The 57,671-nt window shown below is 39.9% G+C and carries 50 protein-coding genes and 1 tRNA gene (2 of these 51 only partly in view); 18 read left to right on the top strand and 33 right to left on the bottom strand.

Features of this window, described 5'->3' with window-relative positions; all coding sequences use genetic code 11:
* From DVR12_RS13555 to DVR12_RS13545, 3 genes are all read left to right on the top strand, one after another.
* A protein-coding gene (locus DVR12_RS13555) for a DUF1501 domain-containing protein (protein WP_116976203.1) crosses the window boundary here: on the top strand, positions 1-1,342 show its 3' portion. 239 nt of this gene lie to the left of the window's left edge; only the last 1,342 of its 1,581 coding nucleotides appear in the window; the start codon falls outside the window, past its left edge; its stop codon occupies positions 1,340-1,342.
* Between the two features lie 54 nt (positions 1,343-1,396).
* Entirely contained in the window at positions 1,397-1,723 is a 327-nt protein-coding gene (locus DVR12_RS13550) for a hypothetical protein (RefSeq protein ID WP_147323457.1), read from the top strand.
* Positions 1,724-1,813: 90 nt separating this feature from the next.
* Positions 1,814-4,264, top strand: coding sequence for a TonB-dependent receptor (locus tag DVR12_RS13545; RefSeq protein WP_116976201.1), 2,451 nt, complete (start codon positions 1,814-1,816; stop codon positions 4,262-4,264).
* Here DVR12_RS13545 and DVR12_RS13540 read toward each other — a convergent pair whose 3' ends face one another.
* From DVR12_RS13540 to DVR12_RS13530, 3 genes are all read right to left on the bottom strand, one after another.
* Entirely contained in the window at positions 4,265-4,669 is a 405-nt protein-coding gene (locus DVR12_RS13540) for a hypothetical protein (RefSeq protein ID WP_116976200.1), read from the bottom strand. It abuts the gene before it with no gap.
* A gap of 300 nt (positions 4,670-4,969) precedes the next feature.
* A complete protein-coding gene (locus tag DVR12_RS13535; protein ID WP_233522386.1) occupies positions 4,970-5,278 on the bottom strand; it encodes a hypothetical protein in 309 nt (102 codons plus the stop codon).
* A gap of 151 nt (positions 5,279-5,429) precedes the next feature.
* Entirely contained in the window at positions 5,430-7,208 is a 1,779-nt protein-coding gene (locus DVR12_RS13530; protein WP_116976198.1) for an ABC transporter ATP-binding protein, read from the bottom strand.
* A gap of 139 nt (positions 7,209-7,347) precedes the next feature.
* On the opposite strand from DVR12_RS13530, the gene DVR12_RS13525 reads away from it, so the two are divergent.
* Positions 7,348-9,474 carry an elongation factor G gene (locus tag DVR12_RS13525; protein WP_116976197.1) on the top strand — a complete coding sequence of 709 codons (2,127 nt, stop codon included), beginning with the start codon at positions 7,348-7,350 and terminating at the stop codon, positions 9,472-9,474.
* A gap of 7 nt (positions 9,475-9,481) precedes the next feature.
* Here DVR12_RS13525 and DVR12_RS13520 read toward each other — a convergent pair whose 3' ends face one another.
* Positions 9,482-11,020, bottom strand: coding sequence for a YifB family Mg chelatase-like AAA ATPase (locus tag DVR12_RS13520; RefSeq protein WP_116976196.1), 1,539 nt, complete (start codon positions 11,018-11,020; stop codon positions 9,482-9,484).
* A gap of 88 nt (positions 11,021-11,108) precedes the next feature.
* On the bottom strand, positions 11,109-11,936 hold the full coding sequence (locus DVR12_RS13515) for a CvfB family protein (protein ID WP_116976195.1): 828 nt from the start codon (positions 11,934-11,936) through the stop codon (positions 11,109-11,111).
* A gap of 131 nt (positions 11,937-12,067) precedes the next feature.
* On the opposite strand from DVR12_RS13515, the gene DVR12_RS13510 reads away from it, so the two are divergent.
* Together DVR12_RS13510 and DVR12_RS13505 are read left to right on the top strand one after the other, a co-directional pair.
* Complete coding sequence (locus DVR12_RS13510; protein ID WP_116976194.1) at positions 12,068-12,904, top strand: sulfite exporter TauE/SafE family protein; 837 nt, start codon at positions 12,068-12,070, stop codon at positions 12,902-12,904.
* A gap of 4 nt (positions 12,905-12,908) precedes the next feature.
* Positions 12,909-13,304 carry a DUF1634 domain-containing protein gene (locus tag DVR12_RS13505; protein ID WP_116976235.1) on the top strand — a complete coding sequence of 132 codons (396 nt, stop codon included), beginning with the start codon at positions 12,909-12,911 and terminating at the stop codon, positions 13,302-13,304.
* Between the two features lie 201 nt (positions 13,305-13,505).
* On the opposite strand, the gene DVR12_RS13500 is transcribed toward DVR12_RS13505, so the two are convergent.
* Positions 13,506-14,684 (bottom strand): FAD-dependent monooxygenase, encoded by a 1,179-nt coding sequence (locus DVR12_RS13500; RefSeq protein ID WP_116976193.1) that lies wholly within the window; start codon positions 14,682-14,684, stop codon positions 13,506-13,508.
* Between the two features lie 312 nt (positions 14,685-14,996).
* Here DVR12_RS13500 and DVR12_RS13495 point away from each other — a divergent pair, with 312 nt between their 5' ends.
* The 3 genes from DVR12_RS13495 to DVR12_RS13485 are packed head-to-tail and all read left to right on the top strand — an operon-like array spanning position 14,997 to position 18,405.
* Positions 14,997-16,322 carry an amidohydrolase family protein gene (locus DVR12_RS13495; RefSeq protein ID WP_116976192.1) on the top strand — a complete coding sequence of 442 codons (1,326 nt, stop codon included), beginning with the start codon at positions 14,997-14,999 and terminating at the stop codon, positions 16,320-16,322.
* A gap of 23 nt (positions 16,323-16,345) precedes the next feature.
* The gene (locus DVR12_RS13490) at positions 16,346-17,551 is read left to right on the top strand and encodes an amidohydrolase (protein ID WP_116976191.1); all 1,206 of its coding nucleotides are present in this window, start codon (positions 16,346-16,348) and stop codon (positions 17,549-17,551) included.
* Positions 17,551-18,405: an AraC family transcriptional regulator gene (locus DVR12_RS13485; RefSeq protein ID WP_116976190.1), complete on the top strand. Its 855-nt coding sequence runs from the start codon at positions 17,551-17,553 to the stop codon at positions 18,403-18,405. The genes DVR12_RS13490 and DVR12_RS13485 overlap by 1 nt, the downstream gene beginning before the upstream one ends.
* 6 nt (positions 18,406-18,411) lie before the next feature.
* Here the strand turns inward: DVR12_RS13485 and DVR12_RS13480 are convergent, their stop codons facing one another.
* Complete coding sequence (locus tag DVR12_RS13480) at positions 18,412-18,810, bottom strand: hypothetical protein (protein WP_116976189.1); 399 nt, start codon at positions 18,808-18,810, stop codon at positions 18,412-18,414.
* 102 nt (positions 18,811-18,912) lie between these two features.
* Between DVR12_RS13480 and DVR12_RS13475 the strand changes: the two genes are divergently transcribed.
* Positions 18,913-19,338, top strand: coding sequence for a DUF2147 domain-containing protein (locus DVR12_RS13475; protein WP_116976188.1), 426 nt, complete (start codon positions 18,913-18,915; stop codon positions 19,336-19,338).
* Between the two features lie 54 nt (positions 19,339-19,392).
* On the opposite strand, the gene DVR12_RS13470 is transcribed toward DVR12_RS13475, so the two are convergent.
* Complete coding sequence (locus DVR12_RS13470) at positions 19,393-20,907, bottom strand: malate:quinone oxidoreductase (RefSeq protein ID WP_116976187.1); 1,515 nt, start codon at positions 20,905-20,907, stop codon at positions 19,393-19,395.
* A gap of 212 nt (positions 20,908-21,119) precedes the next feature.
* Between DVR12_RS13470 and DVR12_RS13465 the strand changes: the two genes are divergently transcribed.
* Positions 21,120-21,941: a metallophosphoesterase family protein gene (locus DVR12_RS13465; protein ID WP_116976186.1), complete on the top strand. Its 822-nt coding sequence runs from the start codon at positions 21,120-21,122 to the stop codon at positions 21,939-21,941.
* Between the two features lie 4 nt (positions 21,942-21,945).
* Here the strand turns inward: DVR12_RS13465 and DVR12_RS13460 are convergent, their stop codons facing one another.
* The 8 genes from DVR12_RS13460 to DVR12_RS13420 all read right to left on the bottom strand — a co-directional run bounded on the left by DVR12_RS13460 (position 21,946) and on the right by DVR12_RS13420 (position 31,836).
* On the bottom strand, positions 21,946-22,329 hold the full coding sequence (locus DVR12_RS13460; RefSeq protein WP_116976185.1) for an SRPBCC domain-containing protein: 384 nt from the start codon (positions 22,327-22,329) through the stop codon (positions 21,946-21,948).
* Between the two features lie 75 nt (positions 22,330-22,404).
* Entirely contained in the window at positions 22,405-22,986 is a 582-nt protein-coding gene (locus DVR12_RS13455; RefSeq protein ID WP_116976184.1) for an SUKH-4 family immunity protein, read from the bottom strand.
* Between the two features lie 583 nt (positions 22,987-23,569).
* Positions 23,570-25,168, bottom strand: coding sequence for a RagB/SusD family nutrient uptake outer membrane protein (locus tag DVR12_RS13445; protein ID WP_116976234.1), 1,599 nt, complete (start codon positions 25,166-25,168; stop codon positions 23,570-23,572).
* A 22-nt stretch (positions 25,169-25,190) separates the two neighbouring features.
* Positions 25,191-28,415, bottom strand: coding sequence for a SusC/RagA family TonB-linked outer membrane protein (locus tag DVR12_RS13440; protein WP_116976182.1), 3,225 nt, complete (start codon positions 28,413-28,415; stop codon positions 25,191-25,193).
* 12 nt (positions 28,416-28,427) lie between these two features.
* Positions 28,428-29,369, bottom strand: a complete 942-nt coding sequence (locus DVR12_RS13435) for a FecR family protein (RefSeq protein ID WP_116976181.1) — start codon at positions 29,367-29,369, stop codon at positions 28,428-28,430.
* A 95-nt stretch (positions 29,370-29,464) separates the two neighbouring features.
* Entirely contained in the window at positions 29,465-30,022 is a 558-nt protein-coding gene (locus DVR12_RS13430; protein ID WP_116976180.1) for an RNA polymerase sigma-70 factor, read from the bottom strand.
* Between the two features lie 227 nt (positions 30,023-30,249).
* Positions 30,250-31,200, bottom strand: a complete 951-nt coding sequence (locus DVR12_RS13425) for a quinone oxidoreductase family protein (RefSeq protein ID WP_116976179.1) — start codon at positions 31,198-31,200, stop codon at positions 30,250-30,252.
* Positions 31,201-31,257: 57 nt separating this feature from the next.
* Positions 31,258-31,836 (bottom strand): Crp/Fnr family transcriptional regulator, encoded by a 579-nt coding sequence (locus DVR12_RS13420; protein ID WP_116976178.1) that lies wholly within the window; start codon positions 31,834-31,836, stop codon positions 31,258-31,260.
* Between the two features lie 130 nt (positions 31,837-31,966).
* On the opposite strand from DVR12_RS13420, the gene DVR12_RS13415 reads away from it, so the two are divergent.
* Positions 31,967-32,506, top strand: a complete 540-nt coding sequence (locus DVR12_RS13415) for a hypothetical protein (protein ID WP_147323456.1) — start codon at positions 31,967-31,969, stop codon at positions 32,504-32,506.
* An 84-nt stretch (positions 32,507-32,590) separates the two neighbouring features.
* Here DVR12_RS13415 and DVR12_RS13410 read toward each other — a convergent pair whose 3' ends face one another.
* The 3 genes from DVR12_RS13410 to DVR12_RS13400 all read right to left on the bottom strand — a co-directional run bounded on the left by DVR12_RS13410 (position 32,591) and on the right by DVR12_RS13400 (position 34,373).
* Entirely contained in the window at positions 32,591-33,082 is a 492-nt protein-coding gene (locus tag DVR12_RS13410; RefSeq protein ID WP_116976176.1) for an SRPBCC family protein, read from the bottom strand.
* Positions 33,083-33,295: 213 nt separating this feature from the next.
* Positions 33,296-34,024: a GIY-YIG nuclease family protein gene (locus DVR12_RS13405; RefSeq protein ID WP_147323455.1), complete on the bottom strand. Its 729-nt coding sequence runs from the start codon at positions 34,022-34,024 to the stop codon at positions 33,296-33,298.
* A gap of 275 nt (positions 34,025-34,299) precedes the next feature.
* Positions 34,300-34,373 (bottom strand) — tRNA-Lys (locus tag DVR12_RS13400).
* A 146-nt stretch (positions 34,374-34,519) separates the two neighbouring features.
* On the opposite strand from DVR12_RS13400, the gene DVR12_RS13395 reads away from it, so the two are divergent.
* The gene (locus DVR12_RS13395) at positions 34,520-35,698 is read left to right on the top strand and encodes an acetyl-CoA C-acyltransferase (protein WP_116976174.1); all 1,179 of its coding nucleotides are present in this window, start codon (positions 34,520-34,522) and stop codon (positions 35,696-35,698) included.
* A 49-nt stretch (positions 35,699-35,747) separates the two neighbouring features.
* On the opposite strand, the gene DVR12_RS13390 is transcribed toward DVR12_RS13395, so the two are convergent.
* From DVR12_RS13390 to aspT, 7 genes are all read right to left on the bottom strand, one after another.
* Positions 35,748-37,190: a hybrid sensor histidine kinase/response regulator gene (locus DVR12_RS13390; protein ID WP_116976173.1), complete on the bottom strand. Its 1,443-nt coding sequence runs from the start codon at positions 37,188-37,190 to the stop codon at positions 35,748-35,750.
* A 47-nt stretch (positions 37,191-37,237) separates the two neighbouring features.
* The gene (locus tag DVR12_RS13385) at positions 37,238-38,662 is read right to left on the bottom strand and encodes a DHA2 family efflux MFS transporter permease subunit (RefSeq protein WP_116976172.1); all 1,425 of its coding nucleotides are present in this window, start codon (positions 38,660-38,662) and stop codon (positions 37,238-37,240) included.
* Positions 38,659-39,009, bottom strand: a complete 351-nt coding sequence (locus DVR12_RS13380; protein ID WP_116976171.1) for a damage-inducible protein D — start codon at positions 39,007-39,009, stop codon at positions 38,659-38,661. The genes DVR12_RS13385 and DVR12_RS13380 overlap by 4 nt, the downstream gene beginning before the upstream one ends.
* Positions 39,002-39,949, bottom strand: a complete 948-nt coding sequence (locus tag DVR12_RS13375; RefSeq protein WP_116976170.1) for a DnaJ C-terminal domain-containing protein — start codon at positions 39,947-39,949, stop codon at positions 39,002-39,004. The genes DVR12_RS13380 and DVR12_RS13375 overlap by 8 nt, the downstream gene beginning before the upstream one ends.
* Positions 39,950-40,072: 123 nt before the next feature.
* Complete coding sequence (glsA, locus tag DVR12_RS13370; RefSeq protein ID WP_199417100.1) at positions 40,073-41,077, bottom strand: glutaminase A; 1,005 nt, start codon at positions 41,075-41,077, stop codon at positions 40,073-40,075.
* 22 nt (positions 41,078-41,099) lie between these two features.
* On the bottom strand, positions 41,100-42,326 hold the full coding sequence (locus tag DVR12_RS13365; protein ID WP_116976169.1) for a DcaP family trimeric outer membrane transporter: 1,227 nt from the start codon (positions 42,324-42,326) through the stop codon (positions 41,100-41,102).
* Positions 42,327-42,360: 34 nt separating this feature from the next.
* Positions 42,361-44,064: an aspartate-alanine antiporter gene (gene aspT / locus DVR12_RS13360; RefSeq protein ID WP_116976168.1), complete on the bottom strand. Its 1,704-nt coding sequence runs from the start codon at positions 44,062-44,064 to the stop codon at positions 42,361-42,363.
* A 183-nt stretch (positions 44,065-44,247) separates the two neighbouring features.
* On the opposite strand from aspT, the gene DVR12_RS13355 reads away from it, so the two are divergent.
* Entirely contained in the window at positions 44,248-45,636 is a 1,389-nt protein-coding gene (locus DVR12_RS13355) for a glutamate decarboxylase (protein ID WP_116976167.1), read from the top strand.
* Here the strand turns inward: DVR12_RS13355 and DVR12_RS13350 are convergent.
* Positions 45,633-45,953 (bottom strand): DUF6686 family protein, encoded by a 321-nt coding sequence (locus DVR12_RS13350; protein WP_116976166.1) that lies wholly within the window; start codon positions 45,951-45,953, stop codon positions 45,633-45,635. The genes DVR12_RS13355 and DVR12_RS13350 overlap by 4 nt on opposite strands.
* Before the next feature lie 395 nt (positions 45,954-46,348).
* Between DVR12_RS13350 and DVR12_RS13345 the strand changes: the two genes are divergently transcribed.
* Positions 46,349-46,606 carry a hypothetical protein gene (locus DVR12_RS13345; RefSeq protein WP_116976165.1) on the top strand — a complete coding sequence of 86 codons (258 nt, stop codon included), beginning with the start codon at positions 46,349-46,351 and terminating at the stop codon, positions 46,604-46,606.
* Between the two features lie 6 nt (positions 46,607-46,612).
* On the opposite strand, the gene DVR12_RS13340 is transcribed toward DVR12_RS13345, so the two are convergent.
* From DVR12_RS13340 to DVR12_RS13325, 4 genes are all read right to left on the bottom strand, one after another.
* Complete coding sequence (locus DVR12_RS13340) at positions 46,613-47,461, bottom strand: DUF4249 domain-containing protein (protein WP_116976164.1); 849 nt, start codon at positions 47,459-47,461, stop codon at positions 46,613-46,615.
* 10 nt (positions 47,462-47,471) lie between these two features.
* The gene (locus DVR12_RS13335) at positions 47,472-50,078 is read right to left on the bottom strand and encodes a TonB-dependent receptor (protein ID WP_116976163.1); all 2,607 of its coding nucleotides are present in this window, start codon (positions 50,076-50,078) and stop codon (positions 47,472-47,474) included.
* Positions 50,079-50,131: 53 nt separating this feature from the next.
* Complete coding sequence (locus DVR12_RS13330; protein WP_116976162.1) at positions 50,132-51,094, bottom strand: FecR family protein; 963 nt, start codon at positions 51,092-51,094, stop codon at positions 50,132-50,134.
* 65 nt (positions 51,095-51,159) lie between these two features.
* Positions 51,160-51,678: an RNA polymerase sigma-70 factor gene (locus DVR12_RS13325; RefSeq protein ID WP_116976161.1), complete on the bottom strand. Its 519-nt coding sequence runs from the start codon at positions 51,676-51,678 to the stop codon at positions 51,160-51,162.
* Between the two features lie 63 nt (positions 51,679-51,741).
* Between DVR12_RS13325 and DVR12_RS13320 the strand changes: the two genes are divergently transcribed.
* The 3 genes from DVR12_RS13320 (at position 51,742) to DVR12_RS13310 (ending at position 56,173) form a co-directional block, all read left to right on the top strand.
* Positions 51,742-52,767, top strand: a complete 1,026-nt coding sequence (locus DVR12_RS13320) for a quinone-dependent dihydroorotate dehydrogenase (RefSeq protein ID WP_116976160.1) — start codon at positions 51,742-51,744, stop codon at positions 52,765-52,767.
* A 25-nt stretch (positions 52,768-52,792) separates the two neighbouring features.
* Positions 52,793-53,563 carry a TerC family protein gene (locus DVR12_RS13315; RefSeq protein WP_116976159.1) on the top strand — a complete coding sequence of 257 codons (771 nt, stop codon included), beginning with the start codon at positions 52,793-52,795 and terminating at the stop codon, positions 53,561-53,563.
* A 213-nt stretch (positions 53,564-53,776) separates the two neighbouring features.
* Positions 53,777-56,173, top strand: a complete 2,397-nt coding sequence (locus DVR12_RS13310; RefSeq protein ID WP_116976158.1) for an ABC transporter permease — start codon at positions 53,777-53,779, stop codon at positions 56,171-56,173.
* Positions 56,174-56,316: 143 nt separating this feature from the next.
* Here DVR12_RS13310 and DVR12_RS13305 read toward each other — a convergent pair whose 3' ends face one another.
* Complete coding sequence (locus DVR12_RS13305) at positions 56,317-57,030, bottom strand: RsmE family RNA methyltransferase (protein WP_116976157.1); 714 nt, start codon at positions 57,028-57,030, stop codon at positions 56,317-56,319.
* A gap of 16 nt (positions 57,031-57,046) precedes the next feature.
* Positions 57,047-57,671: the final stretch of an MATE family efflux transporter gene (locus DVR12_RS13300; protein ID WP_116976156.1), read on the bottom strand. Its footprint extends 719 nt past the window's final position; only the last 625 of its 1,344 coding nucleotides appear in the window; its start codon lies off the right edge, out of view — the gene reads right to left on this strand; the stop codon is at positions 57,047-57,049.

Here is a 57,671-nt window from a genome sequence, read left to right as displayed (position 1 = left end):
CCAGGAAGGCAAAGTACTGGCTTTGGATAACTATAAAAAATCGGGATTACATCCTGCCATGAAAGGTATCCAGGAGCTATACAACAATGGTAAAGTAAGTATAGTGCAGAGTGTTGGTTATCCTACTCCTAATTTCTCGCATTTCCGTGCAACAGATATCTGGCTTACCGGCTCCAATTCCGATGAAGTTCTTACTACCGGTTGGGGTGGAAGATATCTGGATACTCAATATCCAGGTTTCCCGGATGGATACCCTAATGACAAAGCACCCGATCCTTTAGCAATTCAGATTGGTTCTATTGTGTCGCCTGCTTTTCAGGGCGCCAATGCAAGCATGGGAATTGCTATTACCAGCGCCACCGACTTCTATAATCTGATAGATGGAGTAATGGACCCGGTTCCCAATACCAAATGGGGCAAGGAATTGGAGTACATACGGCTGATCGCCAAGCAAACAAACAGCTACGAGCAATCAATAAAAAAGGCAGCCGGTAAAGTTACCTCTCAGGGGGCTTATCCGGCAAACAACTACCTGGCCGAGCAACTTAAAATAGTAGCCCGACTTGTAGCTGGTGGCCTAAAAACCAAATTATATATGGTTAGCACCGGAGGTTTCGACACCCATGCCAACCAAACCGAAGGCGGAGATACCAGTAAAGGTGGGCACGCAAATCTGTTAGGTGGTGTGTCTGATGCCATCAAGGCGTTTATGGACGATCTGAAAGGACTGCATGCCTCCAGAAGAGTAGTGGGTATGACTTTCTCCGAATTCGGACGTCGCATTAAATCGAACTTCAGTATGGGAACCGATCACGGTGCCGCTGCTCCGATGATCATTTTTGGCGATTATGTGAATCAGGGAGTTCTGGGGAATAGTCCGGCTATCCCCGATAATAGTGCAGTTGCTGATAATATCCCAATGCAATACGATTTCAGGTCGATATACGCATCTATATTGGAGCAATGGTTTTGTGTAGAGCCAACCGATCTGCAAAAAATTATGGGTAAGGATTATCAAAGGCTCCCACTTGTAAGTGGTGTGGCTTGCGGTACAATCACCAGCATACCGGAACTCAATACAGATGGTAAAAAATTAATCATCAATTCACCAAATCCATTTACTTCCTATACCACTATCACTTATACCACAGGTAGCGGAAATACAATGATCCAGATTTTTGATACAGCAGGGCGATTACTCAGCGTACCTGTGAATAAAGTACATTCACCTGGTACCTATTCCTTTACCTTCGATGGTCAGCAACTTCCAACAGGCCTCTATTATGCACGCTTCCAGAATGGACCAATCCAACAGGTAAGGCCTATGCTGAAGGTTAATTAATATTTTACATTGCAACATTGTTGCAAATTGAATGATTTTACTACCTTTGCCCTCGTGAATAAACGAAGATGGCATAAGATATTATCAATTATTCTACTGGGAGTATTTACTTTAAATACCCTCCCCAGAGAGTTTATTCACGAATTTGCCGGGCACCACGATACTGTTGATGCCTGGCATCACGAGGGTGCAGCCCTGTCTGAACTGCACCAGCACTGTGATTTCCTACAGATAGCTATAGAACCCTATGAGCCAATAGCAGCATTCTATTTTGTATTGGCGCAACCTATAAAATGGGAATACCCGGTTTTAAAGGTTGTTAATGCTAACAAGCCTTTTCAACGATTCTCATCTCCACGGGCACCTCCTGCCATTATTTAATGCCTTTTTCTTTTGAAATGTGAACAATCTGTTCATGTTATGGATTTTATTGTCAGGATTTAGATTTCCAATCATTATTATTTTATTCTTATGCACAATTTACGTGTGTTGATGCTCGGTATTTGGGGTATTTTATTGGCTGTTCCTGCAGCTTTTGCAGGAATTCCGGTAGATGAAATTGAAGCAAACTCGCTTTCTGGTAAGGTTACAGATAAAACATCTCACCAACCATTACCGGGAGCAACGGTATATTTACCAGATCTGAAGTTAGGCGCTGCCACCAACGCAGAAGGACAATATCTTATTAAAAATCTTCCAAGAGGAAGATATGTAGTGGAAGTACATTATATCGGTTATGCCGCTTTTACAGAAACTATTACTATTAATGGAGCTACCTCAAAAGATTTTGAGCTTTCAGAAACATTAATCGAAAAAAATGAGGTGGTCATAACAGGCGCCAGTCTGGCTACTTCTATGAAAAAAACGCCAACACCGGTAAGTATTATTCGACGTGATTATTTAGACGATCAGATATCAACAAATATTATTGATGCAATTTCCAAGGTGCCTGGTGTTACACAACTGACCACCGGTCCGGCTATTTCCAAACCCTTTATCCGCGGACTTGGATACAACCGGGTAGTAGTTGTGAGTGATGGAATCAGACAGGAAGGACAACAATGGGGAGATGAACACGGCATTGAGGTAGATGATTATAATGTTAGCAGAATTGAAATATTGAAAGGACCATCATCCCTGATTTATGGTTCTGATGCATTGGCCGGAGTTGTAAATATTGTTCCTCCTGCCCCTTTGCCTTTAGGAAAAATAAAAGGTAATGTTGAAGCAAACTACCAGACCAACAATGGGCTCATGGCCTATCATGCCGATATTGCAGGTAATAACAACGGCATAAACTGGAGCGCATTTATTACACAAAAACAGGCACACGACTATCACAATAAATACGATAATTATGTTTTTAATTCCCGCTTCAACAATACAAACTATGGAGCAACAATAGGAATTAATAAACAATGGGGATTCAGCCACCTGAGCTTTACTTCATTCAATCAGCATTTAGGTTTGGTAGAAGGAGAAAGAGATGCAGACGGCACCTTCATCAAACCGGTAGTAATTAACGGAGAAGCAGAAGAAGCACCTATTACCAATAAAGACCATCGCGATTATAGCATGACCGTTCCCAAGCAGCAAATCAATCACAATAAAATTGTTTGGGATAACAGTCTGTATTTTAATAATGGAGGAAGAATTGGCCTTACTTTGGGCTATCAGATCAACAACCGCAGGGAATACGGAGATGTATTAACACCCAATACTCCAGGGTTATTTCTAAATCTGCATACCTTCAACTATGCATTGAAATATTATCTGGCAGAGAGTAATGGCTGGCAAACAACTGTTGGTGTAAACGGAATGCAACAGAACAATAAAAATAAGGGCGAAGAATTCCTGATCCCTGCCTATAGTTTGTTTGACATTGGTGCGTTTGCAGTTACTTCCAAAACTTTCAACAAACTTACACTGAGCGGTGGTTTACGATTCGATAACAGAACGCTGCATTCAGAAGGTTTAACATTAAACGACGATGATCAACCTGCTCCAACCGGCACGGTAAAATTTGCTGATTTCAATCGCAACTTTTTTAATGTGTCTGCAAGTGCAGGAATTAGTTATGAAGCAAGCGACAAAGTAACTCTTAAGCTGAATGCTGCACGTGGTTTCAGGGCACCAAATATTGCAGAACTTTCGGCAAATGGAGTGCATGAAGGAACAATTAAATACGAATACGGAAACCAGGATTTAAAGCCTGAGATAAGCACACAAGTGGATGCAGGGATCGATTTTAATACAGAGCATTTGTCATTAACCGCGAATATTTTCTATAATTATATCAACAACTTTATCTATTCCAGAAAACTGGTAAACAGTGAAGGTACCGACTCTATTCCGTCATTCGATAATGCTGAAGGCTTTGCTGCCTTTAAATTCCAGCAAAACAATGCACATCTTTATGGAGGGGAAATTATGTTAGATATTCACCCGCATCCGATCGACTGGCTGCATTTCGAGAATACATTTTCTTATGTAAGAGCTACTGCCATCAATGCTACCGATTCAACAAAAAATTTACCTAATATACCAGCCGGCAGATGGTTGTCTGAATTAAAAGGAAAATTTAAAAAAGTAGGAAAAAGTCCGTTTCAGAACCTCTATGTTGGTGTGCAGATGGATTTAAATATGGCTCAGAATAATATTTTTTATGCCTATCAAACAGAAACCAGCACCAAAGGATACACCTTGCTGAATGCTGGTTTAGGTACTGATATTGTTAACAAAAAGAGTAAAACACTCTTTTCTTTACATTTTGCTGTAAATAATATTACTGATGTTGCCTATCAAAATCATTTGAGCAGATTGAAATATGCACCGATAAATGAGGCGACAGGAAGAATGGGTGTATTTAATATGGGCAGAAACTTCAGTATGAAACTGGCCATACCAATCGATTTTAAATAATTAACGTTCTTTAGATAAGGTAGCGGTATTATTTTTTATCATAAATGAATATCGTTGCTCCTGATAGGTGATTACTACTACAGTATCCTTGTTTGACGTAATTAATGTTGGAACAGGGATACTGGTGGTAGGACTATCAATGGCATGCAGATAATTGATCAGTCGTTTGTTTTTCTGACTTATATTGATTGCCTGCATAGGAAGTGTATTTGTTATTGTTACCCGAATCCCATTAGCCTCAAACTCTGCACTATCTGCATTTTCGTCTGCACTCAGTTTATTAAAGGAAATTGTTTTCTCTTTGGAAGACTTACTGGTAGTTGGTTTATCTGCTACTTCAGGAGAAGAAGCAGGTTGCTGACAAGCCAATCCCAGTAAGCAAATCAGATAGTAAAATTTGTACACTATATTTAGATTTAGAAGTTATGACAACAAGATGGTAACTAGACAAATAGAGCCTAATATATTGACATCCATAGTTACCATTTGTGTAATTTTATCACTAAAATATTAATAGATTTTGTAGTTTAGCAAACCATTATCTAAAATCATCCGACTGATTAGCCTCCAGGGTGTTATGCAGCTTCCCTCAGTTTTTCAAATTGGTTTTTGTAATATGATAAAGATTTTCTGACCACCATTGGTTCAGATTTTGGTTGAAAAAGATAGGGGCTGTTTTCACAGCCCCCAAATTTGCAACTAATATCATGAATGATGGTGTTTGGGTTTCTCCAAATCCTTCGTACTCTCATCGTAATACACAAAGAAATACAGGTAAATAACTCTGCTCAGTCGCATCAACCAGGGTTGAATCAACACCAGCAAAACAGTATTTATACCCAGCCAGATGAAAATGCTATTATCTCTCCAGCTTATACCGAAGAATACAGCATACCATATCAAATTAAACACGCTAAATGCTACTGATAAAGCATAACTCACGTATCCGGTACCAAACCAAAACCCAGTTTCCAACTCATACTTCTGATCACAGACCGGACACTTCTCATACATGTTAAAAATCTTTGACAGCTTAACATGAAAAGGGTTATGATCTTTGAACATATCTCCCTTCCTACATCTCGGACATTTCATCGATAACATACTGATGAAATAATTAGGTCGTTTTGTACTCATGTGGCAAATTTAATCAATTTGTATTTTATTAGAAAGCTTCTACTTTACGCTCTCCAATCTGTTGGCGCCACATGGCATAATATAATCCCTTTTCATCCACCAATTCCTGGTGCTTTCCAACCTCTACAATTTGCCCTTTCTCCAAAACATAAATTCTATCGGCATGCATAATTGTACTTAATCGGTGTGCAATCATTACTGTAATATGCTGTTTACTTGCTGTTACTTCTCTCACAGTTGAAGTAATTTCTTCTTCAGTTATTGAATCGAGAGCTGATGTTGCTTCATCAAATACCAGCAATCTCGGCTTTCTTAATAAAGCACGAGCAATAGACAATCTTTGTTTTTCTCCGCCTGAAATTTTAATACCTCCTTCCCCGATCACTGTTTCTAAGCCTTTATCGGCTCTTGCCAGCAAGGAATAACAGGAGGCTTTATCCAGCGCTTCCATTATTTCCGGATCTGTTGCACCCGGATTCACAAATAGCAGATTTTCCTTAATTGTGCCGGCAAACAACTGCGTATCCTGGGTTACAAAACCTACCTGGTGTCTCAGCTCTTCTATATCCACTTCGGCGGAATCAACCCCATTGTAGTAAATATGACCTTCATTTGGTCTGTATAACCCAACCAATAATTTCACTAAGGTAGTTTTACCGGAACCCGATGGGCCAACAAATGCAATGGTTTCGCCCAATTTCACATTAAAGCCTACATCATTCAAAGCCTTATTTGAAGCGGTCAGATGTTTAAAACCTACCTTTTTAAATGTCAGTTCTTCAATCTGAGATACCTTAACCGGATTATCAGGCATTTTTTCTACCGGCGTATTTAAAATTCCCTGAAAGTTTAAAAGTGATACCTGGGCTTCACGATAGTTAAGAATGATATTTCCCAATTCCTGTAAAGGCCCGAAAATAAAGAAGGAATATAGTTGCAAGGTCATTAACTGGCCCAGTGTAGCAATATCTCTGTAGATATAAAAAAGCAGCAAAAACAGAATACTTGAGCGCATCAGGTTTACGAAGGTACCCTGAACAAAGCTGATACTGCGAATACTCCTTACTTTTCTGAGTTCCAGCATCAAAATCTTCAGCGTGGTAGAATTCAGCCTTCTGATCTCCTGTTGAGTAAGACCCAAACTTTTTACCAATTCTATATTGCGTAAAGATTCGGTGGTAGAACCAGCCAATGCTGTTGTTTCCTTAACAATGGTTTTCTGAATCACTTTAATCTTTTTGCTCAATACGCTCATCAAAACAGATAACAGTACACAACCAACCAGGTAAACAAAAGGCAGCGACCAGTGAACCAACCCCGCATAAACAATCACTACAATAACACCAATCAATGAAACAAATAATACGTTCACAAATGAAGTAATAAATTTCTCACAGTCGGTTCTTACTTTCTGTAGGATCGCCAACGTTTCTCCACTACGCTGATCTTCGAATTGCTGATATGGAAGGCGCAATGAATGCTTTAATCCATCAGTATAAACCTGGGCTCCGAACTTCTGAACAATTACCTGTACAAAATAGTCCTGAAATGCCTTCGCAATTCTGGAAACCATGGCTACTCCGATTGCCGCAGCAACCAACAGAAGCACTCCACGTAAATATGCTCCTTCCGGCCTGAAAATATCGCCCCCTTTGATGGTAGTCTTCGGATGTGAAGCAAATCGATCTATAATCCACCCGAAAATCATCGGGTCCATCAGTGAAAAGAGTTGGTTTATACTGGCTAAAGACATTGCCAAAACCACCAGCCATTTATATTTCTTGAGGTAATGTAATAATAGTTTCATATATCAATAAATCATGAGCTGCAAAGGTACTGCATGTTGTCACATTTAAAGTAGAAAGTGCGTGCTATTTTGGTCAAAAAACAGTAACTTAATAGTAAGTTCTTTCAAAAGGCACATTTTCCACTTAAATCCTCCACATATGAAAGCGTATGATGATAAACACGTAAAAAACATCGTACTGTTAGGTGCACCCAAAAGCGGCAAGACTACCCTCTCCGAAACAATGTTATTCGAAGCCGGCATCATCAGTAAACGAGGAACTATTGAAGAAAAAAATACTGTGTCGGATTATCACGAAATAGAATTGGAACGAGGAAACTCCGTATATGCTACACTGTTACATACCGAATGGAAGGATTATAAAATTAATATCATAGACACACCAGGACTAGAAGATTTTATTGGTGAAGTAATTGCAGCCATCAGGGTGGCCGATACTGCCGTAGTATTGCTCAATGCACAATACGGAGTGGAAGTAGGCACCGAAATATTGTGGGAATATGTAGACAAATATCAAAAACCAACCATCTTTGCTGTTAATCAGTTGGATACCGAACTATCTTCTTTCAATAAAGCAGTAGAAGAAGCCCAGCAAATATTCGGGAATAGTGTAACAATAATGCAGTATCCTGTAAATCAGGGCCCCGGATTTAACGCAATAATTGACCTGCTAAAAATGACAATGTACCGCTTCCCTACAGATGGAGGCAAACCAGAAAAACTGCCAATTCCCCCTGAAGAAAAAGAAAAAGCCGATAAACTACATAACGAACTGGTGGAGAAGGCTGCCGAAAATGACGACTCCCTGATGGAAATGTATTTCGATAAAGGAAGTCTCGACGAAGATGAACTTAGAGCGGGCATTAAGAAAGGAATGCTTCAACATCATGTATTCCCCGTATTCTGCCTTTCCGCAAAAAATAATATGGGCAGCGGAAGATTAATGGGCTTTATCGACAATGTTGCTCCTGCCGCTATTGAGGTACCAGCAGAGCACACTGCAAATAATTCAGATATCCCCATTGATCCTGCAGGCCCTGCAGGATTATTTGTTTTTAAAACACTGGTAGAGCCACATATCGGCAGATTAACCTATTTCAAGGTGATTTCCGGTGAAGTAAAAGCCGGAATGGAGTTAATCAACCTCGAAAACAACACCACCGAAAGAATAAGTCAGTTATTCATTGCCGATGGGAAAAACAGAAATCCAATAGATCGGTTGCAAGCCGGTGATATCGGCTGCACCTTAAAATTGAAGAATACCCGCACCAACGATACTTTAGCCGATAAACGCTTCCCCGGCCCGATTGCTCCACTGGCCTTCCCTTCACCAAAAGTCAGAGTAGCAATAGAACCTCAGAATAAAGGCGATGATGAAAAACTGAGTGAAGTGCTGGCAGAAATACATATGGAGGATCCTACCCTGATCATAGAATTTAACAGGGAACTTAAACAGGTGATCCTGCATGGACAGGGGGAACTACATTTACTGGTAACCAAATGGAGGCTCGAAAATATCTACAAAATGCCTGTTGTATTTCTACCGGCCAAAATTCCATACAGAGAAACTATTCAAAAACCTGCACAGGCATCATACCGACATAAAAAACAATCTGGCGGAGCTGGCCAGTTTGGTGAAGTATATATGAAAATTGAGCCCTGGTATGAAGGAATGCCTCCCTATAAAGAGCATCCGGTAAGAGATTCAGAAGAAATTGTGCTTAGCTGGGGTGGTAAACTGGTTTTCAACAACTGTATTGTTGGCGGAGCTATTGAAAACAGATTTCTTCCTGCCATTCTGAAAGGAGTAATGGAAAAAATGCAGGAAGGACCATTAACCGGTTCTTACGTCAGGGATATACGCGTAAGCATCTATGATGGTAAAATGCACCCGGTAGACAGTAATGAAATTTCATTTAAAATAGCTGGCATGATGGCTTTCAGAGAAGCCTTCCATCAGGCCGCCCCTCAGCTGCTAGAACCAGTATTTGACCTGGAAGCTTCAGCTCCTGATGTAATGATGGGCGATATTATGAGTGAACTGCAAAGCCATAGAAGTATTATAACAGGAATGGATACCTTAAATGGTAATCAGATTATAAAAGCACGTATTCCGCAAGCCGAAATAGATAAATTATTTGCCGCACTGAGAAATGTTACTCAGGGTAAAGCAAAGATTAAATCACAATTTGCAGATTACGCACCAGTTCCAGCCGATATGCAGAAGAAATTAAGTGAGAGTTACAAAGAAGTTGATGCAGTATAAACTTTGATTATCGCTTCCAGATATCTCTGTCGAGGCTGCGGTACTGAATAGCTTCCGCCATATGCGAGGCTAGTACAGTTTCGTTGCCTTCCAGATCGGCAATAGTTCTGCTAACTTTTAAAATCCGGTCATAAGCTCGTGCAGAAAGCTGTAGCCTTTCCATTGCCTTACTGAGCATGGATAAACACTGAGCATCGAATTGATTCATTTCCTTCAGGAACTGCACAGGCAATTGCGCATTACAGTAAATACCTTCATATCTGCTATATCTATTGGCCTGTATTTCGCGGGCAGCCATCACCCGTTTTCGTATTACCTCGCTGGAATCGGATAACTGACGACTGCTCAGCTCTGAAAATGTTACCGGCGTTACTTCCACGTGCAGATCAATTCTATCGAGCAGGGGGCCGGATATACGGTTGATATACTTCTGCACCTGACCAGGCGGACAGGTACATGACCTCACAGGATGGCCAAAATAACCACAAGGACAAGGATTCATAGAGGCCAGTAACATAAAACTGGCAGGAAAATCTATAGCCATTCTGGCCCTTGAAATCGTTACCCGTCTTTCTTCCAGGGGTTGCCTTAGTACCTCCAATGCCTTTCTTTTAAATTCAGGTAATTCGTCGAGGAATAAAACACCGTTATGTGCCAGCGAAATTTCGCCTGGTTGAGGAATTCCACCACCACCCACCAGAGCAGTATCGCTAATGGAGTGATGTGGACTCCGAAAAGGGCGTTGTGAGATCAGTGCAGACGTACTTTGAAGCTTACCGGCTACAGAATGGATCTTAGTTGTTTCCAACGTTTCCTGCAGGGTAAGTGGAGGCAATATGGTAGGCAAACGCCTTGCCAGCATGGTTTTTCCGGCTCCGGGAGGGCCTATTAATATGGCATTATGTCCTCCGGCAGCGGCAATCTCCAATGCTCTTTTAGTGGCAGACTGGCCTTTTACATCCAGGAAATCCAGCTGCTCTTTTATCGCCGAAGTGGAATTAAATTGAGAGGGAGAATGATAAGGTTGAATTCTTGTTGTTTTTTGAAAATGTTGAATTGCCTCCTTTAAACTCTGAACGCCCAAAATTGGGAGCTGATTTACCAGCGAGGCTTCAGGGGCGTTGGAAAGAGGAAGGATAAAAGCACTGAAGCCTTCAGCTACCCCCTGTAAAGTCATGGATAGAACTCCTTTAAGCGGTAGTACAGTGCCATCGAGCGATAATTCGCCCATGATCAGGCAGGAGCTAAGTTCGTTGTGAGGAATATAGCCGGCAGCAGCCAGAATACAGATAGCTATAGGTAAATCGTAGGCTGCACCTGCTTTTCGTATATCTGCCGGCGCCATATTTACTACAGTGCGTGTTCTGGGCATTCTTAACCCCAGGTAACTAATAGCAGATTCTATCCGTCTTTCACTCTCTTTTACAGCGTTGTCCGGAAGACCTACCATAAAGAGTTTATTCCCTCTAGTTGAAACATTAACTTCTATAGTAATAGTGAGAGCATTTACGCCGTGTATGGCGCTGCCGAAGGTTTTTACAATCATATGGCTGGGTTAACAGGTTTCGAATGTACGTAAAAAAAATGAGGGTATATCAAGTATGATATACCCTCATTTTTTTATGCTTTCTGGCTTATTCAACAGCTTTAATACCTGTTTGAGTAAACTCTATCTTCCTTTGTTTATAAAGATTTCCGATTGTCATTTTAAAGGTCTTCTTTGACATCTGGAAAAATTCCTGAATTTCTTCCGGTGACGATTTATCGTTATATGGTAAATAACCATTATGCTCATGTAATAATCGAAGAATTGTATCGGTAGAATCATCAACCTTCTCGAATCCGGGTTTTCCGATTACTACATCAATTTTATCGCCCGTAATACGACGGATAAATCCTTTCAGTTTATCTCCGGTTTCCAATGTTCTGAATACTTCGTTATGGTGAACGATACCAGTATGTTTACTATTGATGATTACGAGGTAGCCAATATCTGTTCTTCTGTAAACGATCAGATCTACCATGTCTTTTTCGTTTACAGTAAGGTCTTCATTACTCAGGAAAGGATCTATTTTCTCGGTAGCAGCCAAACGGCCGGTCAAATCATCAATATAAATTCTAACCAGATATTCCTGGCCCGGAACCATTTTAGTCAGCTGTTGACTGGAAGCCACGAATAAGTCTTTCATTAGGCCCCAGTCGAGAAATGCGCCCTGTTTGGTTACGCTAACGGCTTTCAGCAATACAACATCTCCGGCAATGCCGTAGGGGCGTTGAGTAGTAGCAATCAGCCTGTTTTCCGAATCGTGGTACAGGAAAACTTCAAGCTCATCGCCAATTTTAGTGCCTTTAGGCACAAATCTGGCAGGAAGAAGGATCTCCTGGTCTACACCTTCGAGATAAACTCCAAAATCTGCCTCTTTCTTTACTCTCAACACATTGTATGCACCAACCTTAATCATAATCAGTTTACGGTATTTTGACTGCAAGGTACATATCAAACCCCGATTGCGGAAATCATGTTACTTTTGCCATATCAGCAGATAACTGTAATTCCTAAGAACTGTTGATTATAAACCGACCAAACAATCTTATGACCATTTTATCATTTACCCTCATTCTTCTTCTCGGCGCTTTTCTGGCCGGGTTACTGGGGTCATTAACAGGCCTGGGAGGTGGCGTAGTCATTATTCCCCTACTGACACTAATTTTTCATGCCGACATCCGTTATGCAATTGGAACAGCTCTCATTGCTTCTATTGCAACATCATCGGGGTCTGCCTCGGCCTACGTTAAGGAAGGAATCACCAATATCAGACTGGGGATGTTTCTGGAAATTGCAACTACTACGGGGGCGGTAGCAGGAGCTTTATTAGCTGTGTTTATGCCCACGCATATAGTGGCTATAATTTTTGGGTGTGTCCTTATTTTTTCAGCACTTACCTCATTCAAAAAAAAGCAGGATCATTCTACCGAATCCGGTAACAGCAAATTAGCAGAACGCTTAAGGCTCAATAGCAGTTATCCTACACCAACAGGAATTGTCAACTACAAAGTTCATCACGTGGTTGGCGGTTATTTCATGATGTTATTTGCCGGTGTTATGTCGGGGTTGCTCGGAATTGGTTCGGGAGCATTAAAAGTACTGGCAATGGATAATATTATGCGTATTCCATTTAAGGTATCTACTACCACCAGTAACTTTATGATTGGTGTAACAGCAGCTGCCAGTGCAGTGGTTTACCTGCAAAGAGGCTATGTTTCTCCGGGCTTATGTATGCCGGTAGTATTAGGAGTATTGGCAGGTGCTTTTGCCGGCTCCAAAATTCTAACCCGGGCAAATGTAAAGTGGTTACGTATTGTTTTTAGTCTTGTGATCAGCTTTTTAGCAATACAGATGATCTACAATGGTATTACTCATAAATTATGATAGCATGAAACAATTATTTTCCAAATACCTGAAAGACAAAGATATTCAGCAGATCATCGGCAAACAGCTCAGGATAGGTGTAGTTCTTTCCAGCATTATAGTATTTATTGGTGGAGTAATATACCTCATACGTCATGGTCATGAACAACCCAATTATTCAACATTTACGGGTGTCAGAGAAGGGCTCAACCATCTTACAGGCATCTGGCAAGGCGTATTAGAAAATAAAGGAATGAACATTATTCAATTGGGAGTTGTGCTATTAATAGCCACACCAATTTTTCGTATAGCATTTAGCGTTATCGCCTTCCTGTTAGAAAAAGATTATTTATATGTATGCCTTACATTGATTGTACTTGGAATTATATCCTACAGTATGTTAGGCGGATTAGCCGGTTAATACGTATAGAAAGGGCCAACCACCAAGTGATTGGCCCTTTTAACTCATTTAATTCATTGGCAGATGATAGTTAATTCCACTCGCTGCATTGTGTCTCTATCCATTCATTTAGTTATATTCATCTTTAATTCCTTCCTGCCATAAATTTCAATTTGCATTTACCTGATATGTATTTATATAGAACCCTTGGATTTAAAATCTTCAGGCGTATTGTTTTAAAGTAATAGAGTTAGCGATCCTTGTAGGCATCTCTATCATCATATTTTTCCATGGAGTATACGGCAATATTTTCCAGATCTGTTGGCTCATCCAATATTTGAATTTGGTAGTAGGCACAAACCAATGGGCACCTTCTGCCATCTTCTGGCAACGTTCTGTAAAGGCCCTCATTTGAGCTTCATAATTAGTATAGGCCTGTTGATAATTACCATTGGCTTCATGAAGCTCTCCTGCCAGGATATAAGCACCAATTATAGCCATGCTGGTTCCCATCCCCGACATCGGAGAAGCGCAATATGCAGCGTCTCCTAATAATGCAACACGGCCATTAGACCAACGCTTCATTTTTATCTGGCTAATAGAATCAAAATAAAAATCTGTTGCCTCCTCCATCATTTCAAGTAAAGCAGGTACTTTCCACTCTTCGCCTGCAAACTTTTCTCTAACAATCTGTTTTTGTTGCTCAACATCTCTATGATTATAGTGCATAGGTTTATCTGCAAAATACAAGGATGCTCTTGCTTCTGCTCCAGCGTTGGCACCAAACACACCTACACGTTTCCCTAATGAGCTATAATATACACCATCCATATTCAGGTTTAGAAAATTTGGAGTAGTAAAAATTGCAACATACAAACCCAGGTGAGTATTAAAAGAGTTTTCTTCACCAAAAGAAAGTGACCGCACTTTGGAGTGTAATCCATCCGCACCTATCACCAGATCGAAATCTCTGGGCCTATTCTCTTTGAATGCTACCATTACACCGTTGGCATGTTCTGTAATAGCGGTAATGGTATCATCGAAAATATAATTCACATTTTGTCTGGTAGCTTCATATAATATGTTCGCCAAATCTCCCCTCATAATCTCTAACTCACCACTGGTAAAAGCATCAGGAAAGCTTCCCACCTTATTATCATCTTTATCAACAACATTAATTTTGCCTGTGCGGGTTTCACATTTCCGAATCTCATCAAGAAGATTCATCTGTTGTAATACCGTCATAGCTACTCCCCGAAAATCAACCGCATAACCGCCAGGACGAATAGTGGGCGCCTGTTCTATAATTGTAACATCATACCCATATTTGTGCAACCAGAAGGCAAGTGCAGGACCGGCAATACTGGCACCTGATATCAGAATAGTTTTAGTTGTTTTCATACCTCAAAGCTAGGCCAGTAGTTCCCTGCTTACAATCCGCTATCGGTTAGTTTAATCTCAAAGTCGGTAAACGGTTCTTTATTACCGGTAAAAGCTTGATTTTGTATTCATCCTTATTCCTTTTTGCCGGTAAAAACCGACATTGCTTCTTCTAAACATATTTCAGTTTTTCTACACAATGCCATTAAGGATAGATAGGCAGATCGGCTGACCATACTTCCTACCAGTTATAAATATTACAAGCACTGTAATAAATCCTACAGCTGGAATAAATACTCGCAGAATATATTTGTAGATCTAGACTTTCGCATTATGAGCAAGAACAATTTATCCAGAAAAGACTTTCTTAAAACCTCTGCCATGGCATTTGCCGGGATAACAGCAAGCAGAAGCATAGCCATGGCCAGTCCATTTGTTAATTTAGATACTAAAGGTAACAGGAGTTATAAGCTCGGGAACGTGCGTCTTGAAACTGGGTTCATCTATGAAGGCGACGAAATAACAGGAACTAAAACAGCATTATTTACAATAGAAATAGAGGATGGAAAAATAAAAAACATCCTTCCCAATAATACAAGTGCCAATGCAATAGATGCCAAAGGGTTATTAATGCTTCCTTCATTTAAAGATATGCACATTCACCTCGATAAAACCTTTTATGGAGGGAAATGGCAGGCTGTGAAGAAAAGACAGGGTGGTGTAAAAGGAATGATTGCATTGGAACAGGAAATCTTGCCGGAGATGTTGAAAACATCAACTCAACATGCCGAAAAATTAATTGAGCTATTACAATCAAAAGGTTCCGGGTTTGCAAGAAGCCATGTCAATATAGAGCCCACCTCCAAACTCGATTCATTAAAACATCTGCAAGTAGCGCTCGAAAATAAAAAGAACGGATTCGGAGCAGAATTAGTTGCATTTCCACAACACGGGCTTTACTATACAGACTCAGTACCCTACATGAAAGAAGCGGCCAAAATGGGTATAGATTTCATTGGAGGTCTCGATCCCTATTCGATAGATGGCAGCGTGGAGAAGCCTATTGATTTTACAGTTCAGCTAGCCCTGGATCATAATAAAGGAATAGATATACACCTGCACGAAAGTGGAGAATCCGGATTAAAAACCGTAGAATACCTTATCAGCAAGGTGAATGAAAATCCGGCACTGAAAGGCAAAACCTTTCTTAGCCATTGCTTCGTGTTAGGGAAGCTGGAGAAGTCTAAGCAGGAAGAAATAGCAGAAAAACTAGGCAATGCACAAATAGGGATAGTATCTACCATCCCATTTGGTGGTTTAATTATGCCAATTCCTACGCTCCTGAAATACAATGTGGATGTGGCTACCGGCAACGACAGCATCATCGACCACTGGAATACATGGGGCTCCGGCAGCGTACTTGAGAAAGCAAAACTTATGGCACAATTATACGGCTACTCTACAGAATTCGGGCTTTCGAGAAGCTTGAAGCTCGCTACTCACAGTATAGTTCCATTAGATGATAAAGGAAACCAGCAATGGCCTAAGCCGGGTGACCAGGCCAACCTGGTGCTGGTAGATGCAAGCTGCTCAGCAGAAGCTGTGTCAAGAATCTCTCCTGTGAAATCGTTGATTCATAATGGTAATGTGGTGTATTAGAAATCGTAAAAATCAATCTAAAAATGAACAATCATTTCATACTTAAAAATATAAGACTTGAAACCGGATTCGACTACCAGAACAATGAAGTAATTGGTACTCAAACTGCCTTGTTTTGCATAGAAATAGCAGATGGGAAAATTCATTCCATAAAACCTAACAATCCATCTGCCGACGCAATCGATGGACGTAATCTTCTGATGCTGCCAGCATTCAGAGATATGCACATTCATATAGACAAAACACTTTACGGCTTACCCTGGCAGGCAAAATCGGCCAACAGGAGAACTGTGAAGGACATGATTGCCTATGAACAACAAATCATTCCGGAACTCTTAAAAACCTCTACAGAACGGGCGGAGAAGCTAATTGAACTAACCCAGTCGTACGGTACTGCAGGTGCAAGAACACATTTCAATGTAGATCCGACATCCGGATTAACATCCTTACAGCATCTTGAGAAAGCATTAGCCAATAAAAAAAAGTCATATGACGCCGAATTAGTAGCCTTTCCTCAGCACGGTATTTACTACACGAAAAGTGCAGACCTAATGAAGGAAGCCGCAAAACTGGATATAGATTTCATCGGGGGGTTAGATCCATTTTCTATAGATGGCAGTATAGAGCGCCCGATGGACTTCATTGTGCAACTGGCATTAGATCATAACAAGGGAATTGATATACATTTACATGAAGGTGGAGAATCGGGGATCAAAACAATCGAATACCTGATAGCCAAAGCAAATGAAAACCCGGTACTACAAGGTAAAACCTTCGTAAGCCATAGTTTTGCATTGGGCCATCTCGATCATAAATCTACCGTTTCGATAGCCAGGCGACTGGCGGAAGCTAAAGTAGGTATTGTTTCCAGTATTCCCTTTACCGGAACAATTATGCCTATTCCCGTATTATTAGCAAATGGAGTGGATGTATTAATAGGTAATGATAATGTACAGGACCACTGGAGCACTTTCGGATCGGGGAGTATGTTGCAGAAAGCTAATCTGGCAGCACAGTTATATGGTTATGAAACTGAATTTGAATTGTCGAGAATTCTGAGATTAGCTACACGCAATATTTTACCTTTAAATGATCAGGGCCAGCAACAATGGCCTAAAGTTGGTGATATAGCGGATATGGTGCTGATAGATGCAAGTTGCTCAGCAGAAGCAGTATCCAGAATTTCAAAAGTGAAATCGTTGATTCATCACGGTAATATCGTTTATTAATGCACCGTAATCAAAACAATGATCACATTCCCATATTAGGGATGCAGGAATTTGCAGAACCGTGGACCGCAGATCATGGTATTCAATACCATGAATTAAAAGGTGCCAGGGAAATTGCTAAGGCACATAAACACGATTTCTTCATATTCCTGCTTTTTGAAACGGGAAGTGGTACCCATACCATTGATTTTATTGAATATAAGATAGGAGCACAACAGGTACATCTTGTATTTCCAGGGCAGGTGCATAAATGGAGGTTTGGAGCAAAAACCCATGCACATCAATTAATGATCAGCCGATCGCTCTTTGAGAGCTTTTCATCTGCTTTCAGATTTTCATTAAATCAATATGCCAATAACCCGGTTATCAACCCAGGGAAAGCATTTTTTTCGCAATTACTATACGAGACACTTGCGATCAGAAAGGAGGCAGAACAGAAAAATATAGTATGGGAGTTGATTAGAGCACGGAATGAAGTGATTGCATTAATTGTGAGTAAAGCTGCCGAAAAAAAATTCACCCATCTTAATACTTATCATACTAACCCATTTCTAAATAAATTCATTTCATTAATTGATCAGCATTTCAAAGAAGAACATGCAGTATCATTTTATGCAAAACAGCTAAATATAACCCCTAATTACCTGAATATCCTATGTAGAAAAAACCTACATGTTTCTGCTACTTATCTTATTCAGAACAGAGCAATATTGGAAGCAAAGCGACTGTTGCAGGTATCAGAGCTTTCTGTAAAGGAAATAGCTTTTGAATTGGGGTTTTATGATCATGCTTATTTCTCTAAATTCTTCAAATCACAAACGGGATCTACACCAACAGAATTCAGGCAACAATAATTGTTGTTACTTATTACATTTCTGTGCAGCATGCATAGCATCCATCGAAAGGTCCATTGCCTTTTTAATTTGAGGTTTTAATTCATCCATAGTAGCTGCTTCACTGGCTTTCCTGGCAATCGTATATGCAGTTAATGCATATGTTTCGCTGGTTGTACATTCACATTGTACCGCATAAACAGAAGCTTCCTTAATCTGATCCAATCCCTTTTTTATTAATCGCTGAGCTACTTCCTCCGAATTCGCCCTATAAGCCTTTTTAAACTGTACGTAGGCCATTTCACTATAAGTTACAGCCTTAGCACATTTCATTTCTGCAGGTGTTTTGTATTTACGAAAAGCAAATACAGAGATGCCAATTGAGAGTAATACGATACTTAGTAATAGAATTTTCTTAATTGTCATACCACACGATTTATGTAAATTGATCTACACTGATCAGCATGATAAACAATTGAAATTGTACAATGTTATAAGCTTTTACAGTTTTCTATAAAAAATTTTAATATGAAAAGTTTAGTCTTAATGCTAGGATTCGCCCTGATTAGTATGGTAGGGTTCTCACAGGCAAATGCAATTAATGGTATATGGTTTAATCCTGAAAAGGATGGAAAAATAGATATATATGAATCCGGAGGTAAATATTATGGTAAACTGGTATGGATACAAAATCAGTTTGAAGATGATGGGAAAACACCACGCAAAGACAGTAAAAATAAGAATAGCAGTTTAAGAAGCCGTCCACTGCTGAATATTATGATACTTAATGATTTTAAATATGAAAATGGAAAATGGGTAGATGGAACAGTATATGATCCTAAGAGTGGTAAGACCTATACGAGTAACATGACCCTGAAAGGTGATAAACTGGAAGTAAGAGGATATGTTGGAACGCCAATGTTTGGCAGAACCGCCATATTTACAAGACAATAAAAAAGCTGACCAGGCATCTGGTCAGCTTTTTATCGAATAAAATATAAAATAAGATTATGCGTGTTCCATTTCTCCCAGTTCAAGTACCTGGGTAGTCCATGTACGAAGCTCATCTACCTTTGCCGGATTATTGAGCAAAGATTGACCATAGGAAGGAATCATTTTTCTTAATTTCTCTTGCCATTCGGCAGTTTCTACCTGTTCATTAAAGCAACGTTTCAATAAATTGAGCATAATTGAAACGGCGGTAGAAGCGCCAGGAGAAGCACCTAACAGGGCAGCGATAGAACCATCAGCTGCACTTACTACTTCTGTACCGAATTCGAGGATACCACCATGTTCGGGGTCTTTCTTGATTACCTGCACACGTTGACCAGCAATTTCCAACTGCCAATCTTCCATTTTAGCTTCAGGGAAGTATTCACGTAAAGCATCGAGGCGATCTTCAGGTTTTTGTCTGACCTGTGCAATCAGATATTTAGTTAACGGTATATTATCCAGACCTGCAGATACCATTGGGTAAATATTATTTGCCTTAATGGATAAAGGAAGATCGAGGAAAGATCCGTTTTTCAGGAATTTAGTTGAGAAGCCGGCATAAGGGCCGAAAAGCAGGGCTTTTTGGCCGTCGATCATGCGGGTATCGAGATGGGGAACAGACATTGGGGGAGCGCCCACAGAAGCCTTTCCGTATACTTTAGCACGATGTTGTTCGATGATTTCAGGGTTGGTACAACGCAGCCACTGACCACTTACCGGGAAGCCTCCAAAGCCTTTACCTTCAGGGATATCAGACTTTTCGAGCAGAGGCAGGGAACCACCACCGGCGCCGATGAAAACGAAGTTAGTAGTTAACGTAGTTTTTTCGCGGGTTTCGCGGTTCTTTACTTTTATTTTCCAGGTGCCATCTTCCTGTTTATTCAGGTCGCGAACGTCGTAATTGAAATACATACTTACGCCATCCATTTTCTGAAGATGATTGAATAGAGCACGGGTTAATGCACCAAAGTTTACGTCTGTACCCAATTCCATACGGGTAGCAGCAACTTTCTGCTTAGGATCGCGCCCATTCATTACTAACGGCATCCATTCTTTCAGTTGTTCGTGATCTTCGGAATACTTCATTGTTCCGAAGAGGTGACATTGTTTTAAAGCGTTGAATCGCTTCTTTAAATAATCCACATTCTCTTCACCCCAAACAAAGCTCATATGAGGAATGGACTGAATAAAATTATGTGGGTTGGAGATGATATTGTTTTCTACTAAGTAAGACCAAAATTGTCGAGACACTTCAAACTGCTCAGCAATATTTACGGCCTTTTTGATATCGATAGACCCATCCTGCTTTTCTGGTGTATAGTTCAATTCACAAAAAGCAGAGTGACCGGTACCCGCATTATTCCAGGCATCAGAACTTTCAGCAGCCGCAACATCCAGGCGTTCATAGACTGCAATTGTTAAACCAGGCTCTAGCTCTTTCAGGAGCATTCCCAGCGTCGCGCTCATGATTCCAGCGCCGATTAAGACCACATCCGGACCCGTTCCAGCCGTACTCTTTCGTATAAACATATCCCCAATTTTATTCGAGGTGCAAAGTTACAATCAAAACATATAAGCAGGGAGAATAATTGCGCTTTTGGAACACAATTAACAAAACAATTACAATTCTTTCTGAATGGATTGAAAGTTTTGAATAAATAAGCGGATATATTAGATTTTATCTTTTGGTTAAGCTACTGGTCCTGAAATAATTGTTAGTTTAGGATATTTATTTTTACGTTATGATGAACAGACGCCAATTTTTTAAAGGAGTTTCTGCAGCTGTCGTTATTTCTGCCTGTGGAAAAATTGCCAACGCTATCACTCCACTTGAATTAAACAAGAAAACCGTATTTCGCTTTGCCATTGGGTCAGATTGGCATTATGGAGAGCCAAACACGTCATATGAGCAATATTTTGAAGATCTGAAAAAAGCTTTCCAGCAGTTCAATCGCAAAAACCCTTGCAAATTCTTTGTGCTGAATGGTGATGTCATTCATAATAAACCAGAATTCCTTCTTCCTGCTTCCCAAAGATTTAAAGAAATACATCCTGCTGTTTACGCAACCAGGGGAAACCACGATATGGTGACTCCGGAAGCCTGGCAGCAAGCATGGGGTCATTCTTTAAATCATGATGTTGTGATTAATGATAAAGTTATCTTGTTGGGAGATACGGCAGATATTGAAGGAAAATATCATCAGCCTGATATTCAATGGTTCTCCGAAAAATTGGAACAATATAAAGATGCAAAAGATATCTTCATCTTCATTCATATCACCCCGGTGAAATGGACCAAAAATGGAGTGGATGGCCAGGAGTTCCAGCAACTGATTAAGAAATATCCGAATATAAAAGCCATTTTCAATGGTCACGATCATGACCAGGACAGCGTTAAGCAATTAGACGACTGTAAAATACCATTCCTGTTCGATGGCCATGTAGGCGGTAGCTGGGGAGTTGATTACAGAGGATTCCGCGTGGTGGAGTTAAAAGAAGATGGAACCCTTTTCTCCTATATTATGAATCCATATCAAAAACAAGGAGAAAAGGAATTCAAATAAATTATCAGGAATAAAAATCGGTCAACGCGCCAAAATATTGTTCATTCCAGCCTTCAACGATGTCTTCATATGCGTCGTCCGGAATATTTGTATGTCTTAGTTCTACATCTGTTCCTTTAGGGCTGGGATGTAGTTTAATGGTAACGATAGAAGGATTCTCCTCCCCTTCTTCTCCAAAATACCATTCCTGTACAATTTTTTTGCCTTCTTCAAATTCAAGGTTCCGGCCCACAATGCTATCTTCCCAAAGAGAGAATTCAGACCCCGGTTCAGTAGACATAACAGCCACTTCTCCTGTCCATAATTGAATAGTAGCAGGGTTAGTTAAGGCTGCATATACTTCTTCCGGAGGTGCAGACAATTTGAAATATTTTTTATAATCCTTCATCCCTCAAAACTAGTGTTTTGTTTAAAGAAAACATCCAGATATAAGATCAATAAATGGGAAAGCAGACAAATGAGGTTAATTGATATTATTTCTGAACAGGTCTAATTCCTGCTTCCAGAATCCTTTTTCAACACAAGTTGGATCTATTGCAGCCAAAGCCTCATTAATACTGGCTAATTGTTCGTTATTACAGTAATAATCCATCCAGGCATCGTCTCCGTTTTCTCTGTTAATCGTTTTTATAAAATCGCAGTAGGTTAATAAACAACGGGCCATTTGCCAAAGTGAAGAGTTCATGTAAATTGGCTTATACACCACATCATTTTCCAATAAAATCACCGCAAACTCTTTTGTTGGGTCTAAAACTACAAAACTTCCTACTCCATCGGAACCAATTACAATACTTTTCCCATGATAGGAAACAGTTGGGAGGATAGTATGTAAATAATCGATTCTGAGGGAGGCATTTTGATCATTTCTATCACCTGCAAAAAACAGAAAGGGAGCAATGGCTCTGGGCAATCCCATTTCTTTCAGAAAATCTGATTCTACCGATGGTAAATTAAAGCCAGATAACGTTTCTTCCGTAAAACAAAACCGCTCTTCTCCAAATCTGGAATGCCAGTCATTAATGAAGGATTGTTTGTCGAAGTGCATTGGTTGATATTTTAATCCAGTGATCAGAAAATCATATTAGATAAATTTAAGTATTTTTTCTTGTAAATCGTTAAAGCAGAAGATATTGTCTGCTTAAAAAAAGTTGCTATTTTTCTGATCTTAAAATAGATATCACTTAGTCTGTAGCACGATCTCGAGTTCAAAAAGTGTTATCTTTCTTAGTCTTTTAATTCAAAAAGGGAATATTAATGGATTTTTATAAAGTACAATTAAGTATGCCTGACAAACATAAATTTATTCAAAAAGGCACAGAGGCTGTGTTCGATTTCAGTTCTGAAATGGAGCGGCTTAAAAAAGATATATATCGTTCTGACATTGAGAAATTAAAACTTTTCACTCAAATGCTCAGAACCAATAATTTATTAAAAAAGACTAAAATAACACATAAATATCCTCAATGATGAATTACTAGCTTTTGGAAATTCCTTTCAGAGGTCATAGTCATGAATGATTAATGTCAATCCCTTAAGACGATTCGTTATCATTAAATACTTTTACGAAAAGCACAAAAAAACCGGTCTAAAATAGACCGGCTCTTTATAACTATCAGAATGCCCAACTACTAGTTAGTATATCCAGGATTCTGAACGAGATTTGTATTTAAAGTAATTTCGTTGGCAGGAATAGGATAGATTTGTTTACGTGTATCATTATCCGTTTTAAAGCCCCATTTATCCTCATATTTTCCAAAACGAATCAAGTCATTTCTTCTCCATGCTTCCCAAGCCATTTCACGGGCTCTTTCTTCCAATAATTCATCCAATGAAATACTACTAACTGGTGCGGCTTTAGCACGGGTACGAATTTTACTTACCAATACTGCTGCTGTTTGTAACTCACCGTTTACAGTTGTAGGAGTAGCACCACGTAGAATAGCTTCAGCCTTCATTAGTATTACGTCAGCAAGGCGGAACACTGGTACGTCGTTATTGGAATTACGGGTACTTGGATTGGTGTTTTTGTCGGGATAATATTTAATGCTGCGAACGCCTCTGGCTTTTCCTAATTCATCGTTACCCACATCCATTGTTTCTACTTTCTTCAAAGGCATTTCAGGGGTAAATTCTAATTGCCATTTGATAGAAGCACCGGGATCCGGACCATTATAGGTATCGTCCAGGCCTTTATTTGTAGTGGTAATGTAGATTGGTGTTCCATCAAAATTAAACTGTTTACCAGCTAACCAGGTATTGTTACGAACATCATTCTGCAAATTAAATTTCTCGTAAAAAGATTTAATGGTGCTCATTGCAATACTTGGGCGGAATGGCAGGCTATATTTAGCTTGCAATCCGGTATGCAGCCCAAAACGAGAAAATTGATTTCCTTCAATAGAATTGGCATCATAAGGAATCGCAAATATTGTTTCAGTAATCTGAGGACCATTATCCGGAGCGAAAATGGAAACATAATCACTGGTCAGGCTATATTTATTTCCAATAAGAATACTATCGCCCATTGCAGCAGATTCTGTATACATTGGTTTATTAATATACACCTGGGCATTCAGATACATCTTTTGCAGTATAGCGAATGCCAGCCACTTTGTAGGCCTGGAATAAGTGATCTGTCCTGTTTTATCACTTAACATTGGTATTACTTCCTTCAATTCTTTTTCTATGAATGCAAAGATCTCTGCTCTTCTTGCCTGTTTAGGTAATTCAGCACCTTTGAATTTTGTACTGAGTGGAATATTGGCAAACAAATCCATCATAAAATAGTAATACAATGCACGCATTGTTCTGATCTCGGCCTTAGAAGTTTCTTTACCTGCAATATTCTGAGCGGCATCAAACATTTCATAAACACGGTTACAGGCGTTAATTCCACCGTATCCCCATTGCCAGACACTCCTTACAGTAGGATGATCCTTCGTATAGGTATGTAGATGTAAGAACCTATATTGACCACCATCATCATAGTTTCCGTCACGTGCCGGGATAATGGCTTCATCGGTCGACAATTCCTGCAACCGCCAGTAATCAACTGCATAAGCGGTAGCCAATTGAGAATAAATAGGACCTGCTGCAGCAACAAATCCATCTGCTGTAGTAGGGAAGTTTGCATCAACGTATTCAGACTCGACTTTTACATCCAGTTTGGTACATGCCGAGAGCAAAATCGCTGTATATAATGAGCTATATAATAAAATCTTTTTCATACTGATATCTCTTATTATGCTGTTAGAAAGATGCATTTAATCCTAAGAGGAATGAACGGGTCTTTGGATAAAAATTGTTATTATCGATTCCCGGTGTAAGTCCACCCATCTCAATTTCAGGATCTATACCCCTATATTTAGTGATGACAAACAGATTGTTGGCAGAAACGTATAGACGGATCTTTTTCACAAACTGATTCTTCATTGGTACATTATATCCAATTGTTGTATTGTCGAGCCTTAAATAAGAACCACTCTCTATATACCTGTCACTTAAGAAATAAGCTCTGTCATCTTTTGCAGATTCATTTAATGAGAACTTAGGCAGGTTGGTAGCAGTAGAACCATATGGTGCATTAAGGTTAGCAAGGGTAGCATTCAAAATATGGCTTCCATACACACCACGCAGGAAGAATGTCAGGTCGATATTGCCATAGGTCAAGGTGTTGCTCCAGCCATATAATAATTTAGGTTGGGCATTACCAGTCTGAACAAGATAGCTGCTATTATATTCACTGGTTAAAGTACCATCTGGTTTGTAGAACTGTGATCTTCCATTCTTATCTTTTCCGGCAAATTGCAATGTATAGAATGTTCCTAAAGGCATTCCTTCAAGTAATCGCTGTGAATAGTTACCACTTTGTCCACGGCCTCCCAGATCAGCTGTTTCGATATATGGTACTTTGAAGATGCTGTTAGACAAAGAAACTATTTCATTTTTGTTATGTGCCAGGTTGGCGCTGGTACTCCAGGTGAATTTACCACGCTGAAGAGGAGTAGCATTTACTTGTAATTCGATACCTTGATTTTTCATTTTTCCAACATTTGCGTACAACGTAGATACAACACTACCCATGCTTGCAGATGCAGGAATATTATATTGATAAATAAGGTCAGAAGTCATTTTATTATAAACATCTACTGTAAAGCTCAGCTTACCGCGAAGAACGGTCAGATCTACCCCCACATTAGTCATTGCAGTACTTTCCCATTTCAGGTTAGGGTTTTCATTTTGTACAGGAGAAACGCTGCTTAGGATTTGTCCGTTGTAGTAAAACTTACCAAACAAGTCGTAACGCATGATGGCGATTAATGGATCGAATCCAAGGGAGTTACCAGTTGCTCCATAACCTATGCGGAGTTTCAGGTCATCTATCCATCTTACATTTTGCATAAAAGGTTCTTTCGTTACCTTCCAGGCACCGGAGAAAGCAGGGAATAAAGCCCAGCGATTATTTGCTCCAAATGCAGAAGAACCATCCTGACGTAATGAAGCCTGCAATAGATATTTCTCTCTGAAGGCATAATTAGCTCTACCATAGAAAGAGATGAAGCGTAAAGTTTGAATTCTTGTTGTACCGAAATTTGGAACAACCCCACCTGGTGCACTGGCAAGACCTAAATTATCACCCTTTGTTGCATCCGAAACGAAGTTCTGATTAGAAGTCTGGAAACCATCACCTTTACGGTCTTCCTGCCAAGAGTAACCAGCCAGCAATTTCAAATCATGCTCTCCGAAACGTTTATCATAGTTTAAATATGTTTCCAGTAATTTACGTGTATTGGTAAATGCACTTCTGGTAGCAACACCATTCAACCCCTGTGCTATTCCGGATTTACGGCCATAATACCTATCCCTGTTTATTTGTTCGTCCTGTAAAGATAAGTTTGCAGTGTAGGTTAGTCCTTCCAGCAGTTTCAGTTCTGCACGGGCTACACCCAACATTGTTTTGGTTTTCGTAAGATCACTGTTATTTACAATCAGAGATACAGGATTTAAATAGTTACGGGTACGGGTCCAGTCTTCCTTAAAACTTCCATCTGCATTATATACATTACTGGTAGGCAGATAAGTAAGCATATTCTGGAATACCAGATCTGGAATTCTATTCTGGGTAGATACGCTGTTACTAATACCCAGATTCAGTTTCAGGCGATCATTAAAGGCCGTTTGTTCGAGATTTGCACGTACGTTTAAGCGTTCGAGATCAGAGCCTTTCATGATACCCTGGTTTTTGAGGTAGTTTACACTTCCATCAAATACAGTTTTACCGTTACCACCCCCAAAGGAGATATTATGGTTATGAGAAACACCTTGACGGGTTACTTCTTTTTGCCAGTCGGTATTGGCATTATCTTCATCTGTTGGCGCCAGTACATTACCATTATCTTTTAAGAATGTACGCAGTTCATCGCCGGTGAGCATTTCAATACGTCTTGAAACATTTTCTACAGCACCATACCCACTATAACTTAACCAGCTTTGACCTGATTTTGCATGGCGGGTAGTGATCATGATTACCCCATTTGCAGCACGGGCTCCGTAAATAGCAGTAGAAGCAGCATCTTTCAATACATCCATCGATACGATATCGGCCGGAGAAACCAGTTGGATAGAGGCACCAGGCACTCCGTCAATCACATAAAAAGGTTGTTGTGCTTCTCCACCTCTGAAAGTAGAAGGGCCCCTTAAAGTGATGCCGGGAGTAGCATTTGGGTCACCGCTGCGGGTGACATTTAATCCGGGAACCTTTCCCTGCAGTAATTGTTCGGGAGAGTTAAATACACCGCTGTTAAAGTTTTCAGCGGAAACGTGAGAAATAGAACCTGTCAGATCGCTTTTGGTAGTTTGGCCATAACCTACTACTACCACGCTATTCAGGTTACTAACATTTCCTTCCATTGAAATACTGAAAGAGGTACGGCCATTTAACGCGACCTTTTCAGTTTTAAAGCCCATAAAGCTTAATAACAATGTATCTGTTGCCGGATCGGCAGCCAGTGTGAAACGTCCGTTTGTTCCGGTAACCGTGCCGGTAGTAGTCCCTTTCACCTGTACACTTACGCCTGGTAAAGGAGCACCTGCACTTTTTTCGGTAACAGTACCGGCAATGTTTACAGTAGCTTTTTCCTTCTTAATAACTATCACTCCTTCGTTGAGCACGAATTGATAGCCAGTTCCTTTCAGTAATTGTTTGAGCACTTCTTCCACCGATTGTTTGGCGATGTCGAGTTGCTGAACTCTTACCTGTTGGAGAGAGGAAGCCTGATATACAATATCGATACCGGCAACTTTACGAAGTTGCTGTAAGGCATCGGATAAAGAGCCTTCCTTAACGTGGAATTCCTGCACGATTACGCGCTGTTGTTGTGCCGAGGCATGGCCGGTAGCACCAAGAAACATAAGGACATAGAGCCCCCCGGTACAAAGTAGTTTTGTACCCGTTTTGCGGAAATGTAAATTCATATTTAGGCCAGGTTAATTTTTATTAATAGATAATCGAACAGTATAGATTCCAGGCTGCATCTCTTGTATGTCGACTTGCTTTTCAACAAGTTGTTGTAATACTTTCACTACTTGATTTGGTTGTAGTTTCATGCTGAAAGAGCCACTGATACGAATGTCTGTCGTGTCTTTACTCTGAAAGGTAATAGGGTAATAACTTTCGAGCATAGACAGTACATCCGTTAATGGCATGTCTTCGAAGTTGATACGATTATTACGTAATCCATCTACTTCCAAAGAAGGCATTGAGTGAATATTAAAAGAATAATCATCTTTTAGGATTTGTATCTGATCCTTTGCCGTTAAATAGCCAAATACCTTGGAATGTGTGCCAACCCTCACTTTACCGGTACTTACACCAATAGTAATTATGTCGTGTTTTTTAAATGCCTGTATATTGAAAGAAGTTCCTAATACATCAACCTTCAAACTATCTACCATTACATTAAAAGGATGATCATCATCTTTACTGACATCAAAAAAGGCTTCTCCATATACTAGTTTCACTTCTCTGTTTGCAGCAAACTTCTCAGCATATTCAATACTTGAAGCGGGGCCCAACCATACAGAGCTGTGATCTGGTAACGTAATCAATTTTCGTTCACCAGTTGCCGTAGTTAATCTGACATACTGAATTGGTTTTCTCTGTAAAAGAATTTGCAAGCCGCCTAAAGATATAAGCACTAAAATGGTAGCAGCAATTGACCATCCCAAAATCGACTTTGATTGGCGATGAACAGGTAAACCGGTACGACGTTTAATTTCCATCAACATCTGTTTTCTCAGTTGTTCCTTTTCCTTTCCAGCAGGCATTTCACCTGGAAAAGGGTTTGAATTGGCAAGATGATCGATCCAGTCGTTCAGGAAATTTTCTGACGCATCTTCAAAGCGTTGAGAGTGTTTCTTTTCTTCCAAATTTCAGTGTGTTTAAGGATAGGTTTCACAACACAACATTTTTAACTATTGGAAGGAGGTAATTAACATTCTGGTAATATAGCTTGATAAGATTGCTATAATAAGGTGAGTAAACGATGTAATAAAGGGCGGGCTTTTTTATAGGCATTACCAAGCTGATTTCGCACTGTTTGTTCGGCAGTGCCGCTACGGTAAGCGATTTCACGGATGCTCAGTTCTTCGAAATGATACATTTGAAATACCTGTCGTTCTTTTTCGGGGAGTTGCTTTAGATCGTTGTGTATATGTTTGAGGATATCTTTACTTTCTATCTTAATATGAGACAAGGTGCTTCTCAATTCACTATACTCCACAAATTTCTCCAGATGTTTTTCTTTCAGGCCTTCATCTCTGAACTTTCGTAAAATAAGTTTCCTAATTGCAGAGAAGAGGTAGTATCGGATTTCAGTTTGAATAGTAAGCGATTCCCTTCTTTCCCAAAGGCTTGTAAACAGCTCCTGTACAAGATCCTGCGCATCGGCCTGGCTGTTGAGAACTTTAGCAGCGTAGGAATATAGTTCTTCCCAGTAAGTATTGAAAATCATTTCAAATACTTTGAAATCGCCCTCTTTTAAGCGATCCAATGAAGGGATATTGGAAATGTGTTGCATCATACGGGATGAACAAAAATAGTTGAGAAGGCAATCAGAATATTGCAATTTTTAAAAAATAGCATTGACTTAACATTGCCCCTACTTTGTCTGCGGAAAATAAGAATTCTTTTAAATGATTTTCAGGTTTTTTAAAGCTCTTTTTATTAAAAGATTTTAATTTTTTTTAAATAAAAATCCCCAATCCAGTTACATTCTGGATTGGGGAACTAAGTGTATATTTTACAATATCAGGGAACTATTACTAATCTTTTACCTGCCAGATCTTCTCGTTGCCAGGCTTCTGCTATTTTAGAAAGTGGCACTTCTTCGATCTCCATATATAGTTTATCTTCCAGAATCCAATTCCAGATACAATTTAGTTCGGTCATTAATGCTTCCGGAGCAATTTGTCCAATTCCCATTAATTGTAAACCGGATGTACGAAGTGCAGTTCCAGGTAATGAAATATCCAATCCGGCCTTCGTGCCTATTTGTACGTAACGGATAGTTTTCTTTGCAAAACCTGCTTCTGTAGGAATAAAGGATTTAACCAATAGCTCAGCAGCTGTACCCCATATGAAATCCAAAACAACATCAGGGGCGGCTTCTTTAAACGCCTGGGTTAGTAGATCCTTATCCTGATTAAGATCTATAATAACGTCGGCACCTAATTGTTGAACTACTTTAAGGGATTCTTTATTTCTGCCTGTAGCTATGATGCGGCCAGCCCCTAATAATTTAGCTATCTGAACGGCAATTCTGCCTGAAACTCCGGTGGCACCATTTATAAGCACTGTTTCACCAGCCTGTAGTTTAGCAGAATATTTTAGAGGCAATAATGAAGTCAGCGCGGCAGATGGAATAGCTGTAGCTTTTGCCGCATCAATATTCCCGGGCACTTCTATGATCTGCGAAGCAATAGCTTGTTCGGCATAGGCACCATATGGGGGTTTAATATCCCGAAATATTACAAGTCTACCATCGGGCGTTTCACCAACTCCATCTGAGCCAACAATAGCCGGAAATGAAGGAAAAAGCTGATGGCTGGAATAGTGTTTACCAGAAGCTGTTCCTTTATCGAAATTTTCAAGCACAGCTGCTTTTACTTTTATAAGAATCTGTTCTGCTTCTGGTTCTGGGTTTTGGAAGTCGATATACCCTGGTACTTCTCCGAAATTATTTATTACGGCTGCTTTCATGTCTTTTTTGTTTTAGACAAAGTTCCTTTACAGCAGCTCCGTGGGCAATAACATTTGTTAAGAATTTTCTTTGGCTACTTTATTACGTATCCGGCTGAGGTGAACCGGGGTAATTCCAAGGTAGGAAGCAATATAGTGTTGAGGAACCCGTTGAGCAATATGAGGCCTTTCACGCAATAAGTTAAGATACCGCTCTTGGGGAGTATCACGAATAAAAGAAACAAATTCACGCATATAATAAACCTGCCGGTCAAAGATTATTTCCACCAACTCCTGTAAGAACGTATTATCATGACTCAGCTCATTCATCATTGCTTCATAATCCCTTTTATGCAGTACATGCACTATTGAAGGTTCGATTGCTTCGATAGTGAAGGTACTGGGTATATTTCGCTTGAAACTATCGGCAGAGGAAACAACCTGTCCTTCGAACATAAACTGACAAGTAACGTCTTTTCCGTTATTGTTAAACCAAACCCTTAGACATCCCTTTTCAATAAAAAAAGAACGTTTGGAAACTTCTCCTTCACGCAGTAATATCGTTCTTGCAGGAACCGTGATTGGCTCAGCAATATCAGCGTACTTGGCAAGAATTTCCTTTAGATGCGGCAAACGGGTTATTAATTGATCGAACATATATGTAAGTTACGAAATGTAGATATTACTACTCGTTTAAGTTCTTTTTGCACGGGAGTAAAGTTCTCAATAAAATAATAAAAGAAAATAAATAATATTTATATTCATAGAAATGATGAATCCCCACCTTATGAAATACTTTTTCATTTGTTCGTTATTATTTTATTTACCAGCTATTGGCCAACTAAATAATAATTGTTATCCTAATATTAGTGCATATGTAAAACACATAGATAGTTTGTATGATCATTATAGCGGATCAAAGAGTAAGTATGAGAAGGATTTTTATATACGAGGTATTTCAGATGGAGTAATTACAACTTTTACTGAAACTCTCACCGATTCTATTGTTGGTGGCAGCAGCACCAAATCATTCACAGATCGAAATGGGAATGTATACTTTCTTCAGGTGGCAGATAATATGTCGGGATATTTGATCCGGAAGTATTACTACTTACATAATCAGTTGATTTATGCCACTATGGAGTTAAGTGATTGGGCAACTAATCCAGCGAGTATCATATATAAAAGGGAGGAATTTTTTGAAGAGAAAAAATTATTATCACAAACCTCTATAGATTATAGATTGAAGGATAAAGATCGGCGGCGGATACAGTTATCCTTATATCAGGAGGGAGAAGAGAAGCTAAAGGAATATAAAAAACAATAGACTCACTAAGTCTTTAAAAGGAAATCCGGATTTAGGTAATTTCCTTTTAAAGACTAGAATCCTTTACAAGACAGTTTGGATACCTTAATTATTGATCATAACACCAAGCTTTGGGTCTTTATTTCGCAGATCGATCCCTCCTTCGTAAACAGACTTTAAATTGTGTAAATAAAACGCCCAGCCATTCGAACAGCCCAAACGAATATGCTGCTTCGAATTATCGTCCTGCGGAATATTGTAGTGACGCAGTTCTACAATAACATATTCATCGAGCGTACTTAATTTCACATCTACCAAACTTGAGCCTTCAAATGTAAATTGGAAAAAATCTTTTCCGTTTGCGCTAAGAATTTCTCCATTCATAGGTGTTGCTTCAAGGTACCAATACCAATTGTATGTAATACCTTCTTTCGCAGGCTCAGTATGTTCAATCAGGTTATCATTAACCTGAAAGACAACACGTTCAAGGAACCATTTTTCGAGATTGGCAGCAACGGTCCAGGCTTCATAAATTTCAGGAAGTGATGATTTAATGGCAATACGTTTTGTAAATGAGGTCCAGTCGAAGTTTTTCATAAAAATAAAATATAGGTTATTGACAATTAATGCGACATCTGTTAAAGATAAGTAAACATATAAAAACCAAGTCCTTAAATGAAGGAATGTAATTTCAATCCAAAGAAAGAAATGTAAAAAAGTTAAGCTACTTTTATAACAATGTTATTTTTTGAGTAAAAATGAACCTAATATAAAAATGGATATGCTCTAAGTAAAAAGTTGTCAAACAATTTAATTTTTTTTGTTAATGGGGTTAAAATCACGATTAATTACCTTCCCAGCTTCCTCAGTAAATAAATCGGTACACATATAAATGGAAAATGGATCCAGTTCTTCAATAAATAATCTTGCATTCATAGATACAGGATTAGATGGATTAAATAACAAAGGATCTTCTTGAACAGGATCATCTGGGGTATCTACTATAAATGCCAAATCAAGTCTATGAATTTTTTGGTCTGCCAGGGGTACAGAAAAATAGCCTGCACTTAATATATTCTCTTCAGTTGTCTCTAAATAACAACGAATTCTGGTTTGATAAATTCTAACAGATCTTATTTCACTTCGAATCATGTTCGGGTACAAAGAATTTAGTTTGACTAAAATTTCTATCGCTTCATATCTATCGAAAAGTTCATTCACCCCTTCAGATTTTGAAGTAAATTCATACAGTAGTTCCTCACTTTTTATTCTGAGAATATGTATGGCATCGCTTATATCTATTTTGAAGAATTCTTTACTTTTACTTACTCTATATTTATCTAATTCAATATGGATTCGTTTTTCCAAAATATACATCTCTATTGAGTAAATCTCATATTCTATTTCAAAATCACCAGGAATTCCCGTAGGTCTAGACAATTCTCTTCGGCGTTCTTCAGGACTTCGGGCAGTACACCCAATCTTAATAAGGCCCGGCATGTAAGAGTTACTTAATATATAAACATAGCCTTGGTTCACTTTTGATACTGCTTTATTTACTGTAAATTAATTAAAACTCACTTGATGCGAAAGGGTATATTAGTATTAATATAAAAAGTTATTGAATATGGTATAGGAACTTGAAAAAACCTATATTCTTACCATTTCCTGGGGATGCTCTTGGGGAATTTTGGGGATAAAAAAGCTTTTCTTCTCTTTCCCCCACTTTACCTCTCTTTCCTCCGAAACCCACGTCCTTAAACGAAATTCGCCTAAATCCGGTAAAACCGAATTTAGGCGAATTAGCTGAAAAGTGACCCCCCTGGGGCTCGAACCCAGGACCTACTGATTAAGAGTCAGTAGCTCTAACCAACTGAGCTAGGGAGTCATTTTGTTAAAAAACGTGGGTGCAAATTTAACGGTTATTCGGAATATTTATGTACTTTATTTAATTAAATTTGAAAATAGTGTCAAAATGTGGATAAATATCCAAGATATTGATACTCCGTAAGCTCATTATTAAATTTTTTTCTCATGCAAGAAGCGTATATAGTAGCCGGATACCGCACCGCGGTAGGTAAGTCAAAAAGGGGAGGATTTCGCTTTTACAGACCGGATGATCTGGCAGTTGATGTAATAACCGGACTATTGCAGTCAGTACCGCAGTTAGACCCTAAAAGAGTCGATGACCTCATTGTAGGTAATGCCGTACCGGAAGCAGAACAAGGGTTACAGATCGGAAGAATGATTTCTGTAAGGGCATTAGGTGTAGAAGTGCCAGGTATGACAGTAAATCGTTATTGCGCCTCTGGCCTCGAAACTATTGCTATTGCTACAGCTAAAATCAGATCCGGATTAGCCGATTGTATCATCGCCGGCGGAACGGAAAGTATGAGCCTCGTACCAACCGCTGGTTGGAAAACTGTTCCCAACTACACAGTAGCATCCACCAACCCGGATTACTACATCGGTATGGGCCTCACCGCCGAAGCTGTTGCTAAAGAATATAAAGTTAGTCGCGAAGATCAGGACCAATTTTCCCTAAACTCGCACCTCAAAGCTATTAATGCCATTCAAAATGGCTACTTCAAATCTGGAATATTACCTATCAATATCGAAGAAGTTTATGTAAACGAAAAAGGCAAAAAAGCCAAACGTTCCTTTACCGTAGATACCGACGAAGGCCCACGCGCCGATACTTCCATCGATGCACTGGCAAAACTGAAACCCGTTTTTGCCGCAAATGGTTCCGTTACCGCCGGTAACTCTTCCCAAACTTCCGATGGGGCTGCATTCGTAATCGTGATGAGCGAGAAAATGGTTAACGAATTAGGCCTGAAACCAATTGGTCGCCTGGTTGGCTGCACTTCCGCTGGCGTAGAACCTCGTATCATGGGCATTGGCCCTGTTGCAGCCGTTCCTAAAGTTCTTAAACAAACTGGCAAGTCATTGCAGGATATAGACCTCGTAGAACTTAATGAAGCATTTGCTTCCCAAAGTATTGCAGTTATCAGAGAACTGGGCTTAAACCCGGATATCGTTAATATCAACGGTGGCGCTATCGCATTAGGACACCCACTGGGCTGTACCGGCGCTAAACTTACCGTTCAGATCCTAAACGATATGAAACGTTTGAATAAAAAATACGGCATCGTTACTGCCTGTGTAGGAGGTGGACAAGGAATTGCCGGTATTATCGAAAATATCGACTAACAATTAACAGATCCTAAATTAAAGGGCGCATCCTAAGATGCGTCCTTTTTTATTGTAGAATGGGAAAACATAATATAAAACTAGTTCCTTCTCCAGGTATACTTTCTACGTTTATAGTGCCTTTATGTTGAATAATAATATTCTGTGTGGCCGTTAGCCCCAACCCAGTGCCTTTTGTTTTGCTGGTGAAAAATGGCTCAAATAAAGTAACAAGGTTCTGCGGACTAATACCACTACCATTATCCGAAATACGCAGGCATATGTTAGACAAGTCTTTATACGAACGGATATCTAACTTTCCTTCACCTGCCTTCATGGCCTCAATTCCATTAATAATAATATTCAGCAACGCTATATTCAACTTCTCTGCATCACCCATAATCAATGTATCTGCGTCCAGAAGCTCTTTAGTCACTTTTATACTGTTCAATTGTAATCTATCATCCGCCAGCTGTAAAGCATGGTCTATTAATACCTGGATCGATACCGGCATTAAATGCATGTCTGATAACCGTGTAGATTCTAATAATTCTGTAACAAGTTGATTGATACGATGGCAATTACGTTCCATTATATCGAGGTACAACTGCGCATCCGGATCATCCGACAATGGCTCAGTTTTTACCTGAGATACAGCCAGTAATATGTTAGTAAGTGGATTTCTTACTTCATGGGCTATTAGCCTCGCTATTCGACCGGTTATAGCAAATTTTTCCTGCTGTTGTTTTTCCCGCTCTTTAAGTTTCCTGGCAGTAACATCCTGTATAATGCACAAATACAATTGTTTATTTGCATCCAACAAAGATGCTTTCAGCATCACATTTAATTCCTGGCCTGTGGCACTTTTAAAGACATATTCGGTTTGTACTGCTTCTTCTGTAGCATTCAACTTCCTTTTAAATTCTTCTCCTTCACTTCTATTTGCAAATAATGAAGTTAAATGCACTTCGTAAATATCTTTTTCATCATAATGCAAAACCCTTATGGCAGCCGGATTAGCAGCAACAATTCGTTGATTGCTATCCGTTAGTAATATTAAATCACTCGATTTTTCAAATATGCTGAAATATCTTTTCTCACTTTTTTCTATTGCCAATAAATGGTCGTACTTATCTAAAGTATAACGGATGGCCCTTTCCAGCAATGCTGCAGAAATTTCGCTCTTTACCAGGTAATCGGCAGCACCGGCCAACATGGCCTCTTTATCGATATGATAATCGCCTTTTCCTGTAAATAAAATGACTGGTGCCTTAAACCCCAGATTGCGGAAATGGTGCAACACATCGATCCCCGTATTTGCGCCTAAACGATAATCTACCAGGTAAAGATCATGAGATCTTGTATCAATTGCACTTAGCCCTTCCCGATAGGATGACGCCCATTCCAGCACATACTGATCGGGCGAAATATCTTGTAATAATGAATTCACCAGGAAGAAATCATCTTCGTCATCATCAATCATTAAGATATGCTTCTTACCATTTATTACCATAGCCTGCGGAACAGTTTGCTGTTACTAACCAATAATCATGCACGAAGTTAAGTATCTATATGCTGCTCTTTTACATCTTTTAAAACAACATTCCTTCTAGGCATAAACCAGGCGGGAATTAAGGTTACCAATAAAATGATCATCGAGATATGAAACCCTTCTTTTAATGCCTGCTGGTGCGATTCCAGGCTCGAATATCCTTCCAGTACGTGTTTATTAAATGCAGCCTGGGTTACAATTGCCAACACGGCAATTCCTATTGCCCCTCCCACCTGCTGCATCAAGGTACTGATTGAAGAAGCCATCGTAACCTCACTGGGCCTTACGGCACTGAGCGTAGCCGAGTTTAAGGGTGCCAATAAACACCCCATTCCAATTCCTCTTACCGTCATCGTTATAATAACATCTGTCATTGTACTACCCATACTCAATAATGAAAACAGGTACATAGAAACAGCCAATAAGATTATTCCGATTATTGAAATCTCCCTCGACCCATGTTTATCAGACCATCGCCCGGCAAACGGCATCAAACCGGCCATGAATACAGAGTTTGGCAATATCAGCAATCCCGATACACTTTCAGAATATCCCATTTGTTCCTGCAGCAAAAAAGGCATCAGGAATAAACCTCCAAACAATGCTGCGGCCCGCGACACCGTAACGAGGATACAACTGACAAATGCATAATTTTTAAATAAATCTAAATCGATAATTGGATTTTGCTTTCTTTTATCTATCACAATAAATACCACTAAAGAAAGTACTGCTGTGCCCAGAACAGCAAGTATTTCGGGAGATGTGATCCCTACTACTTCAGCCCTTGCTACTCCATATTGCAATCCAACCAAAAATATAGTAAGGGCAGTAAAACCTATAAGATCAAATGGTAGCTTTATTTTAGGTTGCTTACGCAGGATTCCCAGGTATTGATAAGCCATTATTACGGTAATTATACCAATGGGAATATTGATATAAAAGATAGATGGCCATCCAAATTTTTCAGTTAATATACCGCCAAGAGTTGGGCCGATAGCCGGACCTACCAGATTACCCAATCCCCACCACCCCAAAACCATTCCTCTGACCCGGGCAGGAAATACGTAAGATATAATGGCCATAGATGTGGGAGCCATAGCCCCTCCGCCCAATGCCTGAATAACACGTGCTACCAGCAAAGAGTCGAGGCTGGTGGAAAGCGCACACAATAAAGATCCTAATGTAAAAAGGGAGATTGCCCCAATATAAAGATTAAAAAAACCTATTCTATTCTTCAACCAGTTGGTCAGGGGCATTAATACAGAAAAGCTGAGCATATACACTGTGATAACCCATTCTATTTCAGCAAGTGTACAGTTGAACTGCTTGCTCATAACCGGCAAGGATATATTCACGATACTGGAATCTATTCCAGCCATGATAGTACCCATTATAACTACTATCAGAATTCCTGTCCGGTTTGTATCTCTCATACTTTATCTTTCATCATAAAGATCAGTTGCGCTTTTGCTACAAAGGGGTTCAGCGGGTTGCAATTAATCATAAACAGATAGGTAGCCAGTTCTGATAACTGCCAATCTGTTTTCAATTCTCCATCTTTGAAATAATAAACTTTCTTGAAATTGTAATCTACCGGAATATTTAATGATGCACAGGCATGCATAGCCCTATCGAGAGGCTCCTGTTCCATGCCCGATTGATTGGAATATCCCAGCTCCTCCATAATTTCGCTGGCTGTATATAGCAGGCGAGGAGTATTCAGCTGAGAAATTCTTTCTGTTGCAATAACTTCTTCCAGGTAATCAAAAAGTTTAAGCATTCCTGTTCTCTTTTAGTTGTGAAAGTTGTTGAAACAATTCTTTTTCTTTTTCGGAAAGATTTGTGGGTAAATGGATCATTGCTTTGAGGTATAAATCGCCAGCCGGCCCCTGATTATTATATGCAGGCATCCCCTTTCCTTTCAATCTGAATACTTTACCGCTATCTGTTCCCGCAGGTATGTTCATATTTAGCGTTGATCCCGGCAGCACTACAGGTACTTTTCCACCTAATATCGCTGTATAGAGAGGAACTGCCAGATCAGTATATATATCCTGTCCTTTAAGCTCATATTGCGGATGAGGAGCAAGTTGAATAGTAATGAGAAGATCACCATTTTCGCCTCCTTTTCTGCCCGGACTACCCTGCCCTTTCAACCTGATTATTTGCCCGTCGTATAGCCCTGGTTTCAGTTTAATATTTAACCTGCTACCATTCACTTCCACCTGGCGTGTGGCTCCCGTGTAGGCATCTTCCAAAGAAACCTCCATAGTGGCCTGTATATCCCTTCCCCTGCCGGGCCCTTGTTGCCGGCGCCCGCCACCACCACCAAATCTGCCACCAAAAAGCTGCTCAAAGAAATCTGAGAAATTACCTTCACCGGCACCTCCTCCAAACATATCTTCCATATTGCCCTGGTAAGAATAAGTACGTCCTTGTCCTCCACCGTATTGCGACCAGTCGAAATCTTCTGGCCTGCCACCATGTTGTTCGTAGTACTTATAATTTTCTCCAAACTGATCGTATTTCTTACGTTTCTCTTCATCACTCAGCACTTCATATGCTTCATTTATCTCCTTGAATTTTTCTTCTGCCGCCTTATCATTTGGATTTTTATCAGGGTGATATTTTACTGCCAGTTTCCTGTAGGCTTTTTTGATCTGTTCACTAGTTGCTGATTTTTCTACGCCTAATATTTTATAGTAGTCCTTAACGTCCATAGCTCTAAAACGTGTTAATGTGATAACTTGTTTTATGAATTTACGAATTAACGCCGAAAAATAATTGGTGAATAGTTACCGGAAAGCGGCACCATTCACCAATGAAACAAGACAATGGACGAGCTATTGAGCTACATAAACATTTGCATTTAGTTTATCTGAAATATATTTAATGGCTTCCTGAGCCCTTACACTGTTACCAGCCTTATCCAAAGGAGGAGAGAAAACAGCTATAGCAAATTTACCGGGCATGATAGATATAATTCCGCCGCCAACGCCGCTTTTGCTAGGTAAGCCTACTTTATACATCCATTCACCGGTGGTTTCATATAATCCGGTGGTTCCCATTATCGCCAATACTTTGGGAACGTATTTTTCCTGGATCAACCTTTCTTTGGTAACAGGATTTACACCCCCATTGGCCAGGGTACCGGCCATTACACCTAAATCATGCGCATTTACACCATACGAACATTGCTTTGTATAAAAATCGCATGCAAAAAATGGGTCATCATACATATAGCCGTAAGACTTCAGCAACATTGCAATAGCCTGATTATGCATATTTGTTGCGGCCTCTGACTTATATAGCTCTTCAATTACAGATAATTTTCGACCGGCAAATTTTGCGAAATAAGCATCTACCTTCTCCCAGGCATCTTTATGGCCAAAATGACTCGTTAAAAGGCTGGTAGTGGCCATTGCGCCTGCATTTACGAGCGGATTGGAAGGTTTTTGTCCGTCTTGCTCAATTGCAGGCACAGAGTTAAAAGGCAAACCAGTTTGATTGGCACCAATTTTATCGAGGATCACCTGATCACCAAACAGCTCCATGGCCATACATAAAGTAAATACCTTTTCTACTGATTCAATTCCAAACTCATACTTAGTTTCACCTATCTGGTATACCTGTCCGTCTTTCGTTACAATTACAATTCCATACATCTCAGAATTCACTTTATCCAGGTATGGAATATAATTCGCGTTCTTACCTTTCTTTTCATTTTTAAACAGATTAAATGCTTCATTAATAATTGCATTATAATCTACGGATCTGGATTGGTTCTGGCAATAACTATCAGTTGTTCCCAGGGAGATTAACATAAGAAGAACAAAAGCAATTCTCATAATAGTAGATTTATCCGAATGATCAGAATTTAAAGAATGCTGTAAACTGTGCCCGGATATCATTTCCGTCGTCGCCATTTACATTTACCCTTCTGCCATACATTACTTCACCTGCGATCTTAAAAAATGAAGTGTAGTAATAAGTTGTATTGAAAGAAGCATAATGCGTGTCTTTAATTGTTTCACCAGGCATATTCAGGTCTTTGGTATTAAGATGCAAATACCCGTAACCGATAGTAGAACCTAAACTCTTTGTCCAGAAGTGATCGAAATATAACCAGGGTGCCAACATTTGTATATTATACAGGCGTTTATCAAAAGCATGTGCAAATGCATCATACCCCAGACCACTCAGATCTTCACTGTATTTTGCATATCCGCTACCGTAAGCGAATTGAAATTTTACGTCATTATCTTTAGAGAGATAAATATTTCCGGAAATATTACCTGCTCCTCCTATGTTTGTTTTCTTATCACCCTTTCCATTTTTATAATCGATGGGATGCAATAATCCGGAGATTCTAACGTGGCTTTCATTGCTTTTGCCAAAGTCGAACTGCAGGGCTCCGGTTATATCCGGATAAACAGTTCTGCTAACCCAGTTGACCGGAATCATAATATCGCCTCCCGGCTGTTCGGCCGAAAAGGATAAAGTTGCATGTTTGCTCAGCGACTGTGTAAATCGAAGTTGTACCAAACGGGTAAAGATATACGAATTAGGCCCCCAGTAATCAACTACGTTTGGCCAGTTATCACCATCCATGAAATTACTCCAGGTCTGGCCAAATAACCATTTACCATGCTGAATATATGCATGACGCAATCTTGGATTACCGGATGTGCTTCCCCATAGGTCCAGCTCTAACACAGCTTTCAGCTTCCTACCTTTATAATCGGGGGCTCCGTATGCCGTAAAGGAGAAACGCGTCTGCCGAATAGAAAAAGCAGTGTTCCCATCATGCACAGTTGGGGTAGTGATTGAAGATGGCTGCATGGCATATGCATTCCCAATCTCCATGAAGTCATGAATAAAATCGGCCTGAACAAAGCCATTAAACTGTAAGCGAATTCCTTTTACATCGGTGAATAAAAATCCTGAATACATCCCGCTTTCAATCGCGTTACGAGTAAGCCCCTTACCATATACAGAGGAATCCTGTTGTGCAGAAACCTGTAACGGAACTGAAATCAGAGCGGTAAAAAATATTGATACGAAGGCATTAAGACAAAGGGTAAATTTGACTTTCACGATAATAATTAATTTTTATACGACGAATAGTTAATTATGTCATTAGTAACACCAGCACCACCCCCCAGATGATCAACAGTGTATTTCCGACAGCATATGTAATAGTATATCCTAGTGCGGGCAGTTTACTTTGTACAGTTTCCTGAATGGCCGCAAGTGCAGCAGTAGTTGTTCTTGCCCCGGCGGTACAACCCAGTGTAAGTGCCGGGTGGAATTTGAAAATATATCTACCCATTATTATTCCAGCCAACAGTGGAAGGGTAGTTGCTGCTATTCCTACTAAAAATAATCCCCAGCCTACTTGTTTAAATCCTTCAACAAAAGAGGGGCCAGCAGTAATACCTACAACGGCAATGAATGTATTTAATCCTACATTATTCATTACCCATAATGCTGGTTCCGGAATATTTCCAAAGGCCGGGTGACGGGAGCGCAACCAACCAAAGATCAATCCGGCAATCAACGTACCACCACTGGTACTAAGACTTAATGGTACTCCTCCGGCGTGGATAGACATTGCCCCAACTATTCCTCCCAATACTATTCCTAATCCCACAAAAATCATATCAGTTCTATCTGTTGGAATTTCCGCGTAACCGATCTTTTTAGCAGCTCTGTCCATATCATTCTTATATCCTACAAGTTCAATCTGATCACCTCTTTCCAACTTTGTTTCGGAATATACAGGTAAGGAAATACCAGCACGACGAAGATTTTGAACTGGAACTCCATGCATGTAATCCATATTTCTTAGTTCCCTAACTGTTTTACCGATTACTTCCTTGTTGATTACATATACATTCACATTCTCCACAGGAAAATTCAATAATTCGTCATCAACAATCTCTTTTCCAAATCCATCTTCTTCGCTTAAAACATATTCCCGACGACCGTTGATCACAATTTCGTCACCGGGTTGAATAACATAATCCTGAGAGGGATCGATAATGCTTTTATCTGCTTTTCTGACTCTTTCAACAAAAAGGCGATGACCTTTTTGTATGAATGACGCCTCTAAATCCTTAACAGATTTGTTTGCGGCAATTGATTGTTCACTGACCAAATAAGCACGAAATGTAACGGGTATAAATGCAGAGCGCATTCCAGGGTCCTGCGTTGGATCACCGGCGCCTAAAGTTTTTTCCAATTCTTTAGTTTCAGCACGAACTTTATCCAATCCCCCAAGCATCATAGGGGCAACACTGGATAAAAGCCAGGCCGAACCGGCGGTTCCAAAAATATAGGTAACGGCATAACAGACGGGCATCGCATTAATCCAGGATTGTTTTTGAGCACTGGAAACACTAAGCTGATTAATTGTATCGGAAGCCACCCCCATGGTAGCAGAAATAGTTTGAGAACCGGACAGCAAACCAGCTGCCTGGCCAACATTGTAGCCAGCTGCTACCGCTAGCAACCAGGGAGCAACAAGGCAAACAACACACATTAATGCAGCGAAAAGTACCTGAGGCAAGCCATCTTTCTTAAGACCCTGAAAAAATTGTGGTCCTACACTGTACCCTACTGCAAAGAGGAACAATAAGAAAAATACAGATTTTACATTGGCAGATATCTGTATATCCATTTGGCCTACTAATACTCCCATCAATAACACACCAGTTACTGATCCTAACGAAAATTTCCCAACTTTTAATCCACCTATCCAAAATCCTGCAGCGAGGGTCAGAAATATGGCTAGTTCTGGGTATTCCTGGAATGTATGATGTAACCAAGTCATTTAGTAACAGATTGATAAGTAGAAGAATAAATGAAACTCGATGGTTGTTATAGGTAACACAGCCGATATTCTATTTGTTCAATCGGGGTACAGACAGTTAATTTTCTGTTGTGAGTTGAACAAGAGCAGGCAACAGTTGTTAAAATCTCGAAATGAATTTCTTCACATTTAAGTACCCTTGTTATGCCTCTATTCACACGAAAAGAAGAAAACGAAAATTCCCGCATTGGCTTATATGCTTCTGCCGATAGTCGTGAAAGCATCCCTAAGTATAAGATTCCTGATGAAGCCCAGGATATGCGTACTGTATACCATTTGGTGCACGATGAGTTAATGCTGGATGGAAATAGCCGAATGAACCTGGCTACCTTTTGTCAAACCTGGTTAGATGAATACGTTCATAAACTAATGGATGAATGCCTTGATAAAAATATGATTGACAAAGATGAGTATCCACAAACTGCTGAAATAGAAAACAGATGTGTGCATATTCTTGCCGATTTGTTCAATTCCCCAAAAAGCTCGTCCACTATGGGATGTAGCACAACTGGTTCAAGTGAGGCAGCGATGTTGGGTGGATTAGCATTGAAATGGAAATGGCGTGAGAAAAGGAAAAAGGAAGGTAAATCTACAGATAAACCCAATCTTATTTGTGGTGCTGTACAGGTTTGCTGGCATAAGTTTGCGCGGTACTTCGATGTGGAATTACGCGAAGTAGGAATGGAGCATGGCAGATATAATCTTACTCCTGAAAAAGTATTGGAATTGGTAGATGAAAATACCATTGGCGTTGTTCCAACCTTTGGTGTAACCTTTACGCTGATGTATGAACCGGTATTGGAGATTGCAAAAGCTTTGGATAAGCTGCAACAAGATACCGGATTGGATATTCCGATCCATGTAGATGGAGCCAGCGGTGCATTTATTTCACCTTTTGTATCGCCGGATCTGGTATGGGATTTCAGGATTCCAAGAGTAAAATCCATCAATGCATCCGGACATAAATTTGGTTTGAGTCCACTGGGCGTGGGTTGGGTAATCTGGCGCGAAAAAGAAGATTTACCGGAAGATTTAATTTTCAGGGTGAATTATCTGGGTGGCGATATGCCAACATTTGCACTGAATTTCAGCCGGCCAGGCGGTCAAATAGTTGCCCAGTATTATAACCTGCTTCGTCATGGTCGTGAGGGCTACAGGAAATTGCAACAAGCTTGCCTGGATCATGGTGCCTATATAGCGGAGGCAATTAATAAACTGGGGCACTTCGATATTCTGTATAACGGGAAAGGCGGCATACCTGGTGCCTGCTGGACGATGAAGCCAGGCGACCACGGATTTACGTTGTACGATCTTTCAGATAAAATCCGTTCACGTGGCTGGCAGATCGCTTCCTATCCGCTAACCGGTTCGGCTGCAGATATAACGGTTCAACGTGTTTTAATACGTCATGGTTTTAGTCGTGATATGGCGGACATGCTCATTCAGGATTATACCCGTTGTGTTAAATACTTCGAGAAGCATCCGGTAAAAGAACCGCTTACACAGGAAGAAGCAGGAGGATTCCATCACTAATTGGCCGATTCCAAAATGGAATAGGTCTGAAGAAGTGCCTGAACTTCTGCTGTCATATCAGCTAATACAGCTATCTCCGAGGGTGTTAATAACATCATTACATGATCGGCAGGTAATGGCAAGCATATAGCCTTTTCATGTTCTGATGAATGAATATGGTCATCCGCCAGGCGGGTGACCATTTTATTAAAGCATTCAAATTCTTCATGATTGAAGCTGATCACCGTGGTGCCAAAAGCCAGCTGAATTCCTTTACACTGTTGGCAACGAATTGCGTATCCTGTTTTACTATGATACAAGGTTTGATAATTACACATGGGCTACAAATTTTATTGTGCCTGAGCGGCCTGTACAGGCCGCTATCAGGACTAATACATCACTCTTTATCTATTATAAACAACCAATGAACGACTAACTCGTTTCAGGGGTATAATCAAAATTAAAAGAAGAAATCCCGCTCTACTGATCATATCAGGAAAATCATTTTTCCATTCGGGAATTATGAAGCCTTTTGACCTGTCAATTTAAAATCATCAATCTAAATAAATAACTATCAAATAGTTACAAAATATTTATTCTATAAATCATTAAATAATTATTTACCAAACTGATTGATAAAACATTTTTTTTAAACGTTTCCTGGAAAAATTTCGTTCGTGGTTCAACTAATTCGTTTTTTCTGTGTTTATAGAGTAGCTAAAATATTAATATAATGGATTGGGATGAGTTACTAGATCCTCTTTCGCCACTCAACGAAAACACTATGCAGGAACAAATGAGAATTGTCAACCTACAGGATGGATTAATCGAAGCTGCAAAAAAACTGGCAGCAGAAAACTATCCTACACTAAGTAAGGCCAGGCCGGCAGTAAAAAAAGCAATAGACAGTGTGATCATCAAACACTCTATTAATATGTCTGTTGACCTTAGCAATGTAATTTCAGGAAAAGCGGAAGAAGATGATCTGTAGCAGGATTTAATCAACTTTAATTGTCAACTTTTTAATGTTTATGCCACCTAAAATACCATAACCATTAATTACATTAGAAGACACACGCACAGGAACACCCGTAACAGCAGTACCATTCTGTAATTGTGCATATAAAGAATTTAAATACTGATAAGTAGTAACGGTAAGTGAACTAATTTCCACTGTTAATTGAGTGCCACTAGTAATCGGTTTTTCTGTTTGCAAAACAAACATGACAGATTTTCCATCAAATCTTTCATCATTCATTACAAGGCTACTATAATTACCACGTGTAAAGAAATCGACCAGGTTATTATTAAATGTTGGATCTAACCGGAATTGCAACCAGTTTGGAATTGTTTCTCCGGGAGCAAGAGCCGCTATCTTTATTCTGTAATAATCGGTAACACCCGGCCTGTCTTTCAGTAAAAATTGAATTCTGTTACTGTTACGCATTGCTCCTGCCTGCTCCGCCACCGGCGCAAGCGGCAGGGTATCCGTTGCCGTTACCGTAGTTAAGCCTACAGCATTCACTGTAGCCGTATATCTTTTGCCTAATTCGGCCGGCGATGAAGATACCCACCAGGTTTGCCCATTGATAGTTTGCTTAGTTAACGCCGGCAAATTGATATCGTTGGAGGCTAAACGAATTTCCGGGTTTTCAATTTCCGGAAACCCTGATTCGTTATAAACATTACTGGGCGTGCTTTTTGTAACTCTAAGATAAATAAGGCTATCCGGCTGTATGAGAGAATTAACAACAATCCTATCTCCTTCATACGGCAGGCTCAACTCTATCCTTTTCTCGCAACTAATAAAAAATAACGCAAGTGCATAAACGAAATACTTCCACATATCCTGACTTTTAAAATTTCACTGCATATGTTATGCTTGGTAAAATAGGCAATATGGTAATCTGGTTCAAATAACGCTTCATCGATACAGGGTCTACATCCATAACATAGAAATATGGATTCCTCCTGTTATAAACATTATAGACACTGAAATTCCAGCTTTTGAGCCAACGCTTCTTCTGTTTACTATAGGTAATGCCAACGTCTAAACGATGTGAATCTCTTCCTCTGAAATTATTGATCTCAGAATATTTATCAATGGTTGTGGGAGTTGAAGGCTCCCAGGGCGAAGGATTTTCAATCCCGCCATAAGAAGACACCGGCATAGTATACGGAGTTCCGGAATTATAATGCCAGGAAGCTGAAACCTCCCAATTCTTCCCCAACTGATGTACTAAAACCAACTCTATATTATGGCGCTGATCGTACTTAAACGGATAGGTTTTATCATCGTTCAGTCCGGGAAACCGCCGGTTCGACCATGATAATGTATAACCAATCCATCCGGTTGTATTTCCTTCCTTTTTCTGCCACATTACTTCAGCACCATAGCTCCATCCTTTTCCTACGGTTACATGCTCGTCCCAACGGCCTACGTCTTTATTAAAGATGGTAGTATTTTCATTGTTCTCGATCATGTTGTACATAGATTTAAAATACCCCTCCAGGGAAAGCTCATACATTTCTTCAAATGTTTTGGCAATGCCAGCAGTAACCTGGTGGGAATACATGGGCGCCACTCGCTGGGTAGAGGGAACCCAAAGATCCGTAGGCAAGCTGATAGCACTACCAGACAGCAAATGAATGTACTGGTTCATATGCGTGTATGCAGCCTTGGCAGCCCAGTTGCCAGGTAAAAGATATCGTAGGCCCAAACGGGGTTGCAATGAGTAATAATACCGGCCTTCCACAACAAACATAGAACCATGTACACCAATGTTTGCAAAGAAATTAGGTCGCATTCTCCATTCATCTTCAGCATACAGCGACATCTCAACTCCATTGATTCGCATTCCCTTATTAAGCGTATCCAAAGGCTTTACAGGGCTTTCAGTATCTTCAAATGAAGAATTGGCTGGCTTAAAGTAATGCATTGTTGCCACGGCTCCATACTTAATCGTGTGGGCAGGCATTGGCCGGTAATCAAAATCGATTCTCAGACCGGCAGTGGCCATTGTACTATTATACTTCCCACTGATATTGGAAAGGTTTACACTGTCGATTTTCAGATACTTATTCTCGAATTGAGTAAAGAAAGAATACTGAGAATAATTGGCTGTAACATTGGAGAAAAGTTTTGGACTATACACCCTGTTCCATCTTATAGCAGCGATAGTATTGCCCCAACCCAGCTGAAACTTGCTGCCCTGGGTATTTTTACTTTCTTCTTTATCTTCCAGCAATAAGAAATCATCTCCTTTATAAAAACTAAAGAATATTCTGTCTTTTGGTGAAATAATGTGATTTACTTTTAAATTGAAATCATAAAAGAAAGCCTGAAAATCGCCGTCCCTGCCTAAACCATCGTCCTGTACCAGCATTGGTTTGATTAGTAAATCGGGATATGAACGGCGGGCCGAAATCATGAAAGAGGTTTTGTCTTTGATGATTGGTCCTTCGAGATTGAACTTAGTAGAAATTAAGCCAATAGCAGCATCCCCATGAAAGGATTTCATGTCACCCTCTTTGGTGGCAATATCAATGATCGAAGACAGCCTGCCTCCGAAACGGGCCGGGAATGCGCCTTTATACAGGTCGGTTGTTTTTACAACGTTTGCATTGAGCAGGGAAAACACACCGAAAAAATGGCTGGAATTAAATACAGGGCTACCATCTATCAGCACCAGGTTTTGGTCTGGACTCCCTCCTCTGACATATAATCCACCTGCGCCATTCATTCCACCATTTACCCCGGGCAATGATTGCAAAGTGCGCATAATATCTACCTCTCCGAGTAGTCTGGGCATTCCTTTAACAGCAGTATTGGGAAGCGACATTTTACTCATCTGCGTTTGTTCCTGTAAGGGGCTTGAAGATGGATGTACAACTACTTCCTGTAAGTTACCTTCCAGCGGTAGTTGTATTTGCAGGATACCAGACTGATTATCTGTTACTGTTAATTGTTTAGATTGATAACCTATATAGGAGATAAATAAGTTGACAGTATCCACAGGGAGAGTAAGACTGAAAAAGCCGTAAGCATTTGTGATAGTGCCTTGTTTTGTGATAGGGTCGTAAATAGTTGCACCAATAAGATTTTCGTTACTGACAGCATCTCTGACAAATCCATTAACCGTAATAGATTGTTTTTTAGGGGGCAGCAAAATGATTTGCTCACCAGCCCTGGCAAAGCGGATATGGGCGGGACACAGCAAGGCTTCAAGCACTTTTTTCAAGCGTTGATTATAAGCAGTAATGCTTACTTTTTCTGATAAATTGACTAACCCGGGGCTATAAAGGAAATGAATACCATATTCCTTTTCGATCAGCGCGCATACTTGCTCCAGGGTTTGGTCCTTTACCACTACAGTAATTTTTGTTTGCCAGTTCCAGGCAAAGACTCTCAAAGGGAAACAAAAAATCAACATTCCCGTCAGCAGTTTCGCAGCTAACGACATAAAACCTTAATTGAAAGTGTGAGCAGTAATACCTTTGATTTAGCAGGTATCAGCTATTTTAATTTGTATTGACGTTCGTTTACTTTTTCACAGGTTGCACCCAGAGTCAATGCCAGATATTTCAGTACTTCGTCTGGTGTTTCACTTGTGAAGTTAGCATGTACAGGTAAATGCAGGAGATCTGTATTTGAGACTTCGACCTTAATATCATATACTTCTGTAAGAGTACGCAATACTTCTTCCAGGGTAGTATTATTAAAGGATAAAGCTTTTTTATTTAAGTCGCTTATGTTGGCTGCAATTCTGAATTCAGGTTTATTATTATCCTGTTGCAGCAACATTCCATCCGTTAATATTACACTGTCTTGCTGTTTATGATCAATTACCATTACTTTTCCGGCACTTACATGCACTTTTAATGCAGCATTGGCTGGTTGGTAATCGACTGTAAATTTAGTACCCAGTACTTTAACTTCAGATTTACCCACTTCAATAACAAATGGGTTCTGAGGATCACCATTTACTTCAAAAGTAGCGGCACCTGTAAGTTTTACGATGCGATGGCGTCCGTTAAAGTCTCGGCCTACTGTTAGTTTGGCGGAAGGAGTTAGTTGAACTTTACTTCCATCTTCCAGGGTAGCCATTTCCGGACCTTTATACACCTGAGCAGAAAAATGGGCAATCATCCACCAGCTGGCACCTAATATTACCAGCACAGAAGCGGCAACTTTCCACCATCCGAAACGAGGCAAACGTTTTACAGGTGTATCATCAATTTTATCGAAAAGCTGAGCCCAGGCACCTTGAGTATTTGCCGTATCCTCAACGGAAGGGGCAGTAACTACTTTCAGTAATCGCTCCAGCGATTGGAGCAGGACCAGATTTCCGGAATCCAGAGCTTTCCATTCTTCTACCCAGGCACGTTCAGTAGTATCCGCTTCTTGAAGCAGATACTTACAGAGTAGCGTATATAGCGCCTCGTCCTGCATAGCATTGTCAGGGAAAGATGGTGTCATTTAGTTGTAGTTTAACAGTTGTATTAAATAGACGCACCTGCTATACAGATACCCCTATTCATTAATTAAAAGAAAAAACCAGTAAATAACGGCAGGTACTCTTTTAACTCTTCATGCAAGATTTTCAATGCTTTACCCATTTGATTTTCTACTGTTTTAACAGAGATATTCATGGTAGCAGCAATTTCAGCATATTTCAGATGTTGTTGGCGGCTAAGTACAAAGACTTCTCTGCAGCGTTCGGGCAACCTTTCGAGGGCCTGGCGGTATAAGCGTTCCAGTTCCTTGGTTTCGTCATCTGCATTTACAGCCATAGGTTTAATTTGCTGATATCCCTGCTCTTTTTCAGTGCGCACGGTATCTTTCCGCCATTGGCTAATGGCAGCATTACGTATAGCGGAGAAAAGGTATGCTTTTACCGGCCCTGTAATGGTAATGGAATCCCGTTTTTCCCAAATACGAAGAAATACTTGTTGTACTATTTCCTCTGATATGTAAGGATCGCCGGTATAATGATTGGCAAAGGCCAGGCACTGTGCATGATTCTCCTTAAATAACGCTTCAAATGTCTGGAGCTCGAGCATGATGAAAAGCAAAGATAGTATTTTCAACTCCTGAAACTCGAAAATACTATCTTTGCGTCTGCGATGTACAACCTAATCAAGAATTTTTTATTCCGCTATCCGCCGGAAAACATTCACCACAGCGTAATGCGTGGGTTAAAGACAATTTATTCTCTCCCCCTGGGCAAAAGTATTATTACCGCTTTTTGTGGTGTAAAAACAAAGGGATTAGAAAGAACAGTTTTTGGTCTCCACTTTTCCAATCCGGTTGGCCTGGCCGCCGGATTTGATAAAGACGCCAAATATATTGACGAACTCTCCTGCCTGGGATTCGGATTTGTGGAAATTGGAACAGTAACTCCACTTCCTCAGCCAGGAAACGAACAACCCCGCCTGTTCAGGTTGCCTGAAGATAAAGCACTCATCAACCGCATGGGCTTTAATAACGAAGGTGCTGCTGCGGCTGCTAAAAGATTACAAAAGAAAAAATCAAAAATCATCGTTGGAGGCAATATTGGTAAGAACAAAATAACTCCTAACGAAGATGCCGTTAAAGATTATGAGAAATGTTTTCATGCTCTTTACGATACTGTAGATTACTTCGTAGTAAATGTAAGTTCTCCTAATACTCCAAATCTGAGAGCCTTGCAGGAAAAAGAACCTCTCAAACAATTACTCCATCATTTACAGGTTTTAAATGCTCAGAAAATTAAGCCTAAGCCTATTTTGTTGAAAATAGCTCCGGATTTAACCAACGAGCAATTAGATGATATTATCGAAATTATCAAGGATACCCAATTAGCAGGTATCGTTGCCACTAATACTACTATCAGCCGTGCAGGCCTGAAAACTTCAGCTACCGAAGTAAACGAAATCGGAGCTGGCGGACTAAGTGGCTTACCGGTAAAACGTAAATCAACCGAAGTAATCAGATATATACATACCCATAGCCAGGGCACTATTCCAATCATCGCTGTAGGAGGTATTTTTACGGCAGAAGATGCACAGGAAAAATTAGATGCCGGAGCATCATTGGTACAAGTATATACCGGATTTATCTATGAAGGGCCAACTATAGTGAAGCAAATTTGTGCCGGCTTGCGCCCTTGATCCCAGCGTATATCTATCAACCTATATGGAACAGTTTCTAACAGCAGAATCTCTAATTAGTCTGCTTACCCTCGTACTCATGGAAATAATCCTGGGTATCGACAATGTCATCTTTGTATCTATTGTACTTAACCGCCTACCCGCCGACAAACGTCCGGCTGCCCGCCGTGTATGGATGTTTGCAGGTATGGCCATCCGCATCGTTCTGTTGTTATGCATTGGCTACATTGTAAAGGCCGTACATCCCCTCTTCACTATTGGTGGCCATGGTTTCAGTCTGCGTGATCTGATCATGCTGGGCGGAGGATTATTTCTTCTCATCAAAACTACCTTGGAAATACATCACAAGCTGGAAGGAGAGGAAAATGCTCAGGAACAGGGTAGCAAAAAAGCAGCCGCCTCTTTTCTGAATATTGTAGGCCAGATTATTATTATCGATACCGTATTCTCATTCGATAGTATTATTACGGCGGTTGGATTGGCGCGTCAGATTCCAATCATGATCATCGCTGTAATAATTGCCATGATCATCATGTTCTTATTTGCACCCAGAATCAGTGATTTTATTCACAAACATCCTACACTTAAAATGCTGGCTTTATCTTTTCTGGTAATGGTTGGAGCTATTCTGATTATCGAAGGCTGGAATGCCGAACAGGCACATGAAATGCACCTGAAAAACTATGTTTACTTCGCAATGGCATTCTCATTCGGAGTAGAACTACTAAATATGCGGGCATCCAAATCGCATAAATCTCAGATTGCACCTAAAGAAGAAGAAAGCAAAAGAGCTTAAATAAAAGATTAATAAAAATAAAGAGAGTGTCTCCCAAGCTTTTAAAGCGAAGAGACACTCTCTCTATTTTTATTATGCCCATTGTCGTACATCAACTGTTCTTATTCGGACAACTATTTTTTACACTAACAACCTAATTAATTAATAATAAACAAGTTACAATTTGGCATACGCATTGGAGTCTTCGGCCCATCATCCTATATTCAGCCAAATATGTTTAAAAATTATTTAAAAATTGCATTTCGCAATCTCACGCGTAATAAGATTTATTCTTTTATAAATATTGCAGGTCTTACTATTGGGCTTACCTGCGCTATGCTGATTATACTTTACATAAAGGATGATGCCAGCTTCGATCGTTTTCAAAATAATAAATCCAATATTTACAGGGTTGTTCTTAAATCTGCTTTTAAAGGAGAAGAACATCAAATGAGTAGTACCGGCTTGTTTCAAGGGCCACGTTTTGCACAGAATGTAAGCGGAATCAAAGGATTTGTACGCGTTCATGAAAGTAGTGCTGACTTTAAAAAGGGATCAGATGTCGAAAACCGACAATTCCTGTATGTAGATTCCAGTTTTTTATTTGTATTTACATTTCCGCTGATCGAAGGTGATGCCAAAACATGCTTAAGCAATCCGAATTCGATAGTACTTACCAAAGATGAAGCAATTAAACAATTTGGTACCGCAACAGCAGTTGGGAAAATTCTGACAATCAGGGAAGATGATGCATTTGTTCCATATCAGGTTACAGCGGTAACTGAGAATTGTCCGCAAAACTCAACTATTCAGTATAAAATGCTTATCCCTATCAAGGTAAGCGAGGAAGAAAATAAGAACAACGAAAACTGGTTTTCCTTCTATCTTAATACTTTCGTAGTGTTGGATGATCATGCCAATCCCGATTATGTTTCACTGCAAATGCAGAAATTTTTTGAAAAAGATGCAGGAGAAACTTCCAGAGCACTGGACGCCAGATTTGGGAGAAAGGACAGTCCGCTAACCACCTATTTTCTTCAACCATTTCTTGATATCCATCTGAGTAAAGATTTACCGGCAAAAAATGGATTGCAAAATGCAGGGAATCCAATTTATGCCTATATTCTTTCAGGAATTGCATTATTTGTTCTCCTGATCGCCAACATCAATTTCATAAACCTGACAGTTGCCCGTTCTGTTAAACGATCTAAAGAAATAGGGATTCGCAAAGTGATAGGCAGCGATAGGCGACAACTTATTGTACAATTTCTTGGAGAATCATTTATTTTATGTGCAATTGCCTTTATTCTGGCAATTCTTCTGGCGCAACTAATCCTTCCTTTATTCAATGAGCTGGCTAATAAAAAGTTGGCTATGAGTTACCTGTTCGATTTTAAATTAATAGCTGGTTATATCCTGCTATTCCTGTTTACCGGCTTGCTTGCCGGATTCTATCCTGCATTGATACTATCGGGCTATCAGCCAATTGATACACTGTATAGCAGGTTTACACTAAAAGGCAAAAATTATATGCAAAGGGGGCTTGTAATTTTGCAGTTTACCCTTGCATCTTTTTTAATCATTGGAACATTTACCATTTATTCCCAATTCAGCTTTCTGACAAAAGCGAAACTAGGGTATGACGATAACAATATTGTGGTAGTCAAAAAAGATAACATGACTCATGAAAAAGCTGCAATATTTAAACATGAGTTGCTTAACTATCCGGATATTGAGCAGGTAGCACCCAAAAACGGGGGCTTCTGGGGCACCTCAGCGAAGCTGGATAGTGATTCATCTATTAATTTTGCATGGGAAACTATAGATGAATCTTATATTCAAACCTTGAAAATCCCAATAGTAATGGGGAGGAATTTTTCTGAAAAATATCCTGGCGACTCCACCCATTCCATATTGGTTAATGAAAGCTTTGTAAAACAGGCAGGATGGACAAACCCAATTGGGAAGTCTGTAATTTTTAACTATAGAAATAATAAAACCTATGAGGTGGTTGGTGTCGTTAAAGATCACCATTTCACCTCGCTCAATGAAAAAATAAGGCCACAACTTTTTACAATGGCCAATAATAATCCTTATGGAACTTTCTATATCAAAATACGACCTAATACAGCTACCCGAAGCCTTAAATTTATAGAAGCCAAATTCAAACAATTTTTCCCTTTTACCCCTTATAGCTACGTTTTCAAAAACGAAGAGAATCTGAAAAATTACGAATCGGAGGCCCGATGGAAACAAATAATATTATTTGGAGCCATCCTTACCATTTCTATATCCTGTATAGGGTTATTCGGATTGTCTGTTCTTTCGGCAGAAAAGAGTTACAAAGCAATAGGGATACGCAAAGTATTAGGAGCATCCGTTCAAAATATCGCAACAGGATTGGCGTTGGAATTCGTGAAATTGGTGATTATTGCTTTAGTCATTGCATTTCCACTTGCATGGCTGGCCAGTAACAAATGGCTGGATAGTTATCCTTACAGAATCAGATTGGATTGGTCGATTTTTGCAGGAGCAGCAATTCTGGTATTACTAATTGCTATTGCCACTGTTAGCATTCAGGCAATTAAAGCTGCAACGGCAAATCCTGTCAAATGCCTCAGAAGTGAATAAGGGTCAGTATCTTCATAACAAATCCCGGCTGCCTTGTGTAGTCGGGATTTTTTTTAATTAGATTTTTAAAGACAATACTGTATAGTTTATCCCGAACAAACGCGGCAGTTTCTATTTTGCAGAAACTGCCGCTTGATGTTTCCTTATTTATTTAAAGTTGAAGCCATTAAAGTAACGGCTACCATACCTGCAGTTTCGGTACGAAGACGGGTATTACCCAGGGTAACAGGAATATATCCAGCCTGTAAAGCCATCTGAATTTCAGCTGCTGTGAAATCACCTTCAGGACCAATGAGAATAATAGCATCCTCCCCAGGTTTTATTGCTTCAACCAGTGATTGCTTTTGTTCCGGAAGACAGTGGGCAATGAATCGTTGAGCAGTTTTATTTGTTTTGATGATATGCTCAAACGATTGCGGTGCCTCGAGCACAGGCAGATAAAACTGCTGCGACTGAAGCATAGCAGATACAAGAATACTATTCAGTCTTTCGGGTTTTATCTTATCCTTTTCAGAACGATGACTTACTAAAGGGATAATGGTTTCTATCCCTATTTCGGTTGCTTTTTCGAGAAACCATTCAATTCTGCCGGCATTCTTTGTAAATGCGATAGCGATACTACGGGAAGGAGAAACAGCTGGTATGGTTTCCATTGCAGTAATGGAAACCATACAGCGTTTTCTGTTATCATCTGTAATCGTAGCAGTAAACTTATGACCCTTACCATCAGCCAATCCAACCTGATCGCCGGTTTCATGACGTAATACCTGAATACAATACTTAGAAGTATCTTCATTCATGGTGTATGTTTGTGAATCCGGCAAAATATCCGGAGCATAAAAAACCGATAATTCCATAAGGCGAAAGTACGAATTACAATAGTTTCTTAGTTTTAAAATGGAATCGGAAGAATAACAATACAGATGCTATCAGAAGACCTAATAGTAAGGCCCACCAAACACCTTCCACTCCATATCCGAGTTTAATTCCTAATAAATAACCTAAAGGAATACCAAATACCCAGTATGCGAAAAGGGTTATAACAGTAGGTACTTTAACATCACCCAATCCTCTTAAAATGCCTAATCCAACTACCTGAGTTCCATCGAATAACTGGAAGAAAGCAGCAATGATTAATAATTTGCTGGCAATATGGATTACCTGAGGGTCCTGAATATAAAGACCAGGTAGCCAGTTTTTACCAACAATGAAAAAGAGGGCAGCAAAGCTCATTAAAACCAATACCATGTGGTAGCTGGCGATAGCTGAAAACCGGAGTTCCTTAAAGTCTTTCTTTCCGAAATTGTTACCACTTTTAATCCCTGCGGCAGCAGAAATACCACTGGCCATCATATAGGTCATAGCAGCAAGGCTTAAAGCAATCTGGTGAGCAGCCAGATCGGCGGCCCCCATCCAGCCTACCATAACAGCGGCACCGCTAAATGCACTAACTTCAAAAATATACTGGAAGGCCACAGGAGTACCGATTCCTAAAATC

Origin of the sequence: Chitinophaga silvatica (assembly GCF_003419895.1) — a bacterium.
Lineage (GTDB): Bacteria > Bacteroidota > Bacteroidia > Chitinophagales > Chitinophagaceae > Chitinophaga > Chitinophaga silvatica.
The sequence above is the reverse complement of the archived record's forward strand: the minus strand, read 5'-3'. Positions and strand labels throughout refer to the sequence as shown.

Coding starts and splice junctions, on each gene's coding strand:
- DVR12_RS13390 (WP_116976173.1), bottom strand. CDS start 37,190: ATGGTAATAAATGGTAAGAAGCATATCTTAATGATTGATGATGACGAA.
- DVR12_RS13520 (WP_116976196.1), bottom strand. CDS start 11,020: ATGATTGTAAAAACCTTCGGCAGCGCCATACACGGCGTAAATGCTCTC.
- DVR12_RS13355 (WP_116976167.1), top strand. CDS start 44,248: ATGCCTCTATTCACACGAAAAGAAGAAAACGAAAATTCCCGCATTGGC.
- DVR12_RS13410 (WP_116976176.1), bottom strand. CDS start 33,082: ATGAAAAACTTCGACTGGACCTCATTTACAAAACGTATTGCCATTAAA.
- DVR12_RS13395 (WP_116976174.1), top strand. CDS start 34,520: ATGCAAGAAGCGTATATAGTAGCCGGATACCGCACCGCGGTAGGTAAG.
- DVR12_RS13350 (WP_116976166.1), bottom strand. CDS start 45,953: ATGTGTAATTATCAAACCTTGTATCATAGTAAAACAGGATACGCAATT.
- DVR12_RS13375 (WP_116976170.1), bottom strand. CDS start 39,949: ATGGACGTTAAGGACTACTATAAAATATTAGGCGTAGAAAAATCAGCA.
- DVR12_RS13380 (WP_116976171.1), bottom strand. CDS start 39,009: ATGCTTAAACTTTTTGATTACCTGGAAGAAGTTATTGCAACAGAAAGA.
- DVR12_RS13310 (WP_116976158.1), top strand. CDS start 53,777: ATGTTTAAAAATTATTTAAAAATTGCATTTCGCAATCTCACGCGTAAT.
- DVR12_RS13425 (WP_116976179.1), bottom strand. CDS start 31,200: ATGAAAGCAGCCGTAATAAATAATTTCGGAGAAGTACCAGGGTATATC.
- DVR12_RS13340 (WP_116976164.1), bottom strand. CDS start 47,461: ATGTGGAAGTATTTCGTTTATGCACTTGCGTTATTTTTTATTAGTTGC.
- DVR12_RS13480 (WP_116976189.1), bottom strand. CDS start 18,810: ATGACAATTAAGAAAATTCTATTACTAAGTATCGTATTACTCTCAATT.
- DVR12_RS13465 (WP_116976186.1), top strand. CDS start 21,120: ATGATGAACAGACGCCAATTTTTTAAAGGAGTTTCTGCAGCTGTCGTT.
- DVR12_RS13305 (WP_116976157.1), bottom strand. CDS start 57,030: ATGGAATTATCGGTTTTTTATGCTCCGGATATTTTGCCGGATTCACAA.
- DVR12_RS13430 (WP_116976180.1), bottom strand. CDS start 30,022: ATGATGCAACACATTTCCAATATCCCTTCATTGGATCGCTTAAAAGAG.
- DVR12_RS13440 (WP_116976182.1), bottom strand. CDS start 28,415: ATGAATTTACATTTCCGCAAAACGGGTACAAAACTACTTTGTACCGGG.
- aspT (WP_116976168.1), bottom strand. CDS start 44,064: ATGACTTGGTTACATCATACATTCCAGGAATACCCAGAACTAGCCATA.
- DVR12_RS13525 (WP_116976197.1), top strand. CDS start 7,348: ATGAAAGCGTATGATGATAAACACGTAAAAAACATCGTACTGTTAGGT.
- DVR12_RS13475 (WP_116976188.1), top strand. CDS start 18,913: ATGAAAAGTTTAGTCTTAATGCTAGGATTCGCCCTGATTAGTATGGTA.
- DVR12_RS13495 (WP_116976192.1), top strand. CDS start 14,997: ATGAGCAAGAACAATTTATCCAGAAAAGACTTTCTTAAAACCTCTGCC.
- DVR12_RS13545 (WP_116976201.1), top strand. CDS start 1,814: ATGCACAATTTACGTGTGTTGATGCTCGGTATTTGGGGTATTTTATTG.
- DVR12_RS13455 (WP_116976184.1), bottom strand. CDS start 22,986: ATGCACTTCGACAAACAATCCTTCATTAATGACTGGCATTCCAGATTT.
- glsA (WP_199417100.1), bottom strand. CDS start 41,077: ATGAGAATTGCTTTTGTTCTTCTTATGTTAATCTCCCTGGGAACAACT.
- DVR12_RS13335 (WP_116976163.1), bottom strand. CDS start 50,078: ATGTCGTTAGCTGCGAAACTGCTGACGGGAATGTTGATTTTTTGTTTC.
- DVR12_RS13420 (WP_116976178.1), bottom strand. CDS start 31,836: ATGTTCGATCAATTAATAACCCGTTTGCCGCATCTAAAGGAAATTCTT.
- DVR12_RS13515 (WP_116976195.1), bottom strand. CDS start 11,936: ATGATTAAGGTTGGTGCATACAATGTGTTGAGAGTAAAGAAAGAGGCA.
- DVR12_RS13315 (WP_116976159.1), top strand. CDS start 52,793: ATGGAACAGTTTCTAACAGCAGAATCTCTAATTAGTCTGCTTACCCTC.
- DVR12_RS13385 (WP_116976172.1), bottom strand. CDS start 38,662: ATGAGAGATACAAACCGGACAGGAATTCTGATAGTAGTTATAATGGGT.
- DVR12_RS13490 (WP_116976191.1), top strand. CDS start 16,346: ATGAACAATCATTTCATACTTAAAAATATAAGACTTGAAACCGGATTC.
- DVR12_RS13330 (WP_116976162.1), bottom strand. CDS start 51,094: ATGACACCATCTTTCCCTGACAATGCTATGCAGGACGAGGCGCTATAT.
- DVR12_RS13470 (WP_116976187.1), bottom strand. CDS start 20,907: ATGTTTATACGAAAGAGTACGGCTGGAACGGGTCCGGATGTGGTCTTA.
- DVR12_RS13485 (WP_116976190.1), top strand. CDS start 17,551: ATGCACCGTAATCAAAACAATGATCACATTCCCATATTAGGGATGCAG.
- DVR12_RS13325 (WP_116976161.1), bottom strand. CDS start 51,678: ATGCTCGAGCTCCAGACATTTGAAGCGTTATTTAAGGAGAATCATGCA.
- DVR12_RS13535 (WP_233522386.1), bottom strand. CDS start 5,278: ATGTATGAGAAGTGTCCGGTCTGTGATCAGAAGTATGAGTTGGAAACT.
- DVR12_RS13510 (WP_116976194.1), top strand. CDS start 12,068: ATGACCATTTTATCATTTACCCTCATTCTTCTTCTCGGCGCTTTTCTG.
- DVR12_RS13500 (WP_116976193.1), bottom strand. CDS start 14,684: ATGAAAACAACTAAAACTATTCTGATATCAGGTGCCAGTATTGCCGGT.
- DVR12_RS13345 (WP_116976165.1), top strand. CDS start 46,349: ATGGATTGGGATGAGTTACTAGATCCTCTTTCGCCACTCAACGAAAAC.
- DVR12_RS13505 (WP_116976235.1), top strand. CDS start 12,909: ATGAAACAATTATTTTCCAAATACCTGAAAGACAAAGATATTCAGCAG.
- DVR12_RS13530 (WP_116976198.1), bottom strand. CDS start 7,208: ATGAAACTATTATTACATTACCTCAAGAAATATAAATGGCTGGTGGTT.
- DVR12_RS13320 (WP_116976160.1), top strand. CDS start 51,742: ATGTACAACCTAATCAAGAATTTTTTATTCCGCTATCCGCCGGAAAAC.
- DVR12_RS13460 (WP_116976185.1), bottom strand. CDS start 22,329: ATGAAGGATTATAAAAAATATTTCAAATTGTCTGCACCTCCGGAAGAA.
- DVR12_RS13445 (WP_116976234.1), bottom strand. CDS start 25,168: ATGAAAAAGATTTTATTATATAGCTCATTATATACAGCGATTTTGCTC.
- DVR12_RS13415 (WP_147323456.1), top strand. CDS start 31,967: ATGAAATACTTTTTCATTTGTTCGTTATTATTTTATTTACCAGCTATT.